The following is a 56,804-nucleotide window of genomic DNA, read 5'->3' as shown; positions in this document are numbered from 1 at the left end:
ATCCTCCTGGCCATCGCGCTGTCCTATCTGGTGCTCTGCTTCACCATCCGCAAACCGGTGCACATCTTCGGCAAGGAGTTCGTCTTTCCCGTCCCCCGGATCGCGGTGGCCCAGATGGTGGTGGCCGGGGTGGACCTGATCGCCGCCGCCGGCTGCATGTATGTGCTCCTGCCCGGTGATCTGGGCATCGGCTTCATCGACTTCCTGCCCAGCTACCTCATGGCCCAGGTGGCCGTGGTGCTGACCCATGTGCCCGGCGGCGTGGGGGTCTTCGAGCTGGTCATCCTGCACCTGACCCATACCCCGCGCGAGCAGGCCGTGTTCGCCGGGGTGCTGCTGTTCCGCCTGATCTACTTCATCCTGCCGCTGCTGGCCGCCGCTGCCCTGCTGGCCGTGTACGAGGCCCGGCAGAGCCGCAACACCCTGCGGGAAGCCGGGCGCTGGCTGTCGGTGATCTCCCATTCCATCGCGGCCTACACGACCTTCGTGGGCGGCTGCATCCTGCTGGTCTCCGCCATGCTGCCCACCCTGCCTTCGGTGGTGGCGCAGCTCTCCTTCCTGCCCCGCCCCCTGATCATGGGCGGACATCTGGTCTGCGCCCTTTCCGGGGCCATGCTGCTCTTTGTGGCGTATGGTCTGGAACGGCGGCAGAACAGGGCCTTCTGGATGGCGATGATCCTGCTGCTGCTGGGCATCGCGGGCGCGCTGCTCAAGGGCCTGTCCTTCCTGGCCGCCGGTGCCGCCCTGGTGGTGCTGATCACGGTCTGGCTGTCCCGGCGCCGCTTCTACCGTTCGTCCTTCTTCTGGGAAGAAGCCATCCCGGCCCCCTGGCTGGCCCTTGCCTTCGCGATGCTGGGGCTGGCCATAGGCATGGGCTGGTTCATCTATCATCCCGCCTGGGACAGGGCCACCCTCTGGGGCTTCGAGCAGCATTTCAACGCCTCGCGCGTGCTGCTGGCCGATATGGGCATTTTGGTCGTGGTCCTGCTGTCGTGGATTTTCCGGGTCAGCCTGCGCGCCCGCAAGCGCCTGCAGGAACGGGGACTGCGGCAAGGGCAAGGACCGCACGCCTAGCTTTTTGGCGATCAGGGCTGCCCCGGAAAGGGGTGGCCCCTTTTTTGTCGCTGCCACGCGCGGCCCGTCCGGGCCGTCCCTGCAAGGGCGACCGCTCCGGCAGCGCATGGCAGCGTGCGGGACCTGCCCTGTCCAGTCCGGCCCCGGTCCGGCGGTCTCTTCCGCCGCCTCAGGCATTCCCCGCAGCGAAGGCAGCCAACCCTATCTGGAGGCATGCTACATGATGACGCAAGAAGACCTGTACGCCCGGCTCAGGCAGGCCCTGCGTGATGCCATCGAGCGGCACCATCTGGACGAAGCCAGCATCAGTCTGAAAAGCCGCGGCCTGACGCCGGAGGAGGCCATCGGCCGGACGGCGCGGACGGATTATCCCATCCTCAACGGCAAGGAGATCATGCTCCAGGCCCGTTTCGGTGAGGCGCTCGGCCAGGCCTTCACCAGCGCGCCCGTGGATTTCGAAGGCTCGCTGGCCGAGGTACTGGCACTGGATACGGCACGCGATCCCCAGGCCCGGGGCATCCTGGTGGCCACGCTCAACGCCGTCCTGCGTGCCACGGGCGAGATCGGCAATACGGTGCATTGCCGGGATGACGGCCCGGAGCAGTGCGCGGAACGCTACGCCGCGCTGGTGCGGGAGCGCTTCGGCAGGCCGCGCATCGCCCTGGTGGGCTTCCAGCCGGCGCTGCTGGCCCGGCTGGTCAGGGAGTTCAGCGTGCGGGTCCTGGACCTCAATCCCGAGATCGTGGGCAGCGTGCGCTCCGGCGTGACCGTGGAAAACGGGGCGAGCGCATACGGGGACGTGGTCCGGGACTGGGCGGAACTGGTGCTGTGTACGGGCAGTACCCTGTGCAACGGCACGTTCGTCGATTTTCTGGACATCGGCAAGCCTGTGCTGTTCTTCGGCACCTCCTGTGCCGGGGCCGCCCGTGCGCTGGGGGCGGAACGCTTCTGCCCCATGTCGGCCTGAGCTGTGCCGGGCTCCGTGACGGCCTTCCCCGTCAGGCCGTGAGCCGGCCCGCCGCCATAGTCGCCGGAATGACGGGCGGCTGACACGCTTCTGCCGGAGAAGGGGGCCAGACTGTCGCCATACGCGGAGGTACACCGATGGCCGACAGTGACAGGATCTTTTGCCGTATGCTGGCGCAGCGGCTCTCCTGGCGCATGTGCGACATGTGCCGGGAGAGGGTTCTGCATCTTTTGCCCGCGCCCCTGCGGGGCCTACTGCATATCGCGCTGCGCGGCAGCACGGCGGGCTATGCCCGGCTGTGGGCGGGGAGCCGCGCCTGCAGGACGGCGCAGGGACCTGCCCCGAAGGTCAGGTCTCCTGCGGCGTGAAGGAAGGCGACGGGCCGTGCCGCGGAGCGTCTTTTTGTCCTCCTTGCGCAGCCAGCCCGGGGCCAACCAGGAAAGGCATTCCTCTCTGTCCCGCGCTTCTGTATGCAGGGTAACGGGGCCGTCTTCATGCGTCCCGCAGCACTGGCCCCGGCGATCGCGTCCGGGACATGAGCCCTATGGCGGGACATGCGGCAGAGCCTTCCTCGGCATGCCGGAAGGACAGGGCAGCGGCTGTGCCTTGGGGACAGGGCCCCCAAACGCAAAAGGACGTACCGTTGAACGATACGTCCTCCTTGTCTGCGGCTTTTCGCGTGCGGTAGCCCGCCATAGCAGGGCAGGCAGGGCCGCAGCACGTCCGCCCTGTGGCAAAACGGCGCGGGGAGACGGCCAAACACGCGCTCCGCGCAGGGCCGTGCACCGTTGCGCCGCATGCCCTATTTCATTTCCTGATAGAACTCGTCCACGGCCGCCAGCACTTCCAGCGGCGGGTTCCAGCCGATGAGCGTGGCCATGAACAGGTTCAGGGCCATGCTGACCGGGCTTTCAAAAACGGGCGACAGGTCGCGCGGGCGCGCTCCCTTGAGGATGGCATCCACAAGACCGGCGCTGAAGCGGCCTTCTTCGGTGATGCTGGACTGGGCCACGCTCAACAGCGCGCCGTGCACCACGTCCGGCGAGCCCAGCTGGGAAAAGGTCGGGATGCGGGCATCGGCCAGGGGCTGCAGCACCCGCCGCATGGCGTCCGCCTGCAGGCCCACGTTATAGGTGAGGTAGACGGCCTCGACCCCCTGTTCCGCCAGCTTCTTGTGGCAGGCCAGCAATCTGTCCGAGGCCAGGTTCGCGTCCTGTATGTCAAAAGTATCGGTGCAACGCACCAGGGTGACGCCCAGCTCTCCGGCAGCGTCCTCGATCTCGTTGAGGGCGATGCTGCCGCGACCCGCCGGGGTATCCTCGTAAGCGATACCGAGCGTTTTGAACGCGAAGATGTCGTGGAACAGCAGGACCTGCCGCTTGAAGCGGTCCGGTTCGATGGGGGCCACCAGATTGTCCCGTCCCGAATCGCTGACCGAAGGGATGATGCCGGAATCCACGGCATTGGTCACGGAAGAGACGATGACCGGAACGGGCAGGTCCTGGGCGGAGAAGTCCTGTCCGGCCCAGGTGCCGAAGGCCAGGATCATGTCCACATCCTTCCTTTCCCGGATGCGCTGCAGGACGTCCTGCCGGATGCGCTCCCGCTGCTGCTTGTCCCAGCCGGCGGAATAGAAGCCGTCAGGCAGGAAGACGATGCGTTCCCCGCCGGCATGGCTGGCCAGCCATTGCCACATGCCCTGCGTCTCCTCGCTGTCCGAAGGCAGGGGCACATGGCCGTTTTCGATGAGGCCGCGTTCCTCCAGTCCCAGGGCCAGGCCCTGGAAGATGCGCTGATAGTCGGAAAAGGGGCCGCCCTCCACATAGATCACCCGCCAGGCCTTGTCGCCGGCAGGCCGTGCCTGCGCCACAGCGGAAAAGGCGCAGCTCCAGGCCAGCAGGAACAGCAGGACGATGCGGACGGAAAACGCCGGGAATGGGCGCGATGCTGTCTTCATGAAACCTCCGAAGGGGATGCCGCGTCCGTACGGGGCGCGACGCTGCAGGCCCCGGAGCCTGCGGGCCCGGGGCGGCTGTCGTGGACGATGGTCTTGGGGAGATGGGGCAGGCGGCAGGTGCGGGCCACGGCCCAGTAGGACGGGAAAAAGCGGATGCGTTCCCCCGGTACGGGAGGGCGCGGGCTGCCGGTCATATCAAGGATGGCATAATTGCCGCTGAAATCGGCGATCCAGCAATCCGGCCGGGACAGGACCAGGCCCTGCACATCCGTGTGCAGGCTGCCGCAGTCCACCAGCGCGCGGAGCCTTTTGCCCAGCTCGGGACAGCGGGCGGACCGCCCACGGCCGTTGTGGACGCTCTGCCGGGGCGGGTGGATGTCCCGTTCCGTCACTTCCAGCACCGTGGCGGACAGGGAAAAGACGTCCTGCCGGAAATTCCCGCCCAGCAGGGGCTCGTTGCGGTACATGTCCCGGCCGAGCAGCAGGGGATCCCCCATGCGGAATTCCATGACGCAGTCCCGCGGCAGGCGCGGCCCGCGACCTTCGCGACGGGCAAACCAGTTCCAGAAGATGCTCCCGCCTAGGCTGACACGCTGCAGGGCATGGCCCAGGAGCGGACCGGCCTGGGCCGCCAGTCCTTCCAGCAGGGCCATGTTCTCGTCATCCGGGCAGGTGCCGTACAGGCAGCCCAGATTGACACCGATCCCGGCCACATGCGCCCCCGGGCCCCGGGCCGCGCGTCGCGAGGCCGCCCCCACGGCCCGCAGCAGGGCGCGGGCATCGGCCAAGGGGATGCCTTCGCGCATGTCGCCGATATCCACCATGAGCTGCGTGTCATGGTGCAGGCCGGCGGCGCGTGCGGCGTGGTCAAGGGCCCGGAAGGTGCCCTCGCTGGAAAAGGCGCTGCGCTCGAACCAGCGCACGGCGTCGTCCGCCCTGTCCGGGGGCGGCAGATTGATCAGGACACGTCCCTCCCGGGAGGGGGGCTCCGTGCCGTAGAGCAGATGCTCCGTCATGTCCGCGATACCGTAGCTGCGGCAGCCCTGCGCACGCAGAAAGGCGACGATGGCCGGATGCGAAGCCGCCATCTTCAGGACAGGCAGGAAGCTGAACCGCCATGCGTGTCCCTGACGCCGGACAAGGCGCAGATTGTGGGCCAGCGCGTCCATATTGATCTCCAGTTCAGGCATGATGGCGCTCCGAAGTACAGGCTTCAGCGGTGCGGGATCCCGTAAAGGGCAGGCTGCGGGCAGGCGGGACCTGCTCCAGGAGCCGGGCCAGCAATGACGGCTGCATGGCCTGCCCTGCCAGATCTTCATAATGATACGGCAGCGAGACGGCCAGCGCGTCGCGGACCCGTGTCTGCCGCATGGCCTGCCACAAGGCGGGCGAAAGGCCCCCTGCCAGCCAGAGGTCGGCGGCACCGGCTCCCTGCCCTGCGCTCTGCAGCGGTCCCCCGGGGCAGGGCAGACGCAGGGGGAGCAGGCCCGTGCAGGCAGGGCAGGGGCTGAAGCTTTCCCGGAGCCGGTCGGCCATGCCCGGCTCGCCGCACCGCCGCAGGGCGTCGGCAAGGCCGTGGACCATGCGCGGCAGATAGCTGGTCTGGAAGATGCCCCCGGTGCAGCGCAGGCCGCGGGCCGCGGAGACGGTGGTGAAATACAGGAAGAGCGTCGGCAGGATGCGCTCCTGCTCTAGGGCCCGGGAGAGGGGGGCGGACTGCAGGGGCAGACGCCAGCCGGCGTCCCTGACGGCCACCAGACTGCGGCGATCCTGCGAGGGACGCAGGGCCAGGGCCCGGCCTTCTCCGTCCACGCCCCAGAAGAGGAAGCTGCCGCGCTGCAGGTCCTGTCTGGTCCCTGTCCAGCAGGCCCGCTGCCCGTTCAGTTCCTCCCAGATGGCGGCGACCAGCGGCGGCTGCAGCAGCAGACGGCCCACCAGACTGTCGGGTCGCTCCAGATCGGCCCGGATCAGGGCCGCGCACAGCTGCTGCATGTCCAGCGAGACCAGCGGCGGCACAGGGCAGGCCCTGTCCATGACTTCCTGCCACAGCAGGCTGTTCATGAGGCTGGCCTGATCCCGGAAGCGGCCTTGCGCCAGGACGCGCGGATGCAGGTAGACGGCCTGCACGAGACGATCCAGGGCGGCACGGGGCAGCGTGTCCGGCAGGCCGGGCATGTGCGAGGGCAGGCGGACCGCCGACGCCGCGAAGGGCGGCTGCACGCTGACCAGCACATGCCGGTGGCGGCCCGGCAGGACAGGCAGGCGCCGGCAGCGGAAGCTCGCCTCGCCGGGGTTCTCCAGTGCCAGCAGGATGCCGCGCGGATAGGCCACATTGTTGCCGGGGACGGCGCCGCAGTTGAACAGGGGCACGGCATGGCGGCAGCTCATGGCGAAGAGCAGGTCGCCCTGGAAAAATTCCGGGTGGAAGTCCACCCCGTGATGGTTGGCCGTCAGGGCGTGGAAGTCCTCGTGCAGCTCGCGCCGCAGGGCCTCTCCCAGCGCCGGGGAATACAGACGTCCGCAGGCCTCTGCGGCCAGTTCCACGAGGTCTTCCCCTGATTGCAGGGCCGGGGCGCGGGGCGCGTCCCTGGTCAGGGCCGCCGCATATGCCGCCAGGCTCAGATCCCCGGCCCGTTCGAACGCGGCCAGGGCATCGGGCATCAGGGGGCGGAGCCATTCCCGGGCCGCGTTCATGCCCGGCCTCCGTCAGAGCGTCCGGGACGCACGAGGACCAGGAAGAGCAGCGAGATCAGCATCAGGCCGATGCCCGCCCAGCGGGCGGCGCTGTCCACACTCATGACGCTCAGGATGCCGCCCACGCAGACCGGCCCGATGACCTGCCCCACGCGCTGCAGGGCATCCAGCAGGCTCATGGTCTGATCCACGCCGATGGCCCGGGCGATGTCCAGTTCCAGCAGGTATTCGCTCTGGGCCGGGATGTTGAGGCCCGTGGCCAGACCCAGCAGGATGGAGCCCGCCACCGAGGCCGGCAGGGGCGGCAGCAGGCAGAAGCTGGCCACGGACAGGGCCGAAAGGATGCCCGCCCAGAACAGGAGGCGGCTCTTGTGCAGGCTCCTGCCGACCAGGCGGGCGAACAGGGGCCCGCTGTAGATGACGATCAGGCAGTTGAGCATGTAGACGCGGCCGATATTGGATTGCGCCACCTGCGCTTCCTTGAGGAAGACCGGCAGGAAATAGTTGAGGAAGCCCACGCACAGCAGGGCCGAAGGCAGCAGGGCCAGCAGGATGAAGGCCAGGAAACGGCGATCCGCCAGCAGGCGGCGGATTTGCGGCAGGGTGAGCCGGGCGGCCGCCGTCCCCTGCTCTGCCGCTGCCGCCTGCGCGGGGCCGCGCAGCAGGTAGAGGGGCACGAGGGCCAGGCAGGCCAGGATGAGGGCGGAGATGGCGAACACGGGCCCGTAGCCCAGGCGTTCCGCCAGCATGGCCCCCAGTGCGCTGCCGCAGAGGGAACCGGCGTAGACGCCCGCGAACATGTCCGCCAGATTGCCGTCCCTGACCGTATAGGCCTGGGCCGTGAGCAGGGAAAGACCGTAGCCCAGACCCACCAGGGCCCGTGCGCCGATGAAGAGCCAAGGCGTCCAGGCCAGCATGGAGGCCGCATAGCCCAGCGCCATGAAGACGATGCCCGTCATGAGCGGCTGCCGGGCCCCCCGGCGCTTCATCCATGTCCCGGCCACCAGCACGCTGAGGCCGGTCATGCCCATCTCCGCCGAAATGGGCAGCCCCAGCAGCACATCGCGCGAGAGCATGCCGGGGGGCGTGAGCTCGGCCATGCGCAGGGGGATGAAGGAGATGCTCATGTCCATGGCCAGCACGAAGACGAACATCAGCGGACGGAACAGGGAGCTGCGGTGCGCGTGGCTGTGCGTCTCGTTGCGCAGCCGCGCTTCCAGGCAGCGGGCGAACAGCAGGAACATCTCCACCATGAAGATCAGGGAGATGGCCACCAGGGTCAGGATGTCCAGACCGCTGGCCACGAGGCGGTCCAGCCAGGGGCCGCGCGTCAGGGAGGCACGCAGTTTCCAGCCCTGCGACAGGGCGTCGCCGCTGAGCGAAAAGCCGGACGCCAGTTCCAGCAGGGCGAATTCCTGTCCCTGGGGCAGCAGATCGGGGGCGCCGGCGGCCCTGTCATGGCTGGAGGCATAGACCTTGCCTGCGGGATCGAGGATATCCAGCACGATGCCGTCGTCATGGGTGGCGGCGACCCTTTCCAGGTAGGCATGCAGCCGGGCGGTATTGTCGAGGGAGACCCCCACCAGCAGCAGGCGGTTGAGGTCTTCCGTCAGGATGGCGCCGGTATGCGCCGCATCCTCCTGCAGCCCCAGGGTATACTGCCGGCTGACGGTGTGCAGGGCCATGGCGCCGTTGCCCAGCATGATGAGCAGGAAGATGCCGATACAGAGGTTGCGGGGCGTGTCCCGGCGTCCCTGCAGGAAAAGGCAGAGGACCAGCAGCAGGATGCCGGCCAGTGCCAGGCCTCCCTGAAAGTACAGCTGCTGGCGGAAAAGCTCGTGCAGCCTCTGGTCCATCGCGGCGGAAGGCAGCCAGACGCCGATGTGCCCCGCGATCCGGCCGTTGCGGTCACTGACGGGCGTCAGCAGCAGTTCCCCCTGCTCCAGGGGCAGGACATGCGTCTCCGCAGGCTGCGGGAACTCCGTGCGGATCTCCGGCAGGACGGGGAAGGGCCCCCAGCGGTGCAGGACCTTGCCCCGGGCATCCAGGACGGCCAGGGGCATGTCCGCCGCGCGCCCCACGCTGGCCAGCAGTCTGTCCACGCCGTGATAGGTCTCCAGCTTTTTGCCGAAGCGGATGCCCATGCTCATGCGGTTTTTCAGGCTGACGGCCGCCACGGCGGCCGAGGCGCGCATATTGTCCCTGGTCTCGGTACGCAGGGAGGAGAAGAGCAGGGCATCGTAGAGCAGCAGGCTGCACAGCAGGATGGCGGTCCAGCCGGTCAGGAGGCTGGCCAGGTGCTTGCGCACGCCGTTGTCGGAAGGCAGGGTACTCATGGTCGGTCAGTTCAAGGTTGGGGCAGGGGTCGCGCCTGCGTCGCCGCCGGTACGGCAGAAGGCCAGCATGGTGATGTCGTCCGATTGCGGCTCGTCGCCGCGGAAGCGGACCAGTTCACTGAAGATGAGGGCCAGCAGCTCGCGGGGCGCCGCGTCGCGGTGTCGGGCCAGGAAGGCCTGCAGACGGGCCTCGCCGTACAGCTCCTTGCCGCTGTTCATGGCTTCGGTCACGCCGTCGGTGAAGATCAGGCAGGTCTCCTGTTCGCCGAGGCTGTCCCTGAAAAGCTCGTAGCTCACATCGGGCATGACGCCCACCAGAGGGCCGCTCAGGCTGTCCAGCGTGCGGGGCGGCCTGTCGCAGGCGGCGTCCACGATATAGGGCGGACAGTGCCCGCCGTTGGCATAGACCAGTTCCCCGCTGTCGGGATCGTACAGGGCCAGGAAGAGGGTCACGAACATGTTGCCGGGGTTGTGGGCCTCGAGCATGGTGTTGACCCGGCTCATGGCGGCCGCCGGATCGAGGCCCGAATCCAGGGCGTAACGCACCAGGGTCACGGTCATGGACATGAACAGGGCCGCCGGGACCCCCTTGCCGGAGACGTCGCCCAGCACCAGGGCACGGCGACCGTCGCGGGTGATGAAGAAGTCGTACAGGTCGCCACCGACCTCCTTGGCGGGGTCCAGAAAGGCCGAAGCCCGGAAGCCGCAGATCTCCGGCGCGCCGTCCGGGGGCGGCAGGATGCCCATCTGTATCTCGCGTGCGGCGGAAAGTTCCCCTTCCATGCGTTCCTTGCTGGCTGTGGCCTCCATCAGATTGCGGATGTTGACGGCCAGAGCGCCGCCCATGCGGGCATAGGCGCGGGCCAGCTGCCCCAGCTCGTCCCGGCGTTCCAGCGGCAGCCCACGGCTGACGAGAGGTTCGAGCCGGTCAAGGGCATCCGGAGCGGAAAAGTCCACGGCCGCCAGTTCCCTGGTCCTGCGGGTCAGCAGCTTCAGGGGATGCAGGGTCCTGACCAGGGTGAGCAGGGCCAGCAGGGCCGCCAGGGCCATGATGGGCAGGATCACGGCCAGCAGGCGGGCCAGCAGGGCGTCGGACGGCGCCCTGATGGCGGCCAGGGGCGCGATCATGGCCACGTTCCAGTCAAAGGCCCGGATGCTGCCCAGCAGACAGAGCATGTCCCCCTGCCCGGAGGGGAGGACGACCTTGCTCATGCCGGTGCGGCGTGCCTCGGCCCGTGCCGTGGTGAAGCCGTCCGGCAGACTGCCGTCACCGCCACGGGCCAGCACAGTCCCCTCCCTGTCCAGCAGGACGATGAGACCGCCGGCATAGAGGGGGATCTCCTGAAATTTTTTCTGCATGCTTTCCAGCAGGCGCTCCTTGACCTGGGCGGCCATCTTTTCCAGGTCATCCAGCGGGATCATGGAGACCAGCACCTCGCGGGGCGGGCGCGCATGGTCCAGCGGCAGGAAGTGGGCCAGCACCGGCCGGTAGGTGCCAGAGAGGATCTCGCCCTCGCTGGTGGCCATGAGCCGGGGCAGGTCCAGCACGGCAAAGTCGCCGTCCCGGGAAAGATGCCCGAGCAGGCGCTGCAGGGGCCGCTGCTTGACGTCCTGCAGGCCCGCGGCCAGTCCCAGGCGGCTCGTGCCCCCGCGGCGGAGCAGCTCCATGTCCAGGATCTCCATGCGGATGCTGTCCACGCTGTCCGCCAGGCCGAGACTGGCGGCATCCATGACGGAGAGCAGGGCCTGCCGGGAAGCCAGGTCCGTCTGCCCTGCGGGCAGCGGCGTCGTGAAGCGCAGCAGGGCCTGCACACGGGCGGCGGCATCACGCAGCTGGGCCTTGCGCAGGAGCACGGAGCGCACCTTGGCGCCCAGATAGTCGAGAGAGGCCGTATTGAGGCGTTCTTCTTCGACGCGCAGCAGGCTGGCGAAGTTCTTTTCCTCAAGGGTCTCCATATGTTCGCCTACCTGCTGCCAGGTCAGGTACAGGGCCAGGCCCACGGTAAGGGCGATGGAGGCCGCGACCAGCAGGGCCAGTCGCAGACGAAGGCTCAGATTCATGCATCCTCCCTGTCGGGGGCGCTGGGATTCCGGTCAAGACGCAGCAGTTTCTTGCGCAGACCTTCCCGGGTGATGCCGAGCAGCTCCGCGGCCCGGCTCTTGTTGCCCTGACAGGCTTCCAGGGCTCGCTGCACCAGCAGGCGCTCCGCCTCTTCCAGATTGAAGGAAGCAGGCAGGGCGGGCTCCGCTGCCGGAATGGCCGCCCCTGGAACGCCTATGCCGCCGCTGCGGGCCAGGGCAGCGAGCAGCTTGGGGGAAAGATCGGACGGACGGACGACGCTGTCCACCGTCAGGGCGGCGGCCCGTTCCATCTCGTTGCCCAGCTCGCGCACATTGCCGGGCCAGTCGTAGGCCAGCAGGCATTGCCGGGTGGCCGGGGCCAGGGTCAGGGGCTCGCGGTCCATGTTGCGTGCATGCTGGGCCAGCAGGTGGCGGGCGAGCAGGAGGATGTCGTCCCCCCGCTCGTGCAGCGGAGGCAGCGTCAGCTCGGCCACGTTGAGGCGATAGTAGAGATCCTGCCGGAAACGCCCCTGGGCCACGGCCTGCTTCAGATCCACATTGGTGGCCGCGATGATCTTGATGTCCACGGGCACGGGCCTGGCGCTGCCCACGCGCAGCACTTCCCGTTCTTCAAGGACGCGCAGCAGCTTGGCCTGATTGGGCAGGGACATGTCCGCCAGCTCGTCGAGGAAAAGCGTCCCGCCCGAGGCTTCCTCCACCAGACCGCGCCGGGCGCTGACGCCGGTGGCCACGCCCTTTTCGATGCCGAACATCTCGCTTTCGAACAGGGAATCGGGGATGGCCGTGCAGTTGACCGCCACGAAGGGCGCATCGCGCCGGGGCGAGTGGTAATGGATGGTCTTGGCGAAGATCTCCTTGCCCGTACCGGAAGGCCCGAGGATCAGGGTATTGATGGGCCGCCGGGCGATGGCCAGCGCCTGGGCCACCACCTGTTTCATGGCCGGACAGTGGCCGATGATGCGGCGGACGTTGTATTCCCTTTGCAGGGTCTCCACCACATGGCGGTTCTCCTCATGCAGGCGGGCCCGGCTTTTTTCCAGTTCCTGCTCAAGCTGTTCCACCTTTTCCAGCAGTTCGGCCCGCTGGAATTCGCGGGTCTCCACCTTGACGATCATCATGCCGAAGGCCTCGGCCAGACGTTCCAGGGCCGGGGTGGAGCTGCCGCTGCGGGTCAGGGCGAACAGGGCATCCGCATCGGCGGGACGGCCCCAGGCGAGGTCGTCGCACAGATGGATCAGCAGGTCGAGCGTACGGGTGTTTTTGTCAGGCATGGTTATCCTCTGTGCAGGGACTGTACCCAGCGCAGCACTTCGGCCACGGGGCCGATGAGGTCCTGGGGGATATAGGCGTTTTCCGTCCCCTGTTCATACAGGCTGCGTGCCAGCGGGACATTGCGCATGACGGGGATGCCCTCTTCCCTGGCGATCTCGATCATGCGCTGCGCCAGCACGCCCTGCCCCTTGGCCAGGATGACGGGCAGGGGGGTCTTGTCCTTTTCATAGTCCAGGGCCACGGCGAAATGGGTGGGATTGGTCACGAGCACCTTCGCTTTCCTGACGTTGGCGAGCTGGTTCTGGGCGATCATCTCCTGATGCAGCTGCTTGCGCTTGCCCTTGATGAGCGGGTCGCCCTCGCTTTCCTTGTATTCCCGCTTGACTTCGTCCTTGCTCATCATGTTCTGCTTGTTGAACTGCCATTTCTGGAAGCACCAGTCCGCAGCGGCGATGACGCAGAACACGCCCGCCGCTGTCAGCACGAGCTCGCCGCAGGCGGAGCCGAGCAGCTGCCACATGTCGCCGATGTCCCCTTGCGGGATGCGGAACAGGCGCGGCAGATAGTCGGCAAAAATGATGTACACGCTCAGTCCCAGGACCAGTACTTTGAGGATGTTCTTGACGAATTCCACCAGGTTCTTGAGCGAGAAGACCTGCTTGAACCATTTGGCCATGTCCAGGTTCTCCAGCTTGGGCATGGCGGCCTGCGGTGCGAACAGCACCCCCACCTGCATCAGGTTGGCGCACAGGGCCACGGCCAGGACCATGCCGATGAGCGGGGCGGCCACGCGCAGGGAGCAGAGCAGGGTCGAGGTGGCGGCCAGCTCCAGGGCCTCGTCAAAGGGCCTGTTCATGAGCAGCATGGGGATCTCGCCCATGGTCAGCATGGTCTTGAGCATGTCGGAGGCCATGGCCAGCAGATAGACCGCCACCGCCATGACGGTCAGTGCCGAGGGCACGTCCTGGCTTTTGGCAACCTGCCCCTTGGCCCGGATGTCCCGCAGGCGTTTGGGCGTAGCTTGTTCGGTCTTTTCACTGCTCATGGACGCATGCCGTTGCCGTGCCCAGCGTCAGGCCCCGGGGCCCGGCGCAGGCCGGCGGTCTTAGTCCCCTCCCGGCAGGACATTGTCCAGCTTGAGGATGGATTCGCGTGTGAAATCAAACAGCTCCGGCGCGTGCGACAGCAGGAGGCCGAAGTAGAAACAGAGCAGGAAGGCCGCGATGCCGCACTTGATGGGCATGGCCAGCACATAAACATTGAGCTGCGAGGCAAAACGGTTGACCAGGCCCAGGGCGATGTCGGTCAGCAGGCAGGCCACGGCGATGGGCCCGGCCAGCAAAAGCATGTGGCCCATGAGCCAGCCCACCTTCTCCGCGAAATACAGGGGCGCGCCCTGGGACACGGCCATGGGCAGGAGCTCCGTCACCGGCCAGATGCCGTAGCTGGCATAGACCAGTCCCACGAAGGCCAGGAAGGCCCCGGAGGTATAAAAAATATAGACCAGGCTCTGGAACAGCAGCTGCCCCAGGGGGCTGCTCTGGTCGCCGGACAGGATGTCCGCCCCTTCGGCCATGGTGGCGCCGCGCTGGTTGTCCATGAAAAAGCCCGCGCTCTGTACCGTCCAGAAGACGATGCCCGCCAGAAAACCGATCATCAGGCCGAGGACGGCCTCCTTGAACAGGAGCAGGGCCAGACGGCCGCCCACGGCCAGGGAAAGCGCGGCGGAGAGCGTCATCTCGTCCGTGAGTTCGCTGAAGATGACGGGATGCATGGGCAGGTACAGGGCCAGGACCAGCAGCATGCGTATCTGCCCCGTGACGACCGAGGCCCCGAAAAAGGGCGCCACGGCCACCAGGGCGAAGAGCCGCGGCATGCCCAGCAGCAAGGCCGTCAGGTGCCCGTAGGCCCCTATCTCCTGCAAGAATTGCGAAAGATCCATGCGCGTCCTGTCCGCACCGGCGCCGCCGGATCACGGTCCGGCATGCGGCTGCCCCTGCCGTTCAGAGCAGGTAAAAACGGTTGAAGATGTCCTCGCTGTAATGCAGTATCTCGCCGCTCAGCCATTTGCCCATCAGAAAGAGCGTCACGCCCACGGCCAGCAGTTTGACGCCGAAGGTCAGGGTCTGTTCCTGCAGCTGGGTGATGGCCTGGACAAGGCTGAGGACGATGCCCACGGCCGAGGCGACCACGATGGGCGGCAGGGAAAGGATCATGACCAGATACAGGGCGTTGACAGCGTAATCGATGGCGAGTTCCATGCCTTGCTCCTAGAGGCGGATCCTGTTCACGGGCTGGACGCTGATCTCCGGGGTGATCTCCTGGTAGGAGACCACGGGCAGCCGGTAGTGTTCCCCTTCGATGAGGCGGCGCACATAGCGGCGGATATCCATGCTGGCCAGCAGGACGGGCCGCTGGACATGCTTGCGGTAGTCGCCCGCCGCCGTGCCCACGGCCGCGATGAAGCGGCGCGAGGTGTCGGGGTCGAGCGCCAGGAAGGCCCCGGCCGAGGTCTGCCGGATGGCCTTGCGGATGGTCTCTTCCACCGAGGGATCCATGAGGATGGCCGGCAGCATGTTCTGGCCCCGCGAATACATGTAGCTTATCTGGCGCTTGAGGGCGCCGCGCACATATTCGGTCAGCATGACGGTATCCTTTTCCTTGGGGCTCCATTCGATGATGGCTTCCAAAATGTTCCGCAGGTCGCGGATGGAGACCTGCTCCTGGGCCAGACGCTGGAAGATCTCCGCGATGCGCTGCACGGGCAGCAGGCGGGTGGCCTCGCGCACCAGGTCCGGGGCGCGTTCTTCCATGCGGTCCAGCAGGTACTTCGTCTCCTGCATGCCGATGAAACTGGAGGCATGCCGGGCCAGCACCAGCGAAAGGTGATAGGCCAGGATGCGGGAGTGGCCCATGCAGGTCAAGCCTGCCTGCTCCAGCAGAGCCTGTTTTTCCGCCGGGATCCACAGGCTCTCCACATCGGGCAGGAAGTTCTCGCCATGTCTGACCTCCACGCCGAGCATGCGCAGGGTGTCCTCGCTTTCGCGTGCCAGCACCATGCCCGCTTCCATCTGGCCGCGCGACATGGGGATCTCGTTGACCTGCAGTTCATAGGTCAGCCCGGGCAGGGAGGGGGTCACGCGCAGGTTGATGCCGGGAAAGGGCACGCCCATGTCGAAGTAGAGGGCACGCCGCAGCGCGGCCAGCTCGTCGTTGAGGGCATCGTAATCCAGCGAGGTCGCCAGAGCCTCCGAGATGTCGAGGATGATGGGCACCGTGGGCGCGAAATCGTCCTGGGGACCGGAGGGACGGCTTTTGCGCTCCTTCCGGGTGGCGGACTTGAGGGACTGGTCGAGTTCCTTGCGGGCATCCCGGGGCGCGGGGGCGGAGCGGATCCTGTCCAGGATGTAGCCGAGACCGGCGATGGCGAAGGCCAGGGCGAACAGCTGCGGCTTGGGGAAGCCGGGGATGAGCGCGAAAAGGAAGATCAGGCCGCCGGCCATGAGCAGGGCCTTGGGCTGGGCGAAGAACTGGCCGCCGATCTGCGCCCCCACGTCTTCCTGGGTGTCGCCGGAACGGGTGATGAGGATACCGGCCGAGATGGCGATGATGAGCGAGGGGATCTGGGAGACGAGGCCGTCGCCGATGGTCAGGATGCCGTAGATCTCCAGCGCTTCGCCGGCGGAGATGCCGTGCTGGGTGATGCCGATGACGGTACCGCCCACGATGTTGACCACGGCCACGATCATGCCGGCGATGCTGTCGCCCTTGACGAACTTCATGGCGCCGTCCATGGCGCCGAACATCTTGCTTTCCTGGCTGATGATCTCGCGGCGGCGCTGGGCTTCCTCCATGTCGATGACGCCCGCGCGCATGTCCGCGTCGATGGACATCTGTTTGCCGGGCATGGCGTCCAGGGTGAAGCGCGCGCCCACTTCGGCCACACGTTCGGCGCCCTTGGCGATGACCAGGAACTGCACGATGGTCAGGATCAGGAAGACCACGGCACCCACTACGAAGTTGCCGCCCAGGGCGAATTCGCCGAAGGTCTGGATGATCTCGCCGGCGTCGGCATTGAGCAGGATCAGGCGGGTGGTGGTGATGTTCAGGCCCACCCGGAAGAGGGTGGTGAACAGCAGCATGGTGGGGAAGGAGGAAAATTCCAGCGGTGTCCTGACATACATGGTCATCATCATGATGGCGAAGGACAGGGCCATGTTGGCGCCGATGAGCGTATCCACCAGGGCCGTGGGCAACGGCATGATCATCAGCGCGATGACGGCCACCAGCAGGCCCACCAGGGCCAGGTCACTGTGCCGCGTGGTCAGGGAGACGATGTTGCGTGCGTCGGAAAACAGGCTCACAGATGGCTCCCCCCGGCGGCAAGATAGGCGTTGAGCGCGTTGCGCGCCTCATCGGCGCGTCCTGCCTGCCACAGGGCCCGGGCCCGGAGCAGGTGCAGCACGGCATCGCGCGAAGGGAGGGGCCCGCCTGCCAGCAGGCGGTCGAGCTGTTCCAGTGCGCGTTCGGCATCGCCCGTTTCCAGCCAGACCACGGCAAGACAACGCCGTGCCCATGCGTCGTCGGGATCCAGGGCCAGCAGGGCCAGGGCCAGTTTCCTGGCCCGCTGGAACCGGCCCATGCGCAGGAAAAGATGCCCCAGCACCTGCAGGGAGCGGCACTGGCCTGCCGTGAGCGGGGAACGGCCCTCCGCCATGCTAGCCTCCCACCATCAGGCCGGTATAGGCCCGGAGCAGCTCGGTATTTTCCAGCAGGGGCGCCAGTTCGTCGCGTACGAAAGCCCGGACGGCGGGCTTGTCGCTGTCCCGCAGCGCCGCAAGGCTGCCCTGCAGTTCCATGTGGAATATCTCGGGCTGGAGGATGGAACCGTCGCCGAGGGCCGGGCACAGGGCCGCGTCCAGCTGCTGCGAGGCACGGCGGCTGTTGTACAGCTCGTCCAGCCCCGCCTCGCGCATGGCGCTGGAGGCCAGGGGCCGGGCCGCAGGCAGGTGGCCGTCCGTACCGGGATCCATGACGTTCTGGATACCCAGTCCGGGATCCAGCAGATTGACGGGCGAGTGCGACATGTTCAAACTCCCTGCAGGTCGTTCATGGCCTGCGCAAGTTCCATGACGGCGGTTTCGATGCGGGCCGCGGTGGCCTGCCGCTCGGGCAGACGGGTCAGCAGGATCAGGGTATCCCCCCGCATGCCCGCGGTCAGGGGGAAGGCGCGGGCATGATGATAATGGCACAGGGCCAGGGCGCGTTCCGGCAGGGTCCGGTCGTGGGCCGGGCAGGGCCGGGCCAGGTAGAGCAGCAGCTCCTCCTCGCCGTGCCGCTGCTGCCTTTCGAAATGCAGGCGGCCCATGGTATCTATATCCAGCGCGATCAGCCCTTGCGGGGAAAAACGCAGCGGGGGCAGGCCCATACGCTTCCACAGGGCATCCAGTTCATGATCCAGCATAGCATCTCCGCATCAGCCCGGTAAGGCCGCGTCTCTATTCCTGGGCCGCCAGCCAGGCGTCTTCCTCGGCGATGGCGGCATCCACGGCATCCTGGACGGCATCCAGCACTTTCATGCGGCCTTCGTTGCCGTCGAACAGGGACGGGGCGAACGAACGTGTGGTATTGAGCAGCTCCTGCAGGAAGAGCACCTTGCGCTCGATGTCCGGGGCGCCGGCTTCCTTCGCGAGCGCGCTGATGCGGCTGCCGCTGACATATCGCTCCTTGCGCAGATCCAGGATCTTGCCCAGCAGGGCCATGTCGTCCAGGGGGCAGTGCCGGATCCCGTGGACGTTGCTCCAGCGCTCCAGCAGGCGGGCGCACAGGCTGCGGGCGCTTTGCAGCTGCCGCAGGTCGCCCAGGCTGCTGTTGACGTGTTCCAGATGGCTCGTTTCCATGCTGGGCACGTCGGCCGCAAGGTCGCTGGCCAGGGCCTTGTAGAGGAAATCCAGGGCGGCGTCGAAATCCTTGCCGTAGGTTTCCTGGATGTGGGCATACAGGGCATTGACGTCTTCGAAATGACAGACGGTCTCCCGGTAGAAGCCCCCCAGCGAGCCGGCATCGCCCAGCCCTTCGAAACCCCGGGCATTGAGCGCGCCGTTGATACCGGCCCGGATGGCAGGGCCTTCAGTGCGTTCCAGCTCGTCCAGCGCCTGGTCCAGGGTGTGCAACGTCTCCGGCGGGGTGCCCGGCCCGGCGGACAGTTCGTCGCGCAGGTCCCTGAGGGCGGCCCAGGCCTCGGAAAGATCGGGGAAGAAGCGGCGCAGCTCGCGCAGGACTTCTTCCTTTTCGGCGCGGGAAGCCAGGAAGCCCTTGAGCCGGTCCATCTTCTGGATCTCGCGGGCCTCGCGCATCAGTTCCTGATACTTTTTGAGGCGTTCCTCCATGGCTTCGCTGATCTCGTCCCGCTCCTTGCGTTCCTCCAGCTCGAAGTCATCCGTGGCATCGACGGCAAACGTCAGTTCTTCCGCGGCATCGGCCAGCAGGGACATGGGGGAGTCCACCACTGTGGCGGCATTGCCGAACAGCGATCCTGCGGCAGCCGCAGAAGCGCCCGATCCCTGGGAGGCGGTGCTGTGCACCTGCTGCTGGTGGATGGAAAAATCGATGCTCATGGCGGGGGGCTCCCGATTGCACAAAAAATTGTTGGCAATATGGTATGCTATATGCCAGAATCATGCCACCACTTTGTGGTATCACGGGCCTGCCGTAACAGCAAGAGGATTGCCCGGTATCGGTCCGGTACGTCTGTGTATCCGGCGGGATATCCACCGTTGATGGGAACTTTGTTGTTCCAGACGGAAGGTTTTTGGCAAAAAATGTTGGCATGTGGGCCCGGCAACCGGCCGAATGGGCTTTTTTTATGCGGACAAAAAGCTGGCATGATTTGTGCTAGTCATCCAGCAGCATCGCCACCACGTTTGATAAGGAGATCGACATGTCGTTCACAGAACAGGATCTGAAAAAGCAGATGGAAAGTTTCGCCGCCCTTCGTGAGGAGTTCTCCCGGCTGGAGAGCCAGGAAAAAGCCATGCGCAAGCAGCTCGGTCTGCCGGAGCAGGGGCAGAAGAAGACGGATCCGGCTTCCCTGACGCCCGAACTGCGCAAGATGCTCGAAGAAGCCGAGACCGAAGCCCGGCGCGCCGGCGAGGCTCGCGCCGCCCAGTCCCGCCCCGCCGCCAATTCGGCCGCTGGCGGCGGCATCCTCGGGGGTGGCCGCCGGAACATCGTCCGCCTGTAGGCAGACGGGCAGGGGGCCCGTGCGGGCCGTGCCGCCCGGCGGGGCATCACGCCATCTCTCCATGGCAGAGCAACAAAAACAGGATGTTATATGAGTCAGGTCAATTTCGATACCACCTCTTCTGTCTCTTTCGGCGAACTGGGCCCCACCACGAGCTTGCAGCTGATGTTCGCCAAGCTGCAGCTGGAGCTGGCCACCACCGCCAAGACCCAGGCCATGGACAAGATGGACGCCATCGCCAAGGCGCAGGACGAGCAGAAGCTCGTTTCCCAGCTGCTCAACGAGGCCCGGCAGGCCAAGGCCGATGCCAACTCCGGCATTGCCGCGGGCACGCAGACCGAGACCTATTCCAACGGGACGACGGAAAAAAACACCAAGAACTGCACCCTGATGTCCAAGGAAATGGTGGATTACATGGACGCGCACGGCTTGGCCTACGACAAGACCGGCGGCGACTACAATCACAGCTCTGATGAATGGGACGTGGCCATCACGGCCCTGGAAAGCCGCCTGGAAGAACTGGGCACCAATACCCAGCAGGAGATGGTCTACGTCCAGGACTACATGGGCCAGTACAACTCCTACCTGCAGGGTGCCAACACCCAGATCGCCAACTCCAACCAGACCCTCACCAGTCTGGCCCGTGGCCAGTAAGGCAGCGGCCGACAAAGGAAATGATATGAGCCAGGTCAATTTTTCTTCGACGTCTTCCGTTTCGTTCGGCGAACTGGGCCCCACCACGAGCCTGCAGTTGATGTTCGCCCAGCTGCAGCTGGAACTGGCCGAGACCGCCAAGACCCAGGCCATGGACAAGATGGACGCCATCGCCACGGCGCAGGACGAGCAGAAGCTGGTCTCCCAGCTGCTCAACGAGGCCCGTCAGGCCCAGGCCGATGCCAAGGCCGGGGTGGGCAATGATCAGGCCAAGACCCAGACCTATGAGCTCCCCAAGCAGGATGCCAACGGCAACGTGGTCTATGAGACGGTCACCGAGACCGTGCCCAAGGGCAACAACGCGACCTTCATGAGCCAGGAGATGGTGGATTACATGGACGCCAACGGCCTTGCCTATGACAAGACCGGCAACAACCATTCGCACAGCGCCGACGAATGGGATGTGGCCATCACGGCCCTGGAAAGCCGCCTGGAGGAACTGGGCACCAATACCCAGCAGGAGATGGTTTACGTCCAGGACTACATGGGCCAGTACAACTCCTATCTGCAGGGTGCCAATACCCAGATCGCCAACGCCAACCAGACCCTCACCAATCTGGCCCGTGGCCAGTAGCATGCCGGTCGGCAAGGACGTGTCATGAACCAGGTAGATCTTACCACCACATCCTCGGTTTCCTTCGGTGAGCTGGGCCCCACCACGAGCCTGCAGCTGATGTTCGCCCAGCTGCAGCTGGAACTGGCCGGGACAGCCAAGAGCCAGGCCATGGACAAGATGGACGCCATCGCCAAGGTACAGGACGAGCAGAAGCTCGTTTCCCAGCTGCTCAATGAGGCCCGGCAGGCCCAGGCCGACGGCAAAAGCGGCACGGGAGTGGGCAAGACCAGCATCAATGGCGTTACGGTCACAGGCAAGGACTGCTATCCCATGTCCCAGGAAATGGTGGACTATATGGATGCCCACAAGCTGGCCTATCCCAATGGTGACGGGGACTACATCCTCGGCAAGGACGAGTGGGACGTGGTCATCACGTCGCTGGAAAGCCGCCTGGAAGAGCTGGGCACAGGTACCCAGCAGGAGATGGTCTATGTTCAGGACTACATGGGCCAGTACAACTCCTATCTGCAGGGCGCCAATACCCAAATCGCCAACGCCAACCAGACCCTCACCAGCCTGGCGCGCGGGCAGTAGCCGTCAGACGGGATAGGCCGATGCCCATCCATTCCAAGGAGCTATCATGAGTCAGATCACAGAACAGGAAAAAGACATCCAGGCCGCCCTGCTGGACATGGCCAAGGCCGCCGGTTTCACGGAAGATGAGTTCCACACCATACAGGCCGCCCTGGAGAAAGGGGCGACCCTGGCCGATGTGTTCAATATCAGCAAGGATACTCTGGAATCCGGCTATGCCTATGCCTACAACCTGTACAAGGCGGGCAACTACAAAGATGCAGAAAGCATGTTCCGCGGTCTTTGCATGTATGACGGCGATGACCCCCGCTATTGGATGGGCCTGGCCGGTTGCCTGCAGGCCCGGGAAGCCTATCAGCAGGCCATCGACACCTACGGCATGGCCGGAGTGGCCGGCGGGCTCAAGGATCCCGCGCCGTTCTATTATGGCGGCCTGTGTTATCTGAAGCTGGGTGACGGCGAGAATGCTGCGGCTTCTTTCCGTGCCGCCCTGGGGCTGGGCGATGCTTCCGTCCCCGCGCACACGGCCATCCATGACCGTATCCGTGCCCTGCTCGCCACACTGGCCCAGTCCAAGGAGTGATGTCATGAGTATGGTCCAGGGAACACAGTCCGGGCTGCCTGCTGCCGGTCTGAGCGCGTTGCTGCAACTGGCGGCGACACAGCAGGGCTCGGGCGGCACCACGGATGTCAAGGATCTGGAAGAAAGCCTCAAGGCGCTGCGAACCTTTCTGACCATGTCCGGAGATTCGTCGCTGCCGGATCTCGAGGCACCGTCTTCGAAGGGCGGCCCCACGGTCTCGCTGTCCGGTCTGACCATGAGCGGCCTTTCGCTGGAAACGCTGCTGGATGCCGTGGGCTTCGAGCAGCGCCGTACCGAGACCAAGGCCGGTATGGCCTCGCTGGAAGCCCGCGCCCAGGAACGCGCCATGGCCAATGAGGAAAAGCTCAAGTCCATCCAGGAGCAGCTGGAAAAGGCCAAGAGCCAGAGTTTTCTGGATGGCCTGCTCAAGGCGTTCAAGTATATCGGCATGGCACTGGCGGCCATCGGCTCCGTGGCCATGATCGCCGCCGGTTCGGTGGGTCTGGCGGCCGGGGGATCAGGCGCGGCGCTCATCGCCGTCGGCGTCGCAAGCCTGGCGCTGCTGACCAGCTCCATCATGGAGGAGGCCTCGGGCGGCAAGGTCGGTTTCAGCCCGGCCTTCATCACGGGCAAGATCATGGAGGCGTGCGGCGCCAGCGATACGGCGATCCAGTGGACGAAGTTCGCCGTGGATCTCGCCACCACCATCGCTCTGGCGGCCTGCACCTTCGGCGCCGGGGCGGCTGGCGCGGCCGGAAAGGCGGCGCAGACCGCCACCAAGGCTGTTTCGGATACAGCCGCGACCATCCAGAAGGCGGCCTCCTGGACGGCTCGTGTGGCGACCATGGCCGGTGGGGTGAACACCGTCGCCCAGTCGGCCACCACCATCGCTTCCGCCGCCAACGAAAAGGACATCAGCTTCCTGCAGGCCCAGCAGAAGCGCCTGCAGGCCATCCTGGAGCGCATCGCCATGGCCAATGAACTGGACGTGGAACACATCAAGGAGATGATGCAGCGCTCCGAGCAGACGCTCCAGACCGTGTCGGACATCGTCCAGGAAAGCGTGCAGGCCAATGTGGCCATCCTCAGCGGCAATCCGGCCATGGCCTGATGCCTGAAAAGGGAGATATCATGGACACCACCATCATCACCAATGCAACGGGATACAGCTCCGTTGAGTATGGAAAGTTGCTGGAGCAGGCCCAGGCGAAAGGTGTCAGCGCCGCCAGGATCGATGAGGCCCTGATCGGGGCCATCCAGGCCGGCAAGGACTTCACCGCGGCCGTCAAGGACGTCCGCAGCCAGTTGCCCGAGCTGGCGTCGCCGGGGGACAATACGGGCGATCTGTCGGGCTGGACGGCCCTGCCCAGCCCCGCCGCCATGTTCGCTTCCGTGATCCTCAAGGACGCGGCAGAGCAGCGGCGTACCAACCGCAGCATCATCCAGGCGCAAGGGATGCAGATCGTCGATCTGATGGAACAGCAGGCCGACAAGATAGAGACGGGCGCCGTCCAGAAGTTCGCCTGCGCCGTGACCGGGGCCGTGGTGAACATGGCGGCCGGTGCCGCCAGCGTCGGCGTGGCTGCCGCCGGCGTGGGCAGGTCTTCGAACGGCAGGCTGAACATGCTCGCCGGCAAGACGGCGGACGGCCAGCTCACGGCCGCCGTTGCCCAGTCGTTCAATACCATGATCTCCTCGGCCGGGAGCATGTTCACGGCGGGCGGGGAGTTCGGACAGAGCATGCGCTCCGCCGAGGCCAAGCGTCTGGAAGCCGAGCAGGAGCAGATCCGCACCATGATGGAGCAGACCAAGCAGACCAACGAGGCCCTCAAGGACCTGGTCGCCAAGTCCCTGGACTTCATGAACGCCATGCAGGCCAACATGAACCAGACGCGCACCAAGATCCTGGGCTGATCCTGCAGCATGCGCAGGGGCTCGCCGGTCTGGCAGAAAAAGATTTGACGATGCCGTTCGTTTTTGCGTACCCTTGTTTTCTGTACGGATATCAAGATGATTGCGGGATTGCATATGGCTTTGCTGGATGACAGGGTGCGTTCCCTCGCGGAGACGGCCCGCTGGAAAGATCCCCGCCAGGAAAGGGACGGAACCTACCATTTTCGGCTTGAAGATGGCCTGGACATAACGCTGTTCTCGCCTGACGACCGGCAATGCATCCTGCGGGCGGAGCTGGCTTTCCTGCCTGAGGCAGCGCCGGAGCGCGAGGAGCTGCTGCGCAAGGTGGTGCGGCATCAGGCCGGTGCCTGCCGTACGCGGGCGTCCATCGTCGCGCTGGAACGACCGGGGGAGAGCCTGCTGCCTGATGCAGCGGGTGTCGAGCGGCTCGTGCTGCAGTCCCTGCTGGAGCTGGAGGCACCGCAAGCCCGGTTCGACGCGGCGGTGCGGGATTTCCTCAATGATCTCGCCTGGTGGCAGAAAGTCCTTGAGGTCGCGCCGTCTCCGGGGAACGGGGCCGCATCCCCATTCTCCTTTCAGGGCAATTTCTTTGGAGGCGTCTATTGAAACGCCTTGTGCTGATCGTCACCGCCTTGTGCTGGGTCTTCTGCAGCCTGCAGGCTGCGGAAGGCCTTTGCGCGTCTTCGCGCTCCGCGTTCCCTTTCCGTTCTGCCTTCTCGCACTATGCGGACAATGAGAACATCTGCACGGTCCTTTCGGCCTTCGCCCGCGCCGAAGGTTACGGTTCGGTGTGCAGCCCGGCGCTGCGGGGCCAGATGAGCGGACGCTTCGAGCAAGTGGATCCCCGGACCTTCCTCAACGGGATGCGTTCGGCCTTCGGCGTGCGCTGGTACACGCAGGGCCGCACGGTGACGTTCTGGCATGACGGTGAGAAGACGGAGGCTTTCCTGGCGCCGTCCACGGTGTCGGCTGCGGCCCTGCGGGACATGCTGCGCAGCGCGGGCATGATCTCGCCGCAACTGCCGGTCAACCTGCTGCATGCCCAGAACCTGCTCTCGGTCAGCGGCCCCCCCCTCTATGTGGACCAGCTGCGCGGCGCCATGAAGGCCTTTGAGGACGCCCAGGGCAGCCGCAGCGTGATGCGCGTCTTCCCGCTCAAGTATGCCTGGGCGGAAGACATGAAGGTCAACAGCATGGATTCCACGGTGACCATCCCCGGCGTGGCCAGCATCCTGCAGGCCATGGCCACGGGCAAGCCCCTGACCGGCTCGCAGGTGACGGTGCAGCCGTCCGCCCAGGGAGGGCTGCGGGGCAAGGGGCTGATCGCCATGGGCGCCAACACCAACGGGAGCTCTACAGGCGCGCAAGCTGCCGCACCGGGCACGGAGCAGTCCACCACGCCCAGCGGGCCGAGCATCATCGCCGATCCCCGGGTCAATGCCGTGGTGGTGACGGATGCCGAATACCGCATGAGCTATTATGCCAAGGTCATCGCCGATCTGGACAAGCCGGTGGAACTGGTGGAGATCCATGCCGCCATCGTGGATATCGACAGCGATTTCTCCCGTGATTTTGGCGTCAACTGGTCAGGGGCCGGCGCTTACGGCAAGCACTGGAGCGGCGGCGGCAGCGCCGGGGGCGCATCCGGCAGCGGTATTTTCCCGGCGGCCGGGGCCGCCAGCGCGGGAGGCCTTTCCTATTCCACGCTCTATGCCTACGGTTCGGACTATTTCCTGGCGCGGGTCAGCGCCCTGGAAGAAGACGGCCAGGCCCGGGTGCTGGGCAAGCCCTCGGTGCTGACCATGGACAATGTGCAGGCCTCGCTGGAAAACACCAGTTCCTACTATGTGCCGGTGTCGGGCAATGAATCGTCGGATCTGTTCAAGATAGATTCGGGCACGGTCCTGAAGGTGACGCCGCACATCATCCCCGGCCTCCCGGGGCAGGCGGACAGCATCAAGCTCATGGTCAGCGTGCAGGATGACCGGGACGACGGCTCCAGCCTCTTTTCCGTGGATCCCAACAATCTTTCGCCCATCAAGCAGACCAAGATCAATACCCAGGCCATCGTGGGCGAGGGCCAGAGCCTGCTGATCGGGGGGCATTATTACGAGATCCAGAGCGATGCGGAAAGCGGCATCCCCGGTCTCAAGAACATCCCCATCCTGGGCGGCCTGTTCGGTTCCACAGGCAAGAAGCACCAGCGCATGGAGCGGCTCATCCTCATCACCCCGCGCATCGTGCGCATGGATACGGCCTCCAACGTGCCGTCGCGGGTGGATGATCCCCGTTTCAGCCGTACGGCCACCCAGGCGGACTATGAGGAACACCGTCCTACGGAAATGCCCGTGGGCGGTTGCGCCCGGCGCCGCGCGCTGGCGCCCGACGTGCAGCCCGCCACGCCCAGGCCGCTCACGCCCCAGCCCGTGCCGGTACAGGCGGGCACAGGCAAGAGCATCCAAAATGCGCCTGCGGGCCAGCCTGTCGCGACGCCGTCCGTCACGACGTCTCCGCAGCCGATCCTGGTGCCGGTCAGCGTCCCCCCCGCCACCGTCGGAGGCCGGCAGTGAGCCTCAGGGACAGCGCTCCGGCGCTGTGTCTGTATGTCTTTTCCGGGCCGCATCTCGGCGCCTGTGTCGAACTGGCGGCAGGCAGCTGGACGGTCGGCTCGGACGACTCTTGCGACATCATCCTCACCGGGCTTGCTCCCCGTCATGCCGTCATGGCTATCGCCTTGTCCGACGACGGCGCCCCCGTGCTGGAGCTGACGGCTCTGGACGGGCCTGTCCGCCTGCAGGACGGCACGGCTGCGGCCGAAGACGGGGCAGCCCCCCTGCATCCTGCCGCCGGGACTGCCTGGTATCTGGGCGCGACCTGTCTTGCCTGGAACCGTCCCGGCGTGCCACAGGAGAGCATCGTGCCTGAAAGTGGCGCAGCACCGGCGACCGCTGCCGGCGCGGAAGGGATACTGCCTCCGGCCGACAGCGGGGTCGCTCCTGGCCCGGGCACAATGGAGACGCTGCCGGTCGCCAAGGATTTTGGCACGGACATGGCCACAACGGAAACGCTGTTGCCGACAGTGCCGGACAGTCCTCCTTCCCGGCGTACCGGCTGGCGCGTGGTCCTGCTCGTCCTGGTGGCCGTTTGTCTTGCCGCCGTATCCCTGATGATCACACCCTCGGATTCTGATCCAAGCCATTATCCCGAGATCATTAAAAAATATCTTGACAGTGCGGGCATCCGCGGCCTGACTGTGAGCCGGAGGGATCCCGGCGTGGAGATACGCGGCACCGTGGCTGATGATGCGGCCATGATCAAACTGCGGGATATGGCACTCAATTTGCATATTCCTGTGTATCTTGAAGTTGCCGTGCAGGAAGACATGCTGCGCGCCGTGCGCAGTTCACTCGGCATCCGGGGCTTCCATCCCGATGTGACCTTGTGGGACAACAAGGGCAATCCCCGCTTGCAGGTCAGGGCCTACATGAAGGACGAACTGCTGGAGACCGCGGCCTTTGGCGCATTGAAGACGGAAGTGCGGGCATTGCCGGAAGTGGACAGACACATCGTTTATGAAAAGGATCTGGCCCCGGTGCTGGAAGCCGCCCTGCAACGGGCCGGGCTGGGAGCCGTGCGGGTCATCTATCTGCCGGGCCGGGTGGATTTTTCCGGCGATTTCCGGCAGGAGGACGTCAAAAAGCTGGATGCCATCCGAAGCGATGCCAGCGAGCTTTTCGGGGTCCCGCTGTATGGCACCTCGTCCGCATCCGGCGCTCTTGCCGCTGCGGAGCGCGCATTGACACCGTCGCGGGACAAGATCCCCGGCAACGACGCGCTGCCTTCGCGGCCGTCGGGCGATACCGGGGGGGATCCCCTGGGCGGGCTGCGAGTGACCGGGGTGACCATGTCGCCCATGCGTTTCGTGACCACAGCCGACGGCAGGCGTCTGTTCGAGGGCGCTGTCCTGCCCGGAGGCTGGACGTTGGAAAGTATCGACACCAAGGTCCTCGTCCTGCGCAACGGCAGTCAGGTCGTCAGTCATCAGTTGAGAGGTAAGTAATGGAAATGGAATCAGCCTTCGATTTGCTGGCGGAAGATCCCTCGGGATACGGCCTCAAGCAGCTTCGCGAGGAACTGTTCGGGATGCGGCTCGATGTCAAACGCGCCATGGATGCCGGCATGACCGCGGAAGAGATGGCGGTCGCACGTCAGGCCCTGGCCGCCGTGGACTGCGCCGAGGACGTGGCCGCGCGCGTGCACGATGCCCTGAACCGTTGAGGTGGCGGGAACGCGCGGCGCTGAACGCGGGAAAGGCATGGCCGCAGCGGTCACGCCACCGGGAAGAGGCTTCCGCCTGCAGCCTCATGACAGCGGCAGGGACGGGAAGCCGCATGGCCTGAAATGAACGGATCTCGGATCCGTCGGGAGAAAATCATGAATATCGGAAGCTCGAGCGGGATTGATGTCGGTCAGCTGTTCCAGAATGCCACCAACGGCCTGAACCAGGACGGCAAGGCCCTGCAGGAAAAGATGGATCAGATCAGCGCCTCCGGCGAGGTGGACCAGATGCAGCTGCTGGAACTGCAGTTTGCCATGGGCCAGTATAACGCCAAGCTGGAGACCATTTCGTCGGTGACCAAGAGCATCCAGGACATGCTCAAGTCCCTGGCCCAGAGGACCGGTTAGACGACCGGCTAGACGACCGGCGAGGCCTTTGGGGCCGGATACAGGGAACAACGCTGCCGGGCCGCTGTGCGACCCGTGATACGGGAGTGCGAAGATGTTTTCCGAAAGGCAGACAGCCCGCTTACTGGATCTGGCCAACCTGGCCTGCCAGAAAGGGCTTGTGGGAGAGGCCAGGACGATTTTCCGGACTGTCCTGGCGCTCAAGCCGGATTTTGTGCCAGCCCTGGTGGGGCTGGCCTTTTCCCATGTGGTCGTGGATGATTTCGAGGGCGCGCTGAGCATCCTGGACGGGGCGCTTGCCGCGCATCCCGCCGATGCGGACGCTCTGGCCATGCGCGGGCTGGCCTGCATGCTGTCCGGCCGCAAGGACGAGGCGGAACAGGCCTTTGCCGCCATCCCGCAGGACTGCGCGGCGGCCGAGATGGCCCGGGCCGTCATGGAAGTGGCCTGACCGGGCGTCTGACGTTCCCCCTGCCGTGAGGACCTGCCCATGATCTCCGCATCAGCGCAAAGTGCGACCAGGCTGCTGGAAGCCCTGGAAAAGCTTTCCCGGTGGGCAGGCGATCCGCCGGGAGGCGGCCCTTCCGGCGCTCCGTCCGGGGAGCTGGTCCGGGCCTTCGAGGATGCCTTGGGCGCGGCGCAGCCCCCTGCCGCGGCTCCCGCCAGTGAAGTCCGGGCGGGAGGGGATGCGCTGTTGCCGGGCCCGGCGCAGGCCCTGCCTTCCCTGCATCTGCCGGAGATGCCCGCGGACGGGCAGCCGCCTGCGGCGGCGCAGACGCAGGCCCCCGATGCTGTGGGCGGCCCGTCCGGCCCGCAGACGGCGGAGCTTGTTCCCGGTCAGGGGGAACAGCCGTCCGCTGTGCCCGGAGCGGAGAAGGTGTCCGGGGCGCAGCCTGCCTTCCAGGCGGAAGGGATGTCCCGGCAGGACGTCGTCGAAGAACTGGGCCGGCTGCTGGAAAGCGTCTCCGGGCCCGGCGCCGTCATCACCCCGCTGGAGCTGTTGCGCGTGCAGCAGCTCGCGGGCATGCTCAACATGCAGGCCAAGGCGGGTATCCAGACATCGCAGCAGACGACGCAGGGGATGGAAAACCTGCTGCGCCAGTCAGGCTGAGGAGCCCGTATTTTATCAGAGGTTGTCAATGCTGCGTCCCTTGCTCTTGTTGCTGCTGTCCCTGCTCCTGCTCCTTTCCGGCTGCAAGGTGGAGATGTATTCGGGCCTGTCCGAGGATCAGGCCAACCAGATGCTTTCCACCCTCCTGCGCCGGGGGATCGCGGCGGAAAAAACAGCCGCCGGAAAGAACGGCTATACGCTGTCGGTGGATGACGACCAGCTGGTGCTGGCCCTGCAGGTGCTCAAGGAAAACAGTCTGCCGCGCCAGTCGTTCAAGAATCTGGGTGAGGTCTTTGCCGGCGACGGCATGATCTCTTCCTCCTCCGAAGTCCAGGCGCGCATGTCCTACGCCCTTTCCCAGGAGCTGGCGGACACGCTCTCGCGTATCGACGGCGTACTGACGGCCCGCGTCCATGTGGTGCTGGGCGTCAACGACAAGGTGAACAACATCACGGTGGCCCCGTCGGCGGCGGTCTTCCTGCGCCACACCCTGGACTCGCCCGTGGTCAATTTCGTGCCCGAGATCCGGGAGCTGGTGGCGGGTTCCGTGGCTTCGCTCAAATACGACAATGTCAGCGTGATGTTGGTCCCGGTGCGGGAAAGCGTGACGGTGCCGGGCAAGAAGCTCCCGTCGCCGCTGCTGTCTCCCGGCGCGCACACGCCCGCCCTGCTGCTGCAGATGCTGGCCATGGCGGCGGTGCTGGTGGCCGCGGGGGCCGGGATCTATGTCGGCGCGCGCCGTCTGCTGGCCCGCCGCCGCGCTGCCCGGGAGGCGCTCCAGGCAGGTGATGATGGCAGTGCGGACAGGCAGGGTGATGCCTGATGCACAAACAGTTTTTTGCGGATGTCCTCGCGCGGCGCCCGGCCTTGTGGCACCGGATGCTGCAAGCGGCTCCGGCGGAGCGGAGACCGCAGACGCCGGAGAGCTGGCGCGAAGCCTTGGGCAACGGGGCTGACAGGCTGTCATACTGGCTGCGCCAGCGGCCCCTGGCCCATGCGCCGCGCCGCCAGCGGATCGAGGCTCAGCCGGAGCCCTTCTGGGATTACGCCGAGGAATCCCGCCGTCTGGCCCTGCTGGATGCGGATACTCTGGCGGGATTGTGCCGGGTGGCGGGCGTGGCGCTGCACGCACCGGCCATTGCCGGCGTGCTCCTCCGGGACGAGGTCCTGCCCCTGCGCGAGGCCCTGGGCGAGGCCACATACCGCTATGCCCTGCAGCGGGGGCGCTACCAGCTCGGCACGGTACGCCGCTTTTTCCAGTGGCGGGACACGGGGCTGCCCCTGCCGGAGCGTTGCGCCCTGCACGGCAATATGGCCCTCCGTCTGGTGGCCGCGCTCTGGCCGGAAGGACTGTCCCTGCCATTCTGTCGTCGTCTGCCTGCCTTGCCGGCCACGGCGGGCCTGCCCGCCCTTGGTGAGGCGGAACGCCATGAGCTGTGGCGCAGCCTGAAGAAATTGTTGCTCAAGGAGGTGGCTCCGTCATGGGCGCCGTGTTTCGACTGACGGGCAATACCGTACTGCCCGCGCCCGGGGTGCGGGTGCTGCGGGCGGCGGAGTATGCGCATCTCGTGGAAGCCAATGCCCTGCTGGCCGCGGCAGAGGAGCGGGCCGCCGCCATCCGCGCCGAGGCGGAAAAAGCCTATGAAGAACGCCGCCGGGCAGGTTATGAGGACGGCCTCATGGAAGGCCGCATGGAGCAGGCGGAAAAGATGATGGAAACGGCCATGCAGGCCGTGGAATACATCGAGGGCGTGGAAGCGAAGCTGGTGGGCGTGGTGACCTCGGCCGTGCGCAAGATCATCGGCGAGCTGGACGACAGGGAGCGCACGGTGCGCGTGGTGCGCAATGCCCTGGGGGCCGTACGCAGCCAGCAGCGGGTCCTGATACGGGTCTCGCCCGATGACAAGGACGCCGTGCGCAGCGCGCTGGGGGCCATGATCTCCGCCGCGCCCGGTGGCGGGAGTTTTCTGGATGTGACGGCCGACCCGCGCATGAAGTCGGGCGACTGCGTCCTGGAATGCGAGCTGGGCGTGGTGGATGCCAGCCTGGAGACACAGCTCAAAGCCATCGAACACGCCCTGCTGGGCAAGATCAGGGAGTCGTAGATGGCCTTTGAATATATCGGCGACCTGCTGGAAGAGGCTGTACGCGATGTCAATCCCCTGGAGACGCGGGGGCGCGTGGAACAGGTGGTGGGCACCATCATCCGCGCCGTGGTCCCCGGTGTGAAGGTGGGCGAGCTGTGCCTGCTGCGCAATCCCTGGGAAGACTGGAGCCTCAAGGCCGAAGTGGTGGGCTTTGTCAAGAATGTGGCCCTGCTTTCGCCCCTGGGCAACATGCAGGGCATCTCCCCGGCCACGGAAGTCATCCCCACGGGCGAGATCCTTTCCGTCCCGGTGGGCTACGAACTGCTGGGGCGCGTGGTGGACGGGCTGGGCCAGGCCATGGACGGCGGTCCGGCCATCAGGACGCGCAGCCATTATCCTCTGGTGGCCGAAGCGCCCAATCCCATGACGCGCCGGATCATCAGCAAGCCCATTTCCCTGGGGCTGCGTGTCATCGACGGGGTGCTGACCTGCGGCGAAGGACAGCGCATGGGTATCTTCGCCGCGGCCGGCGGCGGCAAGTCCACGCTATTGTCCAGCATCCTCAAGGGCTGCTCGGCGGATGTCTGCGTGCTGGCGCTCATCGGCGAACGCGGCCGCGAAGTACGGGAGTTCATCGAGCGCGATATCGGTCCCGAAGGGCGCAAGAAGGCCGTGCTGGTGGTCTCCACCTCGGACCGCTCCTCCATGGAACGGCTCAAGGCCGCCTACACGGCCACGGCCATTGCCGAATATTTCCGCGATCAGGGCAAGAGCGTCCTGCTGATGATGGATTCCGTGACCCGTTTCGGCCGCGCCCAGCGCGAGATCGGTCTGGCGGCCGGCGAGCCGCCCACCCGTCGGGGCTTTCCGCCGTCGGTCTTTTCGGAGCTGCCCAAGCTCATGGAGCGGGCCGGCAATTCCGACAAGGGCTCCATCACCGCTCTGTACACGGTGCTGGTGGAAGGCGACGACATGACCGAACCCATCGCCGACGAGACCCGCTCCATCCTCGACGGGCATATCGTCCTGTCGCGCAAGCTGGCTTCTGCCAACCATTATCCGGCCATCGACGTGCAGGCCAGCGTCAGCCGCGTCATGAACGCCGTGGTGGACAAGGAGCACAAGGCAGCGGCCCAGGCCCTGCGCAAGATCCTTGCCAAATACGCCGAGGTGGAGCTGCTGGTGCAGATCGGGGAATACAAGAAAGGCGCCGATGCCGAAGCGGATTTCGCTCTTGGGCATATCCAGGCGGTCAATGCTTTTTTGCGGCAGGGACTGGAGGAGAAGAGCTCGTTCGACGACACCCTGGCGGCCTTGAAGAAGGTCGTCCTGTAAGGTCAGCCGCCAGCCGGCCGTTGCTGTGCTCCATCCCTGCAAGAGGCTTTTATGGCGTTGTCTTCCTATCCGCTGCAAGCGCTGCTTTCCGTGCGTCTCTACCGGGAAGATGCCGCCCGTAACGGGCTGCGCGTGGCGGAGCGTCTGCTGGTACAGGCGCGTGAGGACGTCGTCCGCTGCCGGGAGGAGCTGGAGCGCTACCGGAGCTGGCGGGTGGAGGAAGAAGGGCGGCGCTATGCGGCGATCTTGGGCAAGGTCCTGTCCCTGGACGAGATAGCCGGTTTTCGGGCTTCCCTGGGGGCCCTGGCCGTAGGGGAAGAGGAGCGCATCCAGGCTGTCGGCCGGGCGCAGGATGCCGTGGCCCGGCAGGAAACGGCTGTGGCCCGGGCACGCCAGGCTGTGGCCGTGGCCCGCCGGGAGGCGGCGAAGATAGAGACACACCGCGATATCTGGCGCGAAGGCGACAAAAAGGAACGGGAACGCCTTGAAGATCTGGAGCTGGAGGAATTTGCCGGCCCCCCTCCGGCCCCTGATGACGAGTGACGCTTCCCGCAGGTCGCCGGGCCGGATGCCGCAGGGCCGCGTGGCGGCAGATGCTGGAGGTTCGTATGGGTATGGAGATCAGTTCCCGGCGTTTGCAGGAAGCCGATTCCCGGGCGCAACAGGCGGAAGGGGAGAGCCCCGGAGGAGCGTCTGGCGCCGGTGCCCGGGAGCGTTTCGACAGGGCCATGGAGGAGCCCCGTGGCCGCGGTGGGCAGCACGGGGACGAAGGTGGGGAGGGCCGTCAGCAGCAGGAAGACGCCGCTCCCTCTCCGCAGGCCTTGCTGGACAGCCTGTTCGGCAGCCGCATGCAGGGCCTGCAGGCATCGGGCGTACAGGTCGAGATCCCGTCGGCCGCGGGCGAGATGGACGCCCTTGTGGACGAGCTGGTGGAGCGCATCTTGGTTTCCGAACCGGGCAAGGGGCTCCCGGAAGTGCGCATCACCCTGGGGCAGGGGGCCCTGCCGGGAGCGGAGCTGTGTCTTGCCCGCGCCCAGGACGGACAGTTGTTCGTCAGGCTCTCCTGCGCCGATCCCGCTTCCTTCCAGACGGCCGTGGGCGCGCGGGATGCCCTGCGCGAGGCGTTGGAGCGCGGCGGTGAGAACGTGCGTGTGGAGATCGTCGACGCCCAGGCGGAAAGCGGCGGCGAAGGCGATGCCAGCCGGCAGTCCCGCGGCAGGCAGGAGTACGTCCCGGATGTGGGATAAAAGGACGCCCCGGGCGCATGTCCCGGCATGACAGTGCGCTCCGCCCCGGTGCGGAGCGGGTCTCGCGGATTTTTGAAAAAGGTGCACCATGTCTCTGGAGATCCCTTCCCGTCCCTTTGTGCCGCCCAGGCTCGCGCCCTTGCGGGCCCGGCTCTTCAATGCGCTTGCCAGCCGGGCGCTGCCTCTGGACCTGCCGCTGGACGCCGGGCTGGAAGCCCCGGTCGTCTGTCGCCTGTCCTTCAATGCGGCAGCGGCATCACTGGAGCAGGAAGCGCCCTTTGTCCCGGCGGCCGCACTGTTTTTGCGCAGCGGCGAGGAACTGTGGCGTCTGGAATGGTCTTCTCTGGAGGCGCTGGCCCTGCGGCCCGAGCTGGCCGACTGGCGCCGGGCCCAGCCGCTGGAAGAGCAGGATTTCGCCCGCTTGCCGCAGGGATTGTGCCTTGCCGTTCTGGAACGGCTGCTGGTCCCCGCTCTGGAAGGACTGGAAAATTTTTTGGGCTGCGAAGTACGCTGTACGGCGGAGCCGCAGCCGGAGACGGCCTGGGACGGGCCGCTGCCGCTTGTCCTCGGGGTGCCCGGCAACGGGCCGCTTTTCCTGCGCCTGTTCTGGGCGCAGGCCTCCGGCGCCCGCTATCTGCTGGAACGTCTGGAGCAGCTGCCTCTGCACACGGCGGCGGGCCTCTGCTGTTCGGGCACGGCGGTCTGTCCGCTGGAAGCGGGGACCATGCGTCTGAGCGTGTACGAAGTGGCCGGACTTGTCCCGGGAGACGTGCTGCTGCCGGAAAGCTGGGCCCCGGAAGCGCCGCGTCTGCGCCTGCCCCAGGGGCAGGCGCTGGCCTGCCGGCTGGAGCAGGGGGTCGTGTCCGTGCTGGGCCCGGATCAGGGGGATCCCGGCAGGGAGTGCGCAGAGAAAGAAGGTGGGAACGGCATGAGTGAAGAAAAGTTGACATCTCCCGGGGCCATGGAAGCCCGGCCCGCGACGGACGGGCCGCTGTCCGGCAATGCCGCCGTCAGCGCTCTGGAACTGCCTGTGGTCTTCGAGATCGGCAGGCTGCAGCTGCGTCTGGACGAACTGGCGGCGCTCGTTCCCGGTCATACCTTCGTCCTGGGGGGCGATACGGCCGCGCCCGTGGTGGACATCCGCGTGGCGGGGCAGGTGCTGGCGCAGGGGCGCCTGGTGGACGTGGCCGGTATGCCGGGGGTGCAGATCACCCGCATGGAAGCGGCCGGACAGGACCCCAGCCCGCAACAGGGAGCAGGGGAGAGCGGCGGGCAGGACGACGCCACGCGGCAGGGGGCAGAGGATGGAACTGGCCGGGATTAATCCCCTCTATCTCATCGCGGGCCTGGCCCTTCTGGGGCTGGCGTCCTTCCTGCTCATGATGGTCACGTCCTACGTCAAGATCGTGGTCGTCACCAGTCTGGTGCGCAATGCCCTGGGGGTGCAGCAGGTACCGCCCGCCATGGTCATGAACGGTCTGGCCATCATCCTGACGATCTTCATCATGGCCCCTGTCGCCATGGATACCAAGGCCCTGCTGGAGCAGCAGCGCCTCAGTGAAAGTCCCACGCCTTCAGAGATGCTGGATACCCTGCAGGCCATCTCCCCGCCGCTGCGGCAGTTCCTGGTCAAGAACACCAGCCCCGCCATCCTGCAGGAATTCATGGGCACGGCCCAGCGTGTCTGGCCGGAGCATCAGCGGCAGAGCATCTCGCGCGACAATATGTTCATCCTCGTACCGGCCTTCACCATCACGGAGCTGACCAAGGCCTTCCAGATCGGCTTTTTGCTCTATTTGCCTTTCGTCGCCATAGACCTTATCATTTCCAACATTCTGCTGGCCATGGGCATGATGATGGTCTCGCCCATGACCATTTCCCTGCCGTTCAAGCTGCTGCTGTTCGTGACGCTGGACGGCTGGCTGAAGATCAGTCAGGGTCTGCTGCTCAGCTATCAGTAGCCGCATTCGGAGGTGCTATGGAGATCAAGGTAACGGAACAGGACGGTATCGTCATCGTGGAGCTCGCAGGCCGCATGGACGCCACGACGACCCCGGAATTTGAAAGTGCGACCCGCTCCCTGCTGGCCGAAGGGAAAAAATGCCTGCTCATCGACATGGCACGGCTGGAATACATCAGTTCCGCCGGCCTGCGCGGCATCCTGGTGCTGGTGAAGGCGCTCAAGGCCTGTAGCGGCAAGCTGGCCTTCTGTTCCCTGCAACCCATGGCTGCGGAAGTTTTTCGCATCTCCGGCTTCAATGCCATGCTGACGGTGCGTGACAGCCGTGAGGATGCCCTGTCGGCCCTGGCCGGTTGATACAGGGCAAGGAGGTAGCCCGTGCCCCAAATCATCCTTCCCGCCCATATCGACAGCTGCCTGCCGGCCATGGACTTCCTGCGCTCGCATCTTGCCGAAAGCCATGCCGGGATCCTTGGTTTTGTGGAACTGGCAGTGGAAGAGCTGCTGGTCAATGTGGCTACCTACGCCTATGCGGGCACCTGCCCGCCGCACGATGGAAAAGACAGCCACTGGGGGCAGCTGGAACTGGGTTTCCGCCGGGTGAGCATGGACGGTGTTCCTTCCCTTTGCGTCTGGATACGCGACTGGGGCAAATGCTTTGATCCCTTCGTGGAAAGTCCCAGCCCGGACACGTCGCTGGAAGCGGAGGACCGTCCCGTCGGAGGGCTGGGGGTGCATCTGGTCAAAAACGTGTCCGCCCATCACTGCTACAGCGGTGAAGACGGCACCAACACCATCGAGCTCTATTTCAAACTTGAAAACGTCGAGAACTGACACGCAGCATGGATACTTGCCGCGTCTGGCCGGTCTGCTGCTCTGCGCCGTGCTGGCCGCCGGCTGCGGCAGCCGGCATGCGGCGACACCGCACGCCGTGCAGCCGGGCCCACCGCCGGAAGCTGTCATGCTGCCCGGTACGGGGATCCTTTCCCATGAGTGCCAGGAGCAGGAGGCCCCGCCCCGTGTGGTGCGTCTGGCCTCTCTGTCCCGTCCTCGTGCGCCGGGCGATGCCCGCACGGAACAGGCGACAGCCCTTGCCGCGTCCGCCGGGGCCACAGGACGAGGACAGGCTGCTGCCGCTGTCGCTGTGCCGCCGCCGGGCGATCAGGCTTCGTCCGCGTCCCGTCGCCGCATCCCCGACGATATCGCGGCTCCCGCACCCGAAGAATGGCGTCAGCTGGCCTGTGAGGCCCAGGAGATATTCGGCCTGGACGCCGGCCTGGTCCTGGCCGTCATCAGGGCCGAATCCTCGTTCGATCACACGGCCGTTTCTTCGGCCGGAGCCGAAGGGGCCATGCAGATCATGCCCCGCACCCAGGAAGACCTGGGCCTCATCGATCCCTTCGATCCCCGCGCCAACGTCTATGCCGGTTCCCAGTATCTCATGAAGCAGTTGCAGCGCTTCGGCTCCATCGAGCTGGCGCTGGCCGCCTACAATGCCGGTCCCCAGAGCGTGGAATACTATGGGGGCATCCCGCCCTTTCCCGAGACACGGGAATTCGTGCGCCGTGTCCTGGCCTACTGGGCGCAGGAATCACGGCCGGGAGCTGTCCGGTCCTCGTGAAGCCGCCCCTGTCCCGGTTTGCGGATCGCCGGCCCTGTCAGCCGGAGCTGAAGCCGTCCGGGCAGGGTATGCCGTGCCGCAGCGGCTCCCGCCTCCGTCCGGGCGGCCCCGACGGCAGGTCGCCTTGTCACCTGGTGTGTCAACACTATCCGCAGCTTGTTTGGGGGAGGGAAAGCCCTCATCTCCGCTGCCGATGCCCGTAGCTTCCTGCGCCGCAACGGGCACGGCCTGCGGCCGCCATCCGGTCGCGCGTTGCTGTCGATGCCCGTAGCTTCCTTCGTCGCGGGCACGGCCTGCGGCCGCCATCCGGTCGCGCGTTGCTGTCGATGCCCGTAGCTTCCTGCGTCGCAACGGGCACGGCCTGCGGCCGCCATCCGGTCGCTGCCCGGGTGAGAGAGGTTTCTCTTCCACAAGCTCCCCTCCTTTCTCCAGCGTACTTTGTCAGATGAGCGCGGGAGCATGCGGCAAGCATTTTTCGCCGGGCATGCGCAAGTGATGCTCTCTATTTATTTGAAATAAAGTATAAAATTTGTGTCAGCCAGCCCTGGTGGTAAAAGGGGGCCGGCGGCGTGGAGGTATGTATCCTCCGGCATCCTTCCATGTCCGTTTTCACCTCGCCGCGTGACGGCGGCCGCTCCGTGGCGAAAGGCCGCCTGTAACAGTGCGCTTTCCCGGCTTTCGGGCCCGTAACGCCATGTTCCCGTACCTGCCGGATATTTTCCTCTCCGCCTGTCTCTATATGTGGGCCTGCCCGTCAACGAGAGGCAGGGCCAGCGGGTTGTCTTGCCAGACAGACGCCTTGCCGGAAAGCAGCAAGGATATCCGTGAGCTGCGCGTTCCTTGCGCAAGATGCATAGCAGCGGGGCCACAGGGACGACAGCCGTAGCGGCACAGGCTGTCCGTAGCGTGCGCGCTCTGCGCGAAATCGGTGCGCATGAGGATGCGCGGTTCATGTGCAGATCAGCAAGTGGATCTTGTTGGGATACTTTTGAACGATGTGATTTTTCAGGATCTACATGTACTGGTAGGAAATTGAAGATGGCCGGGAAGCCCCACTGATACCGGAACATGACTGTTGCATGAAGTAAGTAATGGGATATCTTGGCAGTATCAGCATATTTTTCTGAATAAGTTTGTAATAAGCCTATAAGCTGTATCTGGTTTTTATATATCATCTATACATGTATAACATATTTTGATCGTCCGGCGTATGAGAACCTATTGATAAAGATATATAGTTGTATCGAGAAAGAAATTATATATCGTATCACTTTTTGTAAAGAAGAAGACGGTTCTACGGGTTATGTCAGTGTCTTTCATGAAAGTGTATATGATCAAATGAGATGGATGACAACATCGAAGAGAAAAGATATACAAGATCAATGGATATTTCCTTGAAAAATAATAAAAACTGCGCTAATCTGTCTGGATTAAAGAGAAAAGGAGAAAAGTGTGAAAAAATTTTTGGCGGTGCTCATCTTTTTCCTGCTGGTTCCTTGTCAGGCCATGGCATTTGATTTTTATGGCTGGTGGCAATCGCAAAATACGCCTTCAGTGCTGATGCGCATTACCGAGAAAAAAATTTTTGGATTTGATTATACTGTAAAATCTAAAACAGACAGAAGAGTTGAGATATTGGTGGATAATTCTGATATCCCATGCTATATAGATAAATGCGATGAGAATGTCATCATGCTGACGAATGCTCTTGGTGAAAAAGAAGTTTATAAATTCGTTACAGAAAAGACGAATCTTAATGCAAAAGAAGTGAAGGACATGTTCGATTTGCAATAAAAATATATTTTGTTGCATACGCAATCAAAGGGAGAGACGTTCGCCGCTTCGTCCTGTCAGTATCGCGGCCCCGTCGAAACAGACGGCCGGGGCATTCCAATCCTTGGTAAACAAGGCTCACGGGCTGCCCCGTACACGAGGATACCTGCGCGGTGGTTGCCAGGGACAGGGCCTGTGCGCAGGCAATGCTTCTGCGATGGGCAGGAAGGAGTTCTGCCGGCGCTGGTAATGAAGGGGCGGACAGAATTGCCGTCCTCACGAGATGCTGGAGAATGGGACGGTGCGCTGCGCTTGGGCGTGATCACGATATTTGACTAGGGGAATGATGATGCTGTCCATGGGGACCAGGGTCGCCACTGTGACGTAATATCACGAAGCATATGGATTTTGGGTGCAGAAGCCCCGAAAACACAACGCGCGAACGTGCATCATTGATGCACGTTCGCGCGTTGTGTACATGGAACACCCAAGCGGAGCTTCAAAAAAGCTTAGCACGTTGCGTATGCTCTAAAAACTCCTTTTGATTTGCCGACATATGACTGCGGTCTGGCAACTGCAGTAATGGAGCAAATCAAAATAAGGTCACCAGGGGCGACATCAAGACGTTAGCTTATGCGAACTGGAACTGTAAATGGCATATTGGTTTGGCTCCTGATATAGGCAGTAGGTAAGTAGGTACTCCATGGAAAAACGTTCCTTGGGGGAAATCTTACGCAGACTGTGTGGATGGAAGGGATCAGATAGAATCTCGGCCGGATGCTGCCCCGACCCTATCTGATTTGCCAAAAGAAAACGGTCTGCCGTCAGGCAGACCGTCAGATCAGGCGGGAAAGCACGGGGCTGATGGCTTTCCGCCGCTGTTTTTCCGGGCGCGCCGCCCGGCCTATTTGTCGGCGAACAATTCCCTGGCCTTTTCCGCGAAGCGGCGGCCGAAGATCTCAAAATCGGCCTTGCATTCCTCATAGTGGTTGCCCACGGCGTCCAGGGCCACAGGGCCCAGATGGATATAGGGCTTGCCGTGTGCGGCCCCTCCGGAATAGACCAGCATCCCCTTGACCAGCATGTGGGGCAGGATGGTCATGATGGCCACATCGGCACCGCCCTGGGCATAGTGGGCGGTGGCGAACACGCCCCCCAGCTTACCGGCCAGAGCGATGCCGTGCGAATCCTCATCGAACCACTTTTTCATCTGCCAGCAGGTATTGGCCAGATAGGTGGGCGTGCCGAAGATGACCCCGGCGCACTGCTCGATATAGGCGGCATCCAGCGCTTCCTCCACGGAAAAGATGCGCGCCTCGCCGCCTGCGGCTTCCAGACCACGGGCGATGATCCCGGCCATCTCACGGGTATGGCCGGTCTTGCTGTAGTAGATGATGGCGAATTTCATGATGCAAAGCTCCTTGGGCAAGTCCGGCCGCAGGGCAGACCGCCTGCCCGGTTAGATCTGGCCCAGCATGCGCGGCACGAAGGTCGACAGCTGGGGGAAGATGATGATGACGACCAGCGCCAGCAGGGAGGCCAGTATCAGCGGCAGGGCCGCCTTGCTGATGCGTTCCATGCTGATGCCGCTGATATTGGCGCCCACATACAGGTTCACGGCCACAGGCGGCGTGACCTGGCCCACGGCCAGGTTGACGGTCATCATGATGCCGAACCACACCGGGTCCCAGTTGAAGTGGGCCATGATGGGCAGCATGAAGGGCAGAAAAACGTAGTAGATGGAAATGGCGTCCAGCAGCATGCCCGCCAGCAGCAGGATGATGTTGATCATCAGGAGGACGATCCACTGATTGTCCGAGACTGCCAGAAGCACGGCAGAGCCTTTTTCCACCAGTCCCACGGTGGAGGCCACCCAGGAGAACAGGCCCGCACAGGTCACGACCAGCATGACGACCGCCGTGGCCTTGATGCTGGCCGCGAAGATCTCGCCCAGGATGCGCAGGCTGTCGATGGTACGGTAGATGAACACGCCCACGAACAAACCGTAGAAAACGGCCACAGCCGCGGCTTCCGTGGGGGTGAACACACCGCCGTAGATACCGCCGAGGATGACCACCGGGGTCATGATGCCCCAGAAGGCTTCCCTGAGGGCCGTGCCCACGCTCTTGCCGCTGGCCTGCCCCCTGTAGCCCCGTTTGCGGGAAATGATGAGCACGGCGGCCATGATGAACAGGGCCACCACGATGCCCGGGACGAAACCGGCGGCAAAGAGGGCGGGCACCGACACATCGGCCACGCTGCCGTAGACGATGAAGGCGATGCTGGGGGGGATGACGATGGCCAGGCCGGAGGTGACGGAAACCGTGGCCGCGGCAAAGGCCTTGTCATAGCCGGCCTTGGCCATGCCGGGGATCAGTATCAGGCCCAGGGCCGCCACGGTGGCCGGCCCCGAACCGCTGACGGCGCCCCAGAAGGTGGCCACGGCCACGGTGGCCAGCGCCAGGCCGCCGGTCATGGAGCCCACCAGGGCCTCCATCAGGGCGACGATGCGCGCGGCGATGCCGGAGCGCTCCATGATGTAGCCTGCCAGGATGAAGAAGGGGATGGCCAGCAGGGGGAATTTGGCGATACCGGCAAAGAAGTTGTACGAGAGCATGCTGAAGCCGAGGTCCCATTGCCAGACGACCACCAGGGCGGAAAAGCCCAGGGCCAGGGCGATGGGCACGCGCAGGACCAGCGGGATGATGAACAGGATCAGCAGCCAGAAAGCCGGATCGTGCAGCAGGGATACGCTTTCCACACGGGCCTCCTAGTAGCTGCCGCCGCGCAGGTCGGCGCAGGCGCGTTGCAGCATGCGAAAAATGGTCAGGATGGAGAACAGCGGCGTGGCGATGGTGTACCACCAGACGGGGATGGCCAGCGATTCGGAAATGACCTCCAGCTCGAATTCGTCCCGCACTTCCAGCCAGCCGGTCCAGGCCAGGGCGCCGAAAAAGGCCAGGCACAGCGCCACGGACAGCAGGTAGCAGCCAAAGCGCAAGGACTTGGGCAGGGCATCATACAGGATGCTCATGCCCAGATGGCTGCCTTCACGGAACGAGCGGGCCGAACCCAGCAAGACGATCCAGACAAAGAAGTTGATGGTCAGCTCCTCTGTCCAGGCAAAAGAAAACGGCGTGCAGTAGCGCACGACCACATTGACGAAGGCGATGGTCACCATCACCGCCAGCAGCAGCGCCCCCAGCATCTCTTCCAGGCGCGTATCCAGAAAACGCAGCATCGAATCCATCCGGTGGTTAGACGGGGAGGGCCGGCCCTCCCCGCACAACAAAAACTGAAATCAGAGCTATCCGTCGCCAGGGGCCTCCCCTAGCGGACAGAGGCCATGTCCTCCTCGGCGGCCTTGACCAGACCGGCGCCGATCTTGGCGGTCCAATCCTTGCGCACGCCTTCGGTGGCCTTGGCCAGGGCAGCGATCTCTTCCTTGCTCAGGCGGGACACCGTCATGCCGTTGGCTTCCATGACCGCGTAGGGATCCGTGGCTTCCGGCAGCTTGCCGATGCTCTTGAGATAGGCCAGGGCGGAACCGTCATCCATGCCCAGCCGGGACAGGGCCTTGCCGTACTTTTCGGTCTCCACGGCGCATTCCAGCAGCAGCTTCTGGTCTTCAGGGCTGAAGGACTTCCAGACGCGGGGGTTCACGCTCAGCATCAGAGGGTCGATGATGTAGTGCCAGTCGCAGTGGAACTTGTGGTAATCCCAGATCTTGAGCGGGATATTGATGCCGTTGGTGGGGTTTTCCTGCCCGTCGACCACGCCCTGCTGGAAACCGGTGGTGGCCTCGCTCCAGTTCATGTTCACGGGGTTGGCGCCCAGCGCGCGGAAGGTCTCGATGAAGATGGGGCTGCCCACCACGCGAATCTTCAGGCCGCGCAGGTCCTCAGCCTTGGTGATGGGGCCCTTGGACGTCGTCAGTTCGCGAAAGCCGTTCTCGGTCCAGCCGAGGATCTTGACGCCCTTCTTTTCCACGGCTTCGGTCATCATCTTGCCGGATTTGCCGGCCAGGATGGCGTCCATGGCCTTGTAGCGGTCAGGCTCCACCGCCAGGAGGAAGGGCAGGGCGGGCAGGTTCAGTTCCTTGATCTGGGGCGACCAGTTGATGGTGGACGCCAGGGCAAAGTCGATGGCGCCGTTGCGCAGCAGCAGGAATTCGGAGGTCTGCTTGCCGGCCAGCAGCTGGCTGGAGTGGTAGACCTTGATATTGATGCGCCCCTGGCTGCGTTCGCGCACCAGGTCGGCGAAGAAGGTCCCGGTCAGGCCCCAGCCGGACGTGGCGCCGGGTACGACGCTCAGTTTGTATTCGCTTTTGTACGGGGCCGCCGTGGCCGGCAGCGCCAGCAGACAGGCACACAGGGCCAGGACGACCCAGCGATAACAACCTTTCATAGAACATCCTCCTCAGGATAAAACGTCCTGCAGTGGCGTCTGGCCGCAGGTCCCCACGACATGCGGCAACGCCTCACAAAAGCGGCAGGACGACATACAGCACAGGCAAGATGATGATCAGGGCCAGGGTGGAGAATATCCACAGGGCATTGGCCAGATCGACATCGAGTCGGAACAGCACCGGCGGGACCAGGGCCGTCATGGCCACAGGCATGCAGGAAAGGACGGTCACGACCCGGAGCGGCAGCCCCCCGTCGATGCCGCCCAGCCCGGCCAGCCCGGCCAGCGGCACCAGCAGGGCCGGGACGCCGATGAACTTGACGGCAGCCAGGGCCGCGGCTTCGCGCGTGTAGCAGGAGATGCGCGAGGGCCGCAGCCCGAGGCCGATGGCAAAGAGGAACAGGACCGTTGCCAGCAGCATGGCCGCCGAGGCCAGCGGGCCCAGGGAGGCAGGCCGGGGAACATCCAGCACGTTCAGGACAAGACCCAGGCCCAGAGCCGTCAGGATGAGCAGCAGCACGGGGTCCGGCCGGAAGGAACGAAAGTGGAATCCCCCCTGGCCGCCGCCCAGGTGCCGCGCCACGGGAAAGGCGATGCCGAAATAGAACATCTCTTCACAGAGCCTGAACAGGGCCACGATGGCGATGGCTTTTTCGCCGAAAAAAAGTACGGAGACCAGAGCGCCCACAGCGCCGAGGTTGGAAAAAGTGCCGCAGCAGTAGAAACTGCCGGTGCGGGAAGGCTCCAGCCGCAGTCGCCGGGCCGCCTGCAGGGAAAGGAAACCGCCCCAGATCCAGGCGGTGATGCCCAGCAGCGGGAGCGTCAGCAGGCGGGGATCCGGCGCGGGCAGGCCCCACAGGGACAGCATGGCGGAGCAGGGGATCAGGCAGAACACGGCGAGCGACTGCATGCGCCGTCGGACAGTCTCCATCCTGGGGCGGGGGATGCGCAGCAGGCGCTGTGCGGCATAGCCCGCAGCAAGGCTGATGAAGATAAGGCAGAGGGAAAGGAGCAACCTGTCCATAACGATGCAGTCCGGTTCCGGTATCGGCTGGCGTGCCGCGTGGCGCAAGGCATTGCCGATGCCGATACCCATGCCATGCTAGGCCCAGGTGCCGGTCTTGTCAAAGTCTATCTGCAGGCTGGCCTTTCCTGTCTGCCGGCAGGGCGGAGGAGGGCCGGATGCGGGGCGAAAGCCCCACTTTGGTGATCGCCGTGCGGCGGCATGCTCCCGGATGCCCTTGCCGGGACCACCGTGTCGGCAGTGGCGGCCCGGACAGCCGGGCATCGGGATGTGGGGAGGCAATGTCCCTTCAGCTGGCGCGCGCGGGAGAGGCCGATACGGCAGGGGACGGCAGACGGGGATGGGGAAGGACGCCAGCCCGCGCGGGCCGGGCCTGCGTCCCGGCAAAGCGGGACGGCGGGAGCCGGGGACGGGGCGCGTCCGGCCCCGGGGCGTCGGGGTCAGGAGAGGCGGTGGGGACGGCGCAGGCGGGCCCAGACGCTGCTGAGCGCGAACCACAGGCAGGCCACCAGGATCATGGTGGCGCCGCTGGCCGTGGAAAGCCACTCCTGCGCCGAGAGCAGCAGGCCGGCCACGCCGGAGCTGACGGCCACGACCTGGGCCCACCAGAACATGCCGCCTGCGGTCTGGGCGAAATTGCGGCCCGCCGCTGCCGGGACGATGAGCATGGCCGTGACCAGCAGGACGCCTACCGTCCAGACGCAGAACATGACGACCAGGGCCAGCAGGCCGGAAAAGGCATACTGCCACAGGCAGACCCTGATACCGTGGACCCGTGCCATGACGGGGTTGAGGGCGATGTAGAGCAGGCGGTTGTAGCCGATGATCTGGAACAGCAGCATGGCGAGGAAGAGGACGGCGAGGCAGAGGATCTCGCCCTGGCTCACGGTCAGCACGTCGCCGTAGAGGAATTGCTGCATGGTGCGGGCCATGCCCGGCTGGCGGCTGACGACGGCCAGACCGAAGGCCACGACGGCGGAAAAGACGATGCCGATGACCGTATCGGACGACAGGGCGCTGCCCCGGCGTACGGCCATGACCGCCAGCCCCACCAGCACGCCGAAGACAGGCATGGACCAGTGCGGGTCCACGGCCAGCAGCAGCCCCAGGGCCACGCCGGCAAAGGCCGAATGGCCGATGGCGTCGGAAAAGAAAGCCATGCGGAAGGAGATGACCTCCACCCCCAGGGCGGCCGTCATGGGCATGAGCAGCAGGACGGCCAGCAAGGCCTGCTGCATGAAGCCCAGTTTCAGGCAGTCCAGCGGCAGCAGGGAAAAAAGATGGCAGACGGCTGCAAGATCAGGCATGGCGCTGCCCCCTGTCCTCCCTGCCCGCAGGCGCCATGCGCAGGGCATGACACAGGGCGCCGCACTTGTTGCAGGCGGCTTCGGGATGTTCGCACTGGTTGGGATAGAGATGGATGGGGACGCCAAACAGTTTCATCAGGATGGCCGCCGTCAGGGTCGTCTGGGGCGGGCCCTGGGCGATGACTTTTTTGTTCAGGCCGATGACATGGTCGGCATAGTGGGCCGCCAGCGGCAAATTGTGCGTCACCATCAGCTGGGTGAAGCCCTGCTGGCGTCGGGCGCTGTCGAGGACATCCCAGAAAAGCCGCTCGCCCTGGAAATCGACCCCCGCCGCCGGTTCGTCCAGCAGCAGGATGTCCGGCTCGCGGGACAGGGCCGCGGCCAGCAGGACACGACGCAGTTCCCCGCCCGAAAGATCGCTCATGCGGCGGCGGATCAGATGCTCCGCATGCACGGGGGACAGGGCCGCGCGGGCGCGCCGGGAGGCGCTGCCCTTGATGCCGAGCCACAGGGGACGGCGCTGATGCCCCAGGGAGAGGAATTCGGCCACGGTCAGGGGCAGGGCGCTGTCCATCTGCAGGTTCTGCGGCACATAGGCCAGACGGGGCCTCCCGCCGCCGGGAGTCCGCATGCGGATGTCCCCGGTATAGGCGATCTCGTCGATGATGCAGTGCAGCAGGGTACTTTTCCCGGCGCCGTTGGGACCCACCAGCACGGTGCTGCTGCCCTGGGGAACCGTGGTCGAGATATCCTGCAGGATATGGAGATCGCCCCGGCGGACGTCCACATGGACGATGTCGATGGCTGCTGCGGCGTTAGTGGGCAAGGGCATTTTCAAGGATCTGGCAGTTGTGGCGCATCTGCTGTGCAAAATAGTCCGGCGGTGTGTTTTCCGGTCCGGAGGCCAGGGATTCCAGCTGGATGACGGGGACGCCGGTCTCGGCGGCCAGGGTCTCCAGCGGCCGGGGCGAGAACTGGGGTTCGCCTATCAGCAGCACAGGGCGGGCCTTCTGGATGTGTGTGATGCATTCCAGCAACCGGGCGGCGGAGGGGGCCTGCTCCTCGTTTTCCTGCAGGACGTCCATGACGGACAGTCCGGCGGAACGCATCATGTAGGCCAGGGAGTCATGCTGCAGCAGGACGCAGGCGCCGGGATGGGCCGTCCCCAGGGCCGCGAGCCGCTGTTCGACGTCCAGCAGCGTCTTTTGCAGGGTCGCCGCCCGCTCGCCTATGGTCCCGGCCTGTTCCGGGCAGGCCTGGACCAGGGCCGCGGCCATGGTCCCGACCATGCGGGAGGCCGCCGCCGGAGAAGTGAAGATATGGGGATTGTAGCTTTCGTGACGGGTATGCCCCGCCGCCTCGTGATCCTCATCGCCGGCCAGCAGGGCGATGCCCTGGCTGCAGTCCACCTTGCGGGCCTCCGTCTGGGCCAGCACCGGGGCAAAGGCCTTTTCCAGGCCCAGGCCATTGAGCAGGATCATGTCAGCGGCCGCGACCTTGGCCAGATCGGCCGGGGTAGGGGCATAGTCATGCGGGCAGCCGGTCGTTGCCGGGACCAGCAGGTCGAGATGCACATCGTCCAGTCCGGCGACCAGCGGCCGGGCCAGTTGCCAGACGGGATAGGTCGTGGCCAGGACATGGACGGGGCGTGCCGCCGCGTGCAGGGACAGGGGCAGGGCGAAAAAGAGCAGGGCCAGGGCCAGAAGGCCCACAGTCACATGGAAGCTGTGGCGGAGGGAAGGGTGTCGTGTCATGTATGATCCGAAAATGATTTTCAAAAATTTTAGGGAAGACCGTACCACCTGTCAAGAATGCGGACTTGCCAGCCTTTTCGCCGGGCATTATGCTGGCAGGAAGACGTCTTGGCAAGGCCTTTCGTGGCCGGCATCCTGCGGGAGGAATCGTGGAGCAGATCGCTGGGGTCGTTTTGGCGGGAGGGCTCTCCCGCCGCATGGGCCGGGACAAAAGCCTGCTGCGCCTGCGGGGCCTGTCTGGTCCCACACTGCTGGAACAGGGCCTGTCCGTATTGCGGCCGCTCTGCGCACCGGTCTGGGTCTCCTGTCGTGCGGGCCAGAGCTGTGCTGGGCAGAGCTGTGTGCATGACATCCTGCCGGTCTCCGGTCCCATTTGCGGCGTGCATGCGGCCCTGATGCGGGCCCGCTCCGAAGGCATCCCGGCGGTGCTGGCTCTGTCGTGCGACATGCCGTTCATGCGGACGGACGTGCTGCGGCGACTGGCGGCAGCCTTTGCGGCCGCGCCGCGGCAGGCCCTGATGACGGCCTTCATGGCCCCCAACGGCTGGACGGAATCCCTGGCGGCCATTTATCGGGTGGAGGCGGCGCCCTTTCTGGAAGCGGCCGCAGCACAGGGACGATTGAAGATGCGCGAGGCCGTCCCCCTGTCCCTGCAGCATTTTGTGCGCTACGGCGAAGCGGATGCGGCCTTTTTTTTCAATGTCAACACACCGCAGGAGTTCCGTCAGGCCAGCCTGCGGGCCGCCGGCAGGGCTCCTGGAGCGGACCGCGATAAATTCGTCGGGATCCCTGACCGGGCTTGAATCCGCAGCTTGCTTGCGATATTATGCACAATATCCTGCAGAGCAGATTCCCCGCCGCCCGCCAGGGGGGAGCTCCACTGTCTTCTGCTGATTTCCCGGGTGAGGCACAGCATGTTTTTAAGCAAATTTTTCAAGCGCATCACAGGTCGTGACAAGGGCAGCTCCGGCGCGGACGCCAGCCCCGAGCATACCTTTGCAGTCCGGCATCATCGCTTCAAACTCTTCCTGACGGCCTGGAACAAATTCCAGGAAAACATGACCTCACTGGAATACACCCTGTGCTGCGATCATCCTTTTGGCCTGCATCGGGTGCAGGCCCTCTGCACGAGCGTGGCGACACAGGTCTATCAGTGCATCCAGCATCTGGAACGCCTCAACCCGTCCCAGTGCAAGGCCCTGTACGAACGCTTCGGCCATCTGCAGACCGCTGTGGCCAGCGAGGTCTATCCCCGCCTCCAGTTGCTGGAAGGTCCATACATCCTTTCCCTGGAGGAGGCGGGCGACGATGCCGGCAGCGGTCTTGCCGACAGATCCACGGTCCGGCTCGGCGAGCTGCGGCGGCGCTGCCCCGAGGTGGTCCCCGAAGGTTTCGTGGTGACGGCCGCCGGCTGCATGAGCCTTTTTGCCGGCACGGAGATGCTGGAGGAGATGGACCGCCGCATCCAGGCTGCCGGGGGCTATGTGCCCGAGACGCTGCAGGAGCTTTCGGAAAGTCTGGGCGAGCTGACGGAAAGCACGCCCTTGCCCGACAGGCTGGTGATGGAGTTCTGTGCCGCACTGGAGCAGCTGCGCCAGAAGTGCCCGGGCAGGATGCGACTGCTGTTCAAGGGGCGTCTGTGGCCCTGTACCGATGAAGGGGAGCAGCATTCGGAGTCGGATCCCGGGCTGCTGGTCTGGGGGCCTACCGTCTCCCTGCACGCGCCGGATATGGAGATCCTGGCGGCGTTGCACAAGACGCTGGCCCGCAAGCAGCAGGCCCAGGCCCTCGTCTATCGTCGGGCCCGCGGCCTGATGGAAGCCAATGCGCGCCTGTGCATCACCTGCCTTGCCGTGGAGGAGGGCAGCTTCGGCGGCACGGCCCACACGGCCAATCCCATCGACCTCAAGGGTGGCAACGTCCACATCTATTTCTGTAACGGCCTGCCGCAGGATATGGAATATTCCCTGGTGCCCGTCGACGTGATGCACGTTTCCCGCACGCCGCCCTACAAGGTCAGCGCCCGGTGCATGCATGATGCCGAAGACGGCAGCGCCTTTTCGGATCAGGCAGCGGCCGAGGTGGCCGCGCTGGCCATGGAGCTGGAACGTCGGTCGGGCTGTCCCCAGTCCATGGTCTGGTTGCGTACGCCTTCGGGGCAGACGCAGGTCGTCATGGCCAGGGCCATGGTCATCAAGGCCCGGACCCAGGAAGAGCGGGACGGCGAGGCCGAATCCAGCGCGGACGACAATCTGCCCGCGCCCCTGCTGGCCGGCGGCGTCACCACCAGCCGCGGCCGCGCCTGCGGACCGGTGGTCGTCGCCCGCTCCTGGGCGGACGTGCTGGATTTCCCCGACGGCGGCATCCTGGTGGTGCAGCGTGACCTCTACCAGTGGGCTTCCCTGGTGGACCGCGCCGGGGCCATCATCGCCGAGGACGGTCTGCTCGGGTCGCGCCTGTTCTCCCTGGCGCGCGAGTTCGGCATCCCGGCCATGTTCGGTCTGGCCGGAGCCACGGAAAAACTGGCCACGGGCGAGAAGGTCACCGTCTGTACGGAAATGGGCTGTGTCTTCAGCGGCCAGCTGGACGAGCTCATGGCCCAGGCCCATCCTCCCCGCGACTATCTGCCCGGCAGCCCCGTCTACCGGGTATTGCAGCATGCCGCGGAACATATCCTGCCCCTGACCATCGACGTGGACAGTGTGGATTTCAAGGCGGCCAACTGCCAGACCTATCATGACATCGCCCGCTATTGCCATGAAAAGGCCGTCAGCGCCATGTTCACCCTGGGATCGGACAAGCAGTATGCCGCCCAGCGCATCAAGCAGCTGCGCGACCAGGTGCTCAAACAGTTCTGGGTCGTCAATCTCAATGACGGCTTCGGCAAGGTGCAGCCCGGACCGGTCATCGATGTGGAGGACATCACCTCCGTCCCCTTGCAGGCCATCTGGCGCGGCATGAACGCCTATCCCTGGCAGGGGCCGCCGCCTGTGGACGGCAAGGGTTTCCTGTCCGTGCTCTTCGAGGCCACGGCCAATCCCAATCTGGACCCGGCGGCCCAGACGGCCTATTTTACGGAAAAGAACTATTTTATGGTGTCCCGTGACTATTGCAGTCTGCATTCCCGGTTCGGCTTCCATTTCGTTTCCGTCGAGGCCCGGCTGGGCGACCGCACGCCGGAGAATTATGTGGCCTTCCAGTTGCGCGGCGGGGCTGCCAATATCGAGCGCCGCATCCTGCGGGTACGCTTTGTGGCCGATCTGCTGTGGGAGTTCGGCCTGACGCCCGTGGTGCGCAATGATGCCGTCACCGCAAGACTGGAAGGCATGGATATGGAAGAAGGCCAGTGCCTGCTGGCCGTGGCCGGCTACCTGACCATCCATACCCGCCAGCTGGACATGATCATGCAGGACAGCGCCAAGGTGGCGGCGACCCGCAAGACCATGCTGAACCATTGCCGTATCCTGCTGACTGGTGGAGACCTGTCCCAGCAGATTTCAGCCAAGGAGGAGTAGATGTCTTCCACCCGGGAATACAGGCGCATCTTTCGCCGCCTGTTCGTTACACATCTGGGGCTTGCCCTTTTGCCGCTGGTGGCCTTGGGGATTTTCAGCATAGACCGCATCAACGCCATCTATGATGAAAAGATCTCCGCCGGTATCGAAGCCGTCTGCAGCAGTAAACATCGGGCGCTGGACACCTTCCTGCACGAGCGTGTTTCCCAGATCAAAACACTTGCCTTTACGCACGACCTTGCCGAATTGCGGGATCCCGACCGCCTGAGCCGCTTCTTCACCGTCATGCAGCAGAGCGGGCGCTCCTTCGTGGACCTGGGCATCATCGGCATGGACGGCCGCCACATCTCCTATGTGGGGCCCTTCGATCTGCGCGATGCCAATTATGCCAACGCTCCCTGGTTCGCGGAGGTGCTGCGCAAAGGGGTCTTTGTCAGCGACGTGTTCATGGGCTTCCGCAATGTGCCGCATTTCATCATCGCGGTCCTGCGCCATGAGGGGGGCGAAAGTTTCATCATGCGCGCCACCATCGACATGGAAGCCATCAACAGCCTGTTGCAGCGCGTCTACTCCGGGGAACGCAGCGACGCCTTCCTGATCAATGAACACGGCGTGCTGCAGACGGATTCCCGTGATTACGGCCATATCATGGAGCAGTTCGATGTCAGCCTGCCCAATGTGCTGCGCCAGGGCATCGCCCTGGTGCCCCTGCCGGCCCGACAGGGGGATTCCGGCAGCAAGGAGCCCCTGGCTGCCGTGATGCATCTGGATTCCATGCCATGGCTCCTGGTGATCGTGGACGACGTGCGGGAAAGCCTGGCCCCGCTGCATCGCCTGCGGATGTACATCCTGCTGTTCATGGCGCTGGGCGCCGTGCTGGTCACGGTCGGCGCCTTCCTGGGCACCCGCTACATCGTCTCCTGTCTGGCCGCTGCCGACAGGAAGCAGGCCCACATCGACGCCCGCATGCTGCAGTCCAGCAAGATGGCGGCCCTGGGCAAGATGGCGGCCGGTGTGGCGCATGAGGTCAACAACCCCCTGATGCTCATCCAGGAGAATGCCGGCTGGATCCGGGACCTGCTGCAGGACGAGAATCCCAAGAACATGGTCAACTACGAAGAGATCATGGAAAGCACGGACAAGATCGAGCAGCATGTGCAGCGCGCCAAGGGCATCACGCAGCGCATGCTGGGCTTTGGCCGGCGCATGAATCCCGGCCGTTCGGAGATCATGGTCAATGTCCTGGTGGATCAGGCGACGGAATTCCTCAAGACAGAGGCTCGCGGCCGCAATATCACCATCGAAAAGGAATTCTCCCCCGATGTGCCGGTCATCCTTTCTGACTCGGCCCAGCTGGAGCAGGTCTTCATCAATATCATCGACAATGCCATCGATGCCATAGGCAAGAACGGCTCCATCTCCGTGCGCACAGAGCCCTGGGAAACGGGGGCGCGCATCTACTTCAAGGATACGGGGCCCGGCATGGACGAAGAGACCATGCAGCGCATTTTCGATCCTTTCTTCACCACGAAGGCAGTGGGCGAGGGTACAGGGCTTGGCCTGGCCATCTGCTTTACGATTCTGGGAAAGCTTGGTGGCCGTATCGAGGTCAGCAGTACCGTGGGGAAGGGCACGACCTTCTGTATCAGTCTGCCCGCGGAACCGCCGAGCCAACCTCTTGAAACCAGCGAAGACGCCTAGGAGAATGCCATGCATGCACTCTTTGTTGATGATGAAGTGGAATTCCTGCAGCTGATGGAAAAACGTCTGTCCCGCCGCGGCATGACCATCGTGACCGCTCCTGACGGCCAGAGCGCGCTGGATATCGTCACCGAGGCCCTGAAACAGCCCGAGACCATGTTCCAGGTGGTGGTCATGGACGTGCGCATGCCCGGTATGGACGGCCTGGAGACCCTGCGCCACATGAAGAAGATCGCGCCTAAACTGCCGGTGCTGCTGCTGACGGGGCATGCCTCCCTGGGCGTGGCGGTACAGGGGATGGATCTGGGGGCCTATGATTACATGCTGAAACCGGTGGCCATCAATGAGCTGATCATAAAGATGGAGGAGGCGGTTCGCGCCGCTGCATGATATGTCCATACTTGCACGATTGCGACAGTTGCTGGGCGGGCAGAAAGAGCTGAGCCCCGAGGATCTGGCGCGCGAGGAAGAGCTGAAAAAACAGCTCCGTGAGCGTTGCGCCCGTTTCCGTCGCTTATTGTCTTCCAACAAGAACGCGCTCGAGATCATGAGCGAGGTGGAAGAAGCTCTGGCCGGTACGCATCCCTTCGGCATGAGCTATGTGCGGGGTGCCGGGACAAGGGCGGCCACGGCCGTCTACCAGATGGTGCGCGAGCTGAATGCGCTTTCCGACAATCAGTACGAGAGCCTGCAGACGGCCTTCAATAAGGTCAGCGGCCGCATCACGGAAGTGCTGGGGCGCAAGAGCCTGGTCACGGAAGGGCCGCTGCTGCTGCCCTTGACGGACATCAGGCTGGGCGACATGCCGCAGGTCGGTGGCAAGATGGCCAACCTAGGCGAAGTGGCCGCCAATGTGGGCCTGGCCGTGCCGGACGGCTTTGCCGTGACGGTCAACGCCTATCATGCCTTCATGGAATACAACGGTCTGCGGGATGAGATCTCCCGGCGTATCCAGAGTGCGGACATGGACAGCATGGACGACCTGTTCAGCCTGTCGGCCGCCTTGCAGCAGTGCATCCTCAATGCACCTCTGCCGCCGGACTTGGAGCAGGCCATCGAGGAGGCCGTGGCCGCCATGGTGGAACGCCGTGGCAGCGATCTGCGGCTGGCCTTGCGCAGCAGCGCCGTGGGCGAGGATGCCCTGGGGGTGACCTTTGCCGGTCAGTACCGCTCGGAGCTCAACATCCTGCCCGAAGAAGCCTGCGAGGTCTGGAAGGAGATCGTAGCCAGCAAATACGCTGTGACGGCCATGAGTTACCGTTTCCAGCGCGGTATCCCGGACGAGGCGGCGCCCATGAGCGTGGGGGTCCTCAGCATGGTGCAGGCCCTGGCCGGCGGGGTGGCCTACAGTCGCGATCCCGTGGCCAGCCGTCAGGGGCGGGGGCAGGTGACGCTCAACGCCGTCCCCGGTCTGCCCCAGGCCGTGGTGGACGGGGCCGTCACTCCCGACGTCTTTGCCTTCAGTCGTCAGAATCCGCCGGAACTGCTGGAAAAGCATATCGCCCACAAGGCCTTCCGTCTGGATTGCGCGCCCGAGGCGGCGCAGGGCGTCAGCCGTTCCGATCTGGAAGACGAGGCCGCCAGCCGCCCCAGCCTGACGGATGAGCAGGCCCGGGAGCTGGCCCAGGTGGCGTTGGCTCTGGAAGAATTCTACAATGAACCGCAGGACGTGGAATGGGCACTGGAACCCTATGAGGGCAATACCCGCATCGTTGTCCTGCAAAGTCGCCCTTTGTTTGAAAGCGTGCCTGATCAGGCCGGGGAAGATCCTGCCGCCGCTGAAGAAGTGGCCCTGGACGATCTGCCTGTCCTGGCGCGGGGCGGCATGGCCGTCAGCTCCGGCGTGGCTGTGGGACCGGTTTTCGTGGCCCGCAAGGATGCGGACATGCTGTCTTTCCCTCGTGGCGGTATCCTGGTCATCGAGCGGGCCCAGCCCCGTTGGGCCACGCTGCTGTCACGCGCGGCGGGCCTCATCAGCGAGACGGGCGGCATGGCCGGGCATCTGGCTTCCGTAGCCCGGGAATACAAGCTCCCGGCCCTGTTCAGTCTGAAGGATGCCGGGAAGCTGCTGGAGGATGCCGGCGAGGTCACCTTGCTGGCCGATCAGGGGCTCGTCCTGTCCGGTGCGCATCCTGAGCTGATCCCGGCCGGGACGACACCACCCAATCTCATGGCGGGCAGTCCTGTCTATCAGCGACTCAAGGAGCTAGCCGCCCTGATGACGCCCCTGCATCTTCTGGACCCGGAATCGCCGGACTTTTCTCCGGCGCACTGCACGAGCCTGCATGACATCACCCGCTTCTGCCATGAAAAAGCGGTGGGGCTGATGTTCGATGGCGAGGCGGCCCTCAACCGGAATATGGGCAAACAGCTCAAGGTGGGCGTCAAGCTGCAGTACTGGGTCATCGACATGGATGACGGCTTCAAGCGGGGCATCAGCGGGCCCCTGGTGGAGCTGGGCGACATCGCCTGCAAGCCCATGCTTGCCCTGTGGAACGGCATGGTGGCCGTCCCCTGGGCGGGACCGCCGGCGACCAGCGCCTCGGGCTTCATGAGCGTGGTTTTTGAAAGCACCATGAATCGCGAGCTGGAAAGCACGGCGCCTACGGCCATGGCCGACAAGAACTTCTTTATCATCGCCTCGCGCTACATGATCCTGCAGGCCCGGTACGGCTATCATTTCTGCACGGTGGAATGTCTCGCGGGCGACAACGAGCATGAAAACTTCGTCAGCTTCCAGTTCAAGGGCGGCGCGGCCGATGTCAGCCGGCGCATCCTCCGGGCTAGGATGCTGGCCGATCTTCTGGAGGCGCACGGCTTCCGCGTGGACATCAAAAACGACTCCATGTTTGCCGTGGCAGAAGCCTACAATGCCGAGGAGACACTGCGGCGGACGCGCCTGATCGGCTATCTGCTGATCCACAGCCGCCAGGTGGACATGATCATGAAGGATACTGTCCGGGCGACGGCTCTCAAGGAAAAGCTGGCCGGAGATATGGCGGCCTTGATGGCAAAACCGCTGCAGTTCAACTGAGGCCATGTTGACAGGGGCACGGCGTTATATTAGATAACTACCTGTCTTTTTTGCAAAGAGACATATCTGCGGGCAGTTAGCTCAGCTGGTTGAGCACCGCCCTTACAAGGCGGGGGCCACAGGTTCAAGTCCTGTACTGCCCACCAAGGAAATCAATGGGATATGTGCAAAAATATCCCCTAAGCATGAAAGCGATTCAGCCCTGTGTGCTAAATCGTGTGCTAAATCGCTTTTTTATTGCCGGCCGGGAAGGGGA

55 protein-coding genes and 1 tRNA gene (1 of these 56 running past the window's edge) are annotated in these 56,804 nt (G+C 64.7%); 34 read left to right on the top strand and 22 right to left on the bottom strand.

All coding sequences use genetic code 11. From position 1 onward, the window contains the following. Positions 1-1,074: the 3' portion of a lysylphosphatidylglycerol synthetase family protein gene (locus tag Q1X76_RS02555; protein WP_300717916.1), read on the top strand. Its footprint begins 504 nt before the window's first position; only the last 1,074 of its 1,578 coding nucleotides appear in the window; its start codon lies off the left edge, out of view; it ends in the stop codon at positions 1,072-1,074. 220 nt (positions 1,075-1,294) lie between these two features. Further along, positions 1,295-2,041 carry a DUF364 domain-containing protein gene (locus tag Q1X76_RS02550; RefSeq protein WP_300717915.1) on the top strand — a complete coding sequence of 249 codons (747 nt, stop codon included), beginning with the start codon at positions 1,295-1,297 and terminating at the stop codon, positions 2,039-2,041. 802 nt (positions 2,042-2,843) lie between these two features. On the opposite strand, the gene Q1X76_RS02545 is transcribed toward Q1X76_RS02550, so the two are convergent. From Q1X76_RS02545 to sctW, 14 genes are all read right to left on the bottom strand, one after another. Then, on the bottom strand, positions 2,844-3,998 hold the full coding sequence (locus Q1X76_RS02545; protein ID WP_300717913.1) for an ABC transporter substrate binding protein: 1,155 nt from the start codon (positions 3,996-3,998) through the stop codon (positions 2,844-2,846). Then, positions 3,995-5,188, bottom strand: a complete 1,194-nt coding sequence (locus Q1X76_RS02540) for an alanine racemase (RefSeq protein WP_300717911.1) — start codon at positions 5,186-5,188, stop codon at positions 3,995-3,997. Before Q1X76_RS02540 ends, Q1X76_RS02545 begins: the two co-directional genes overlap by 4 nt. After that, positions 5,181-6,692 (bottom strand): hypothetical protein, encoded by a 1,512-nt coding sequence (locus tag Q1X76_RS02535; protein ID WP_300717910.1) that lies wholly within the window; start codon positions 6,690-6,692, stop codon positions 5,181-5,183. Before Q1X76_RS02535 ends, Q1X76_RS02540 begins: the two co-directional genes overlap by 8 nt. Beyond that, a complete protein-coding gene (locus Q1X76_RS02530; protein WP_300717908.1) occupies positions 6,689-9,028 on the bottom strand; it encodes an MFS transporter in 2,340 nt (779 codons plus the stop codon). The genes Q1X76_RS02535 and Q1X76_RS02530 overlap by 4 nt, the downstream gene beginning before the upstream one ends. Positions 9,029-9,034: 6 nt before the next feature. Beyond that, a complete protein-coding gene (locus Q1X76_RS02525; RefSeq protein WP_300717906.1) occupies positions 9,035-11,089 on the bottom strand; it encodes a SpoIIE family protein phosphatase in 2,055 nt (684 codons plus the stop codon). Then, positions 11,086-12,381 carry a sigma-54 dependent transcriptional regulator gene (locus tag Q1X76_RS02520; protein ID WP_300717905.1) on the bottom strand — a complete coding sequence of 432 codons (1,296 nt, stop codon included), beginning with the start codon at positions 12,379-12,381 and terminating at the stop codon, positions 11,086-11,088. Before Q1X76_RS02520 ends, Q1X76_RS02525 begins: the two co-directional genes overlap by 4 nt. A gap of 2 nt (positions 12,382-12,383) precedes the next feature. Continuing rightward, a complete protein-coding gene (gene sctU / locus Q1X76_RS02515; RefSeq protein WP_300717903.1) occupies positions 12,384-13,427 on the bottom strand; it encodes a type III secretion system export apparatus subunit SctU in 1,044 nt (347 codons plus the stop codon). A gap of 60 nt (positions 13,428-13,487) precedes the next feature. Next, entirely contained in the window at positions 13,488-14,324 is an 837-nt protein-coding gene (gene sctT / locus Q1X76_RS02510) for a type III secretion system export apparatus subunit SctT (RefSeq protein ID WP_300717901.1), read from the bottom strand. Between the two features lie 61 nt (positions 14,325-14,385). Then, on the bottom strand, positions 14,386-14,643 hold the full coding sequence (gene sctS, locus Q1X76_RS02505; protein WP_300717899.1) for a type III secretion system export apparatus subunit SctS: 258 nt from the start codon (positions 14,641-14,643) through the stop codon (positions 14,386-14,388). A 9-nt stretch (positions 14,644-14,652) separates the two neighbouring features. Further along, the gene (gene sctV / locus Q1X76_RS02500) at positions 14,653-16,746 is read right to left on the bottom strand and encodes a type III secretion system export apparatus subunit SctV (protein WP_300717898.1); all 2,094 of its coding nucleotides are present in this window, start codon (positions 16,744-16,746) and stop codon (positions 14,653-14,655) included. Continuing rightward, a complete protein-coding gene (locus tag Q1X76_RS02495; RefSeq protein ID WP_300717897.1) occupies positions 16,743-17,099 on the bottom strand; it encodes a tetratricopeptide repeat protein in 357 nt (118 codons plus the stop codon). The genes sctV and Q1X76_RS02495 overlap by 4 nt, the downstream gene beginning before the upstream one ends. 1 nt (position 17,100) lies before the next feature. Continuing rightward, entirely contained in the window at positions 17,101-17,469 is a 369-nt protein-coding gene (locus Q1X76_RS02490) for a type III secretion protein (RefSeq protein WP_300717895.1), read from the bottom strand. Positions 17,470-17,471: 2 nt separating this feature from the next. Continuing rightward, positions 17,472-17,846: a type III secretion chaperone SycN gene (gene sycN / locus Q1X76_RS02485; protein WP_300717894.1), complete on the bottom strand. Its 375-nt coding sequence runs from the start codon at positions 17,844-17,846 to the stop codon at positions 17,472-17,474. Between the two features lie 34 nt (positions 17,847-17,880). Continuing rightward, positions 17,881-18,999 carry a type III secretion system gatekeeper subunit SctW gene (gene sctW, locus Q1X76_RS02480; protein ID WP_300717892.1) on the bottom strand — a complete coding sequence of 373 codons (1,119 nt, stop codon included), beginning with the start codon at positions 18,997-18,999 and terminating at the stop codon, positions 17,881-17,883. 323 nt (positions 19,000-19,322) lie between these two features. Between sctW and Q1X76_RS02475 the strand changes: the two genes are divergently transcribed. The 26 genes from Q1X76_RS02475 (at position 19,323) to Q1X76_RS02350 (ending at position 39,827) form a co-directional block, all read left to right on the top strand. Then, positions 19,323-19,625, top strand: a complete 303-nt coding sequence (locus Q1X76_RS02475; RefSeq protein WP_300717890.1) for a hypothetical protein — start codon at positions 19,323-19,325, stop codon at positions 19,623-19,625. Positions 19,626-19,715: 90 nt separating this feature from the next. Beyond that, positions 19,716-20,279 carry a USH1C-binding protein 1 gene (locus tag Q1X76_RS02470; RefSeq protein WP_300717889.1) on the top strand — a complete coding sequence of 188 codons (564 nt, stop codon included), beginning with the start codon at positions 19,716-19,718 and terminating at the stop codon, positions 20,277-20,279. Positions 20,280-20,304: 25 nt separating this feature from the next. Continuing rightward, a complete protein-coding gene (locus Q1X76_RS02465; protein ID WP_300717887.1) occupies positions 20,305-20,913 on the top strand; it encodes a USH1C-binding protein 1 in 609 nt (202 codons plus the stop codon). Positions 20,914-20,937: 24 nt separating this feature from the next. Beyond that, positions 20,938-21,489 carry a USH1C-binding protein 1 gene (locus Q1X76_RS02460; protein WP_300717886.1) on the top strand — a complete coding sequence of 184 codons (552 nt, stop codon included), beginning with the start codon at positions 20,938-20,940 and terminating at the stop codon, positions 21,487-21,489. 46 nt (positions 21,490-21,535) lie between these two features. Next, on the top strand, positions 21,536-22,072 hold the full coding sequence (locus Q1X76_RS02455; RefSeq protein WP_300717884.1) for a SycD/LcrH family type III secretion system chaperone: 537 nt from the start codon (positions 21,536-21,538) through the stop codon (positions 22,070-22,072). 4 nt (positions 22,073-22,076) lie between these two features. Beyond that, a complete protein-coding gene (locus Q1X76_RS02450; protein ID WP_300717882.1) occupies positions 22,077-23,183 on the top strand; it encodes a hypothetical protein in 1,107 nt (368 codons plus the stop codon). Positions 23,184-23,203: 20 nt separating this feature from the next. Then, positions 23,204-23,986 carry a hypothetical protein gene (locus Q1X76_RS02445; RefSeq protein ID WP_300717880.1) on the top strand — a complete coding sequence of 261 codons (783 nt, stop codon included), beginning with the start codon at positions 23,204-23,206 and terminating at the stop codon, positions 23,984-23,986. Positions 23,987-24,100: 114 nt separating this feature from the next. Next, the gene (locus Q1X76_RS02440) at positions 24,101-24,592 is read left to right on the top strand and encodes a molecular chaperone Tir (RefSeq protein ID WP_300717878.1); all 492 of its coding nucleotides are present in this window, start codon (positions 24,101-24,103) and stop codon (positions 24,590-24,592) included. Continuing rightward, positions 24,589-26,556 carry a type III secretion system outer membrane ring subunit SctC gene (gene sctC / locus Q1X76_RS02435; protein WP_300717877.1) on the top strand — a complete coding sequence of 656 codons (1,968 nt, stop codon included), beginning with the start codon at positions 24,589-24,591 and terminating at the stop codon, positions 26,554-26,556. Before Q1X76_RS02440 ends, sctC begins: the two co-directional genes overlap by 4 nt. After that, positions 26,553-28,046, top strand: a complete 1,494-nt coding sequence (sctD, locus tag Q1X76_RS02430) for a type III secretion system inner membrane ring subunit SctD (RefSeq protein WP_300717875.1) — start codon at positions 26,553-26,555, stop codon at positions 28,044-28,046. The genes sctC and sctD overlap by 4 nt, the downstream gene beginning before the upstream one ends. After that, positions 28,046-28,264 (top strand): hypothetical protein, encoded by a 219-nt coding sequence (locus Q1X76_RS02425; RefSeq protein WP_300717873.1) that lies wholly within the window; start codon positions 28,046-28,048, stop codon positions 28,262-28,264. Before sctD ends, Q1X76_RS02425 begins: the two co-directional genes overlap by 1 nt. A gap of 156 nt (positions 28,265-28,420) precedes the next feature. Continuing rightward, the gene (locus tag Q1X76_RS02420) at positions 28,421-28,672 is read left to right on the top strand and encodes an EscF/YscF/HrpA family type III secretion system needle major subunit (protein ID WP_300717871.1); all 252 of its coding nucleotides are present in this window, start codon (positions 28,421-28,423) and stop codon (positions 28,670-28,672) included. Between the two features lie 94 nt (positions 28,673-28,766). Then, positions 28,767-29,123 carry a tetratricopeptide repeat protein gene (locus Q1X76_RS02415; protein ID WP_300717870.1) on the top strand — a complete coding sequence of 119 codons (357 nt, stop codon included), beginning with the start codon at positions 28,767-28,769 and terminating at the stop codon, positions 29,121-29,123. 462 nt (positions 29,124-29,585) lie between these two features. Next, the gene (locus Q1X76_RS02410; RefSeq protein WP_300717868.1) at positions 29,586-29,783 is read left to right on the top strand and encodes a hypothetical protein; all 198 of its coding nucleotides are present in this window, start codon (positions 29,586-29,588) and stop codon (positions 29,781-29,783) included. A gap of 28 nt (positions 29,784-29,811) precedes the next feature. Beyond that, positions 29,812-30,606, top strand: coding sequence for a type III secretion system inner membrane ring lipoprotein SctJ (gene sctJ, locus Q1X76_RS02405; RefSeq protein ID WP_300717866.1), 795 nt, complete (start codon positions 29,812-29,814; stop codon positions 30,604-30,606). 116 nt (positions 30,607-30,722) lie between these two features. Further along, positions 30,723-31,286: a SctK family type III secretion system sorting platform protein gene (locus Q1X76_RS02400; RefSeq protein WP_300717864.1), complete on the top strand. Its 564-nt coding sequence runs from the start codon at positions 30,723-30,725 to the stop codon at positions 31,284-31,286. Further along, on the top strand, positions 31,265-31,888 hold the full coding sequence (locus Q1X76_RS02395) for an HrpE/YscL family type III secretion apparatus protein (RefSeq protein ID WP_300717863.1): 624 nt from the start codon (positions 31,265-31,267) through the stop codon (positions 31,886-31,888). The genes Q1X76_RS02400 and Q1X76_RS02395 overlap by 22 nt, the downstream gene beginning before the upstream one ends. After that, on the top strand, positions 31,889-33,205 hold the full coding sequence (gene sctN, locus Q1X76_RS02390; RefSeq protein ID WP_300717861.1) for a type III secretion system ATPase SctN: 1,317 nt from the start codon (positions 31,889-31,891) through the stop codon (positions 33,203-33,205). It abuts the gene before it with no gap. A gap of 51 nt (positions 33,206-33,256) precedes the next feature. After that, positions 33,257-33,748 carry a YscO family type III secretion system apparatus protein gene (locus Q1X76_RS02385; protein WP_300717860.1) on the top strand — a complete coding sequence of 164 codons (492 nt, stop codon included), beginning with the start codon at positions 33,257-33,259 and terminating at the stop codon, positions 33,746-33,748. Positions 33,749-33,813: 65 nt separating this feature from the next. Next, positions 33,814-34,452: a type III secretion system needle length determinant gene (locus Q1X76_RS02380; RefSeq protein ID WP_300717858.1), complete on the top strand. Its 639-nt coding sequence runs from the start codon at positions 33,814-33,816 to the stop codon at positions 34,450-34,452. 88 nt (positions 34,453-34,540) lie between these two features. After that, complete coding sequence (locus Q1X76_RS02375) at positions 34,541-35,776, top strand: FliM/FliN family flagellar motor switch protein (RefSeq protein WP_300717856.1); 1,236 nt, start codon at positions 34,541-34,543, stop codon at positions 35,774-35,776. Further along, positions 35,763-36,413, top strand: a complete 651-nt coding sequence (sctR, locus tag Q1X76_RS02370) for a type III secretion system export apparatus subunit SctR (RefSeq protein ID WP_366140964.1) — start codon at positions 35,763-35,765, stop codon at positions 36,411-36,413. Before Q1X76_RS02375 ends, sctR begins: the two co-directional genes overlap by 14 nt. A gap of 17 nt (positions 36,414-36,430) precedes the next feature. Further along, positions 36,431-36,769 carry an STAS domain-containing protein gene (locus tag Q1X76_RS02365; RefSeq protein WP_300717852.1) on the top strand — a complete coding sequence of 113 codons (339 nt, stop codon included), beginning with the start codon at positions 36,431-36,433 and terminating at the stop codon, positions 36,767-36,769. Between the two features lie 21 nt (positions 36,770-36,790). Further along, positions 36,791-37,246 carry an ATP-binding protein gene (locus tag Q1X76_RS02360; protein ID WP_300717851.1) on the top strand — a complete coding sequence of 152 codons (456 nt, stop codon included), beginning with the start codon at positions 36,791-36,793 and terminating at the stop codon, positions 37,244-37,246. 16 nt (positions 37,247-37,262) lie between these two features. Next, positions 37,263-38,033, top strand: coding sequence for a lytic transglycosylase domain-containing protein (locus Q1X76_RS02355; RefSeq protein ID WP_300717849.1), 771 nt, complete (start codon positions 37,263-37,265; stop codon positions 38,031-38,033). 1,452 nt (positions 38,034-39,485) lie between these two features. Beyond that, entirely contained in the window at positions 39,486-39,827 is a 342-nt protein-coding gene (locus Q1X76_RS02350) for a hypothetical protein (protein WP_300717848.1), read from the top strand. Positions 39,828-40,710: 883 nt separating this feature from the next. On the opposite strand, the gene Q1X76_RS02345 is transcribed toward Q1X76_RS02350, so the two are convergent. The 8 genes from Q1X76_RS02345 to Q1X76_RS02310 form a co-directional block, all read right to left on the bottom strand. Beyond that, complete coding sequence (locus tag Q1X76_RS02345; RefSeq protein ID WP_300717846.1) at positions 40,711-41,214, bottom strand: flavodoxin family protein; 504 nt, start codon at positions 41,212-41,214, stop codon at positions 40,711-40,713. 51 nt (positions 41,215-41,265) lie between these two features. Beyond that, positions 41,266-42,567, bottom strand: a complete 1,302-nt coding sequence (locus Q1X76_RS02340; protein ID WP_300717844.1) for a TRAP transporter large permease — start codon at positions 42,565-42,567, stop codon at positions 41,266-41,268. Between the two features lie 9 nt (positions 42,568-42,576). Further along, positions 42,577-43,047: a TRAP transporter small permease gene (locus Q1X76_RS02335; RefSeq protein ID WP_300717842.1), complete on the bottom strand. Its 471-nt coding sequence runs from the start codon at positions 43,045-43,047 to the stop codon at positions 42,577-42,579. An 89-nt stretch (positions 43,048-43,136) separates the two neighbouring features. Further along, entirely contained in the window at positions 43,137-44,213 is a 1,077-nt protein-coding gene (gene dctP / locus Q1X76_RS02330) for a TRAP transporter substrate-binding protein DctP (RefSeq protein ID WP_300717841.1), read from the bottom strand. 73 nt (positions 44,214-44,286) lie between these two features. After that, positions 44,287-45,309 (bottom strand): hypothetical protein, encoded by a 1,023-nt coding sequence (locus Q1X76_RS02325; RefSeq protein ID WP_300717839.1) that lies wholly within the window; start codon positions 45,307-45,309, stop codon positions 44,287-44,289. A 368-nt stretch (positions 45,310-45,677) separates the two neighbouring features. Continuing rightward, positions 45,678-46,544, bottom strand: a complete 867-nt coding sequence (locus Q1X76_RS02320; protein WP_300717837.1) for a metal ABC transporter permease — start codon at positions 46,542-46,544, stop codon at positions 45,678-45,680. Continuing rightward, positions 46,537-47,376, bottom strand: a complete 840-nt coding sequence (locus tag Q1X76_RS02315) for a metal ABC transporter ATP-binding protein (RefSeq protein ID WP_300717835.1) — start codon at positions 47,374-47,376, stop codon at positions 46,537-46,539. The genes Q1X76_RS02320 and Q1X76_RS02315 overlap by 8 nt, the downstream gene beginning before the upstream one ends. Next, a complete protein-coding gene (locus tag Q1X76_RS02310; RefSeq protein ID WP_300717833.1) occupies positions 47,360-48,298 on the bottom strand; it encodes a metal ABC transporter substrate-binding protein in 939 nt (312 codons plus the stop codon). The genes Q1X76_RS02315 and Q1X76_RS02310 overlap by 17 nt, the downstream gene beginning before the upstream one ends. Before the next feature lie 149 nt (positions 48,299-48,447). Between Q1X76_RS02310 and Q1X76_RS02305 the strand changes: the two genes are divergently transcribed. From Q1X76_RS02305 to Q1X76_RS02280, 6 genes are all read left to right on the top strand, one after another. Then, the gene (locus tag Q1X76_RS02305) at positions 48,448-49,101 is read left to right on the top strand and encodes a molybdenum cofactor guanylyltransferase (RefSeq protein ID WP_300717832.1); all 654 of its coding nucleotides are present in this window, start codon (positions 48,448-48,450) and stop codon (positions 49,099-49,101) included. A 111-nt stretch (positions 49,102-49,212) separates the two neighbouring features. Continuing rightward, positions 49,213-51,813: a PEP-utilizing enzyme gene (locus tag Q1X76_RS02300; RefSeq protein WP_300717830.1), complete on the top strand. Its 2,601-nt coding sequence runs from the start codon at positions 49,213-49,215 to the stop codon at positions 51,811-51,813. Continuing rightward, positions 51,814-53,514, top strand: a complete 1,701-nt coding sequence (locus tag Q1X76_RS02295; RefSeq protein WP_300717828.1) for an ATP-binding protein — start codon at positions 51,814-51,816, stop codon at positions 53,512-53,514. A gap of 9 nt (positions 53,515-53,523) precedes the next feature. Continuing rightward, the gene (locus Q1X76_RS02290; RefSeq protein ID WP_300717826.1) at positions 53,524-53,904 is read left to right on the top strand and encodes a response regulator; all 381 of its coding nucleotides are present in this window, start codon (positions 53,524-53,526) and stop codon (positions 53,902-53,904) included. A 1-nt stretch (position 53,905) separates the two neighbouring features. Further along, on the top strand, positions 53,906-56,548 hold the full coding sequence (locus Q1X76_RS02285; protein ID WP_300717824.1) for a PEP/pyruvate-binding domain-containing protein: 2,643 nt from the start codon (positions 53,906-53,908) through the stop codon (positions 56,546-56,548). Between the two features lie 70 nt (positions 56,549-56,618). Next, positions 56,619-56,694 (top strand) — tRNA-Val (locus tag Q1X76_RS02280). The last annotated feature ends 110 nt before the right edge of the window (positions 56,695-56,804 follow it).

This window comes from uncultured Desulfovibrio sp., from assembly GCF_949282365.1.
Lineage (GTDB): Bacteria > Desulfobacterota > Desulfovibrionia > Desulfovibrionales > Desulfovibrionaceae > Desulfovibrio.
Note: the sequence above shows the minus strand (reverse complement) of the source record. Positions and strands in the feature narration are given on the sequence as shown.

Coding starts and splice junctions, on each gene's coding strand:
- Q1X76_RS02550 (WP_300717915.1), top strand. CDS start 1,295: ATGATGACGCAAGAAGACCTGTACGCCCGGCTCAGGCAGGCCCTGCGT.
- Q1X76_RS02545 (WP_300717913.1), bottom strand. CDS start 3,998: ATGAAGACAGCATCGCGCCCATTCCCGGCGTTTTCCGTCCGCATCGTC.
- Q1X76_RS02540 (WP_300717911.1), bottom strand. CDS start 5,188: ATGCCTGAACTGGAGATCAATATGGACGCGCTGGCCCACAATCTGCGC.
- Q1X76_RS02535 (WP_300717910.1), bottom strand. CDS start 6,692: ATGAACGCGGCCCGGGAATGGCTCCGCCCCCTGATGCCCGATGCCCTG.
- Q1X76_RS02530 (WP_300717908.1), bottom strand. CDS start 9,028: ATGAGTACCCTGCCTTCCGACAACGGCGTGCGCAAGCACCTGGCCAGC.
- Q1X76_RS02525 (WP_300717906.1), bottom strand. CDS start 11,089: ATGAATCTGAGCCTTCGTCTGCGACTGGCCCTGCTGGTCGCGGCCTCC.
- Q1X76_RS02520 (WP_300717905.1), bottom strand. CDS start 12,381: ATGCCTGACAAAAACACCCGTACGCTCGACCTGCTGATCCATCTGTGC.
- sctU (WP_300717903.1), bottom strand. CDS start 13,427: ATGAGCAGTGAAAAGACCGAACAAGCTACGCCCAAACGCCTGCGGGAC.
- sctT (WP_300717901.1), bottom strand. CDS start 14,324: ATGGATCTTTCGCAATTCTTGCAGGAGATAGGGGCCTACGGGCACCTG.
- sctS (WP_300717899.1), bottom strand. CDS start 14,643: ATGGAACTCGCCATCGATTACGCTGTCAACGCCCTGTATCTGGTCATG.
- Q1X76_RS02495 (WP_300717897.1), bottom strand. CDS start 17,099: ATGGCGGAGGGCCGTTCCCCGCTCACGGCAGGCCAGTGCCGCTCCCTG.
- Q1X76_RS02490 (WP_300717895.1), bottom strand. CDS start 17,469: ATGTCGCACTCGCCCGTCAATCTGCTGGATCCCGGACTGGGTATCCAG.
- sycN (WP_300717894.1), bottom strand. CDS start 17,846: ATGCTGGATCATGAACTGGATGCCCTGTGGAAGCGTATGGGCCTGCCC.
- sctW (WP_300717892.1), bottom strand. CDS start 18,999: ATGAGCATCGATTTTTCCATCCACCAGCAGCAGGTGCACAGCACCGCC.
- Q1X76_RS02475 (WP_300717890.1), top strand. CDS start 19,323: ATGTCGTTCACAGAACAGGATCTGAAAAAGCAGATGGAAAGTTTCGCC.
- Q1X76_RS02470 (WP_300717889.1), top strand. CDS start 19,716: ATGAGTCAGGTCAATTTCGATACCACCTCTTCTGTCTCTTTCGGCGAA.
- Q1X76_RS02465 (WP_300717887.1), top strand. CDS start 20,305: ATGAGCCAGGTCAATTTTTCTTCGACGTCTTCCGTTTCGTTCGGCGAA.
- Q1X76_RS02460 (WP_300717886.1), top strand. CDS start 20,938: ATGAACCAGGTAGATCTTACCACCACATCCTCGGTTTCCTTCGGTGAG.
- Q1X76_RS02455 (WP_300717884.1), top strand. CDS start 21,536: ATGAGTCAGATCACAGAACAGGAAAAAGACATCCAGGCCGCCCTGCTG.
- Q1X76_RS02450 (WP_300717882.1), top strand. CDS start 22,077: ATGAGTATGGTCCAGGGAACACAGTCCGGGCTGCCTGCTGCCGGTCTG.
- Q1X76_RS02445 (WP_300717880.1), top strand. CDS start 23,204: ATGGACACCACCATCATCACCAATGCAACGGGATACAGCTCCGTTGAG.
- Q1X76_RS02440 (WP_300717878.1), top strand. CDS start 24,101: ATGGCTTTGCTGGATGACAGGGTGCGTTCCCTCGCGGAGACGGCCCGC.
- Q1X76_RS02425 (WP_300717873.1), top strand. CDS start 28,046: ATGGAAATGGAATCAGCCTTCGATTTGCTGGCGGAAGATCCCTCGGGA.
- Q1X76_RS02420 (WP_300717871.1), top strand. CDS start 28,421: ATGAATATCGGAAGCTCGAGCGGGATTGATGTCGGTCAGCTGTTCCAG.
- Q1X76_RS02415 (WP_300717870.1), top strand. CDS start 28,767: ATGTTTTCCGAAAGGCAGACAGCCCGCTTACTGGATCTGGCCAACCTG.
- Q1X76_RS02410 (WP_300717868.1), top strand. CDS start 29,586: ATGTCCCGGCAGGACGTCGTCGAAGAACTGGGCCGGCTGCTGGAAAGC.
- sctJ (WP_300717866.1), top strand. CDS start 29,812: ATGCTGCGTCCCTTGCTCTTGTTGCTGCTGTCCCTGCTCCTGCTCCTT.
- Q1X76_RS02395 (WP_300717863.1), top strand. CDS start 31,265: ATGGGCGCCGTGTTTCGACTGACGGGCAATACCGTACTGCCCGCGCCC.
- sctN (WP_300717861.1), top strand. CDS start 31,889: ATGGCCTTTGAATATATCGGCGACCTGCTGGAAGAGGCTGTACGCGAT.
- Q1X76_RS02385 (WP_300717860.1), top strand. CDS start 33,257: ATGGCGTTGTCTTCCTATCCGCTGCAAGCGCTGCTTTCCGTGCGTCTC.
- Q1X76_RS02380 (WP_300717858.1), top strand. CDS start 33,814: ATGGGTATGGAGATCAGTTCCCGGCGTTTGCAGGAAGCCGATTCCCGG.
- Q1X76_RS02375 (WP_300717856.1), top strand. CDS start 34,541: ATGTCTCTGGAGATCCCTTCCCGTCCCTTTGTGCCGCCCAGGCTCGCG.
- Q1X76_RS02365 (WP_300717852.1), top strand. CDS start 36,431: ATGGAGATCAAGGTAACGGAACAGGACGGTATCGTCATCGTGGAGCTC.
- Q1X76_RS02345 (WP_300717846.1), bottom strand. CDS start 41,214: ATGAAATTCGCCATCATCTACTACAGCAAGACCGGCCATACCCGTGAG.
- Q1X76_RS02335 (WP_300717842.1), bottom strand. CDS start 43,047: ATGCTGCGTTTTCTGGATACGCGCCTGGAAGAGATGCTGGGGGCGCTG.
- dctP (WP_300717841.1), bottom strand. CDS start 44,213: ATGAAAGGTTGTTATCGCTGGGTCGTCCTGGCCCTGTGTGCCTGTCTG.
- Q1X76_RS02325 (WP_300717839.1), bottom strand. CDS start 45,309: ATGGGTATCGGCATCGGCAATGCCTTGCGCCACGCGGCACGCCAGCCG.
- Q1X76_RS02320 (WP_300717837.1), bottom strand. CDS start 46,544: ATGCCTGATCTTGCAGCCGTCTGCCATCTTTTTTCCCTGCTGCCGCTG.
- Q1X76_RS02315 (WP_300717835.1), bottom strand. CDS start 47,376: ATGCCCTTGCCCACTAACGCCGCAGCAGCCATCGACATCGTCCATGTG.
- Q1X76_RS02310 (WP_300717833.1), bottom strand. CDS start 48,298: ATGACACGACACCCTTCCCTCCGCCACAGCTTCCATGTGACTGTGGGC.
- Q1X76_RS02300 (WP_300717830.1), top strand. CDS start 49,213: ATGTTTTTAAGCAAATTTTTCAAGCGCATCACAGGTCGTGACAAGGGC.
- Q1X76_RS02295 (WP_300717828.1), top strand. CDS start 51,814: ATGTCTTCCACCCGGGAATACAGGCGCATCTTTCGCCGCCTGTTCGTT.
- Q1X76_RS02290 (WP_300717826.1), top strand. CDS start 53,524: ATGCATGCACTCTTTGTTGATGATGAAGTGGAATTCCTGCAGCTGATG.
- Q1X76_RS02285 (WP_300717824.1), top strand. CDS start 53,906: ATGTCCATACTTGCACGATTGCGACAGTTGCTGGGCGGGCAGAAAGAG.